Here is a 57,671-nt window from a genome sequence, read left to right as displayed (position 1 = left end):
CAATGTTGTACTGCTCCGGTTTAATCTGGAAGGTAGTGTGTTTCTGGGCGATTTTCTCTACCGCGGGCAGCAGGGCGGCCAGATTTTCGATGTTGGAAGCATAGGCGCAAATGGCGTTGAACAGCGCTTCACGCTGGTCACCGTTGCGCTGGTTGCTCATGTTAAAGATCTCTTTCAGCTCAGGGTTGTGGCTGAACATGCGCTCATAAAAGTGGGCGGTAAGTTTAGGCCCGGTCGCGGCCAGCAGAGGGATGGTCGACTTAACAACGGCGATGGTTTGTGCGTCTAGCATGGCGGTCTCCATAAACAGCGTAGTGTATAAATTGCATTTTAAATGCATCTTATAGAAATGGCCTTATGTTGTAAATGGGTTATCGTTGTTAACGACTGAGCTCACAGAACGTGAAAAATACGCATAGTATTGATGAAGAAATATCCGGCAAAGAGATGCAGGGTTTATTGCGTTGAAGCCTTATTTCATGCCTGGGTAATCGTTTGCGTAAAAACCTCTGTCAAGCCCTATCACCCGAAAGGGTTTCGGTTTACACTGTTGCCCGTCGCCCAAATGGGCCCCCTCATTGCAGTAAAATTTTTACCGTTAGCTGAGTCAGGAGATGCGAATGTTAAAGCGTGAAATGAACATTGCCGATTATGATGCCGAACTGTGGCAGGCCATGGAGCAAGAGAAAGTACGTCAGGAAGAGCACATTGAACTGATCGCCTCCGAAAACTACACCAGCCCGCGCGTGATGCAGGCTCAGGGTTCTCAGCTGACAAACAAATATGCTGAAGGTTACCCAGGCAAGCGCTACTACGGCGGTTGCGAGTACGTCGACATCGTCGAGCAGCTGGCTATCGACCGTGCAAAAGAGCTGTTTGGCGCAGACTATGCGAACGTGCAGCCACACTCCGGTTCCCAGGCTAACTTTGCGGTATACACCGCGCTGCTGCAGCCGGGCGATACCGTGCTGGGCATGAACCTGGCGCAGGGCGGTCACCTGACTCACGGCTCCCCGGTTAACTTCTCCGGTAAGCTGTACAACATCATTCCTTACGGTATTGATGAGTCAGGTAAAATTGACTACGAAGACATGGCGAAGCAGGCTAAAGAGCACAAGCCGAAGATGATCATCGGCGGCTTCTCTGCCTACTCCGGCGTGGTTGACTGGGCTAAGATGCGCGAAATCGCAGACAGCATCGGCGCTTACCTGTTCGTTGACATGGCGCACGTTGCGGGCCTGATTGCCGCAGACGTTTACCCGAACCCGGTGCCACACGCGCACGTTGTCACCACCACCACCCACAAAACCCTGGCGGGTCCACGCGGTGGCCTGATCCTGGCGAAGGGCGGCGACGAAGATCTCTACAAGAAACTGAACTCTGCCGTATTCCCAAGCGCGCAGGGCGGCCCGCTGATGCACGTTATCGCGGCCAAGGCTGTGGCGCTGAAAGAAGCGATGGAGCCTGAGTTCAAGGTTTACCAGCAGCAGGTTGCGAAAAATGCCAAAGCGATGGTGGAAGTGTTCCTGAACCGTGGCTACAAAGTGGTTTCCGGCGGGACTGAAAACCACCTGTTCTTGCTGGATCTGGTTAATAAAAATCTGACCGGTAAAGAAGCTGACGCTGCCCTGGGCCGCGCTAACATCACCGTGAACAAAAACAGTGTACCGAACGATCCGAAGAGCCCGTTCGTGACCTCCGGTATCCGTATCGGTTCTCCGGCTGTTACTCGCCGCGGCTTTAAAGAAGCGGAAGTGAAAGAGCTGGCTGGCTGGATGTGTGACGTTCTGGACAACATCAATGACGAAGCGGTTATCGAGCGCGTCAAAGGTAAAGTGCTGGATATCTGTGCCCGCTTCCCGGTTTACGCATAATCGTTAAGCTGAAAAGTTGAAAGGCTCCCAATCGGGAGCCTTTTTTTATTGCTTCTGGCTTAGCGTCAGCCCGACATCCCCGCCGGGATGAACGGCGAGCAGCGTCTCCTTCGAATACCCGCTCTCGCTCATCAGGCAGGCGCAGGCGGCATCAAAAATCGCCAGCGCCAGAATTATCGACGTGGTCGCCAGCATATTCAGCGGATCCATTTCCTGTTTCACACCGGTAGAAATCACCAGCCTTGCTGCCTGGGCTATGGCCGAATCCGGGTTCTCGGTGACGCTAATGAGCGGGACGTTTCTCGCCGCCAGGCCCGGCAGCAGCCGCGTCAGCTCGTCGGAATTCCCGCCCCGGGAAAGCATGATCATCAGATCGTCCGCACGGAGGAACCCTAGATCACCATGCGCCGCATCCGTCGCGCTGAGGTAAATGGCCGGGTGTTCGACGCAGGCCAGCATATGGGCAATTTTCCTCGCGGCGATGCCCGAAGTACCGACGCCGGTGACCACAATCTTGCCTTTACAGTTTCTCAGTTCGGCCAGCAAGGCGAGCCACAGCGGCTCGCTCAAGTGCTGTTCCAGCGCCGCAAGTTCGCGACTGCAGGTTTCCCATGCGTTTACGGCCTGTTGCCAGGAGGCGCTCATGCTTCCTCCTGCATCAGCTGGCGGTATTTCATGTGGTCGAGGTACATCTCATGGAACACTTTGTATTTCCGGTCGTAATACTGTTTGATGCGGTTAGTCTGCGGTGTGACCGTTTTGCCGATGCGGCTCATGACCGACATCGCTTCCGGGAAGGAATCAAACACGCCCGCCGCCACCGTGCCCATCATCGCGCTGCCCAGCAGCATCGCCTCACTCTCTTCCGGCAACAACATCGCGCAGCCTGTGGCGTTGGCGTGCTCCTGAACGAAGATAGGGTTTTTAGTGCCGCCACCGCTCGCCATGATGGTGTCGATGGTGTAGCCGCTGTGGTTCATGGTTTCGATAATATGGCGGGTACCGAGTGCGATAGCCTGAATCGTCGCCAGGTACTGCAGCGCCATATCTTCCGGCGTGCGGGAAAGCTTCAGCCCGCTGATAACGCCGGTTAGCGTCGGGTTGGCGCGCGGCGAACGGTTGCCGTGGAAGTAGGGCAGGATGTGCATATCCTTCGTTAAGAAGGCGATGTTTTCCGGCTCCCCGGCCATTTTACGCAGCAGAGCGTTCAGCAGTTCGTAAATGGTTTGCCCCTGAGTCTTCGCCTGGGCAAGCAGCGTCTCATAGCACGGATGAGACTGAATAATATGGTCGATAAGCGCTCCGGTGGCCGACTGGCCGCCTTCGTTGAGCCAGTAGCCCGGCAGCACGGCGGAGTAGTAAGGCCCCCAAACGCCATTAATAAAACGAGCTTCTTTTGAAATGGCCATATGCCCGGTAGAGGTGCCGCCGATGAGCGCCACGCGGCGGTCGAAGTCTGCCACTTCGCCCGAAACGCCGCAGGCGCCGAGCGTCCCGAGCGTGCCGGCATGGGCGTCAATAATCGAGACGCTGACGGCGGTGCCGGCAATCAGCCCCATCTCGCTTGCGGCGCACTGCGTCAGGCCGTGGCCCAGTGGCTCCCCCATGGTTTTTACATAGCGGCCAATTTTTTCCGCATCGTGCTCCAGCAGATCTTCCAGCCCAATCTGGCGGAAGTAGCTGCTGTCCCATTTGTCTTCGTGGCCCATGTAGGTCCATTTGCAGACGGTGGAGCAGAGCGAGCGGGTATCATCCCCGGTGGCGCGCCAGGTCAGGAAGTCCGGGAGGTCAAAATAGTAACCGGCATTAGACCAGGTATTCGGCATGTGCTGTTTAAGCCAGAGCAATTTTGGCGTTTGCATTTCCGGGGAAATAATCCCGCCCACGTAGTCCAGCACGCGGTGGTGCAGGGCATTAATTCTGTCGGCCTGGGTAATGGCGCGGTGATCCATCCACACAATGATGTTCTGTTCGCTGCGCCCTGAAGGGCTGATGGTCAGCGGCTTACCTTCTTTATCCAGTACCACCAGGGAACAGGTGGCGTCGAATCCCAGCCCTTTTACCTGAATCGGATTAATGTCGGCCTGGTTAACCGCATCCCGCACCGCGTTGCAAACCGCCTGCCAGATATTGTCCGAGGATTGCTCAACGAAGTCCACCTGTGGGCGGTAAATCTCAATCGCCCGGCTTGCCTCGCCTACCATTCTGCCATTCAGGTCAAAGACGCCCGCGCGGGCGCTTCCCGTCCCTACATCCACCCCAATGAAGTAACTCGCCATAATGATTCTCCTGAACTCAGGCTTTACGATTCTGTAATGCGATAAAGAGGATCAGCACCGCGCCCCAGAGCGCCATGGTCAAATAGCTGCTGATCCCCAGCAAATTAAAGCCGCTTTCCAGCATTTGCAGCACAATGAGCGCCAGCACCAGGCCGATAATGCGGCCAAAGCCGCCGTCCGGGTTTATGCCGCCCAGCACAGAAGCAAGGATGGTGACCAGCAGATAAGACTCACCGTACCCGGCTTTGGCGGAGTTGAACTTGGCCATCATCAGAATGGCGGCCACCCAGCCGAGCAGCGCGGAAATCACGTACACCGATATCTGCACCCGCACGGTGTTAACGCCGCTGAAGCGCGTGGCCTGTTCGTTGGAGCCGACCAGATAAAGGCTGCGCCCCAGCGTGGTGTGCTCCAGCAATACCCAGAGTAGGACGGCAACCAGCAGGAACAGCAGCAGCGCGACCGGAATGCCGAGCAGCGTGGCGTTACCCAGGTACTGAATTGCCGCCGGGAAGCCGGAAATCACCGTACCGTTAGACAGCAAAATATTGAGGCCGGAAATCAGCGTCATGGTGCCGAGCGTAGCCAGAATAGGCGAAACACCGACCCAGGCGACCAGCGCGCCGTTTAGCGTGCCGATAGCCACCGCCACGGCAATACCCGCCAGCAGCGCCAGCGCAAAGAACAGCGGGTTATCCGGGTGGCTGACGATAATGGCCGCCATCACCAGCGAACAGGCGTTCGCCCCGGCAATAATCGACAGGTTGATCCCGCCGGTCAGCATTGTCATTCCCATACCCAGCGCCAGCATGCCAAGAATAGGCAACTGAGAGCCGATGGACTGGAAGTTGGCGAGGCTAAAGAAGCGCCCGCCCAGCAGCAGCGAAAACGCCACGGCAACCACCACAATAATCACGCACTGCAGCCGGATGATGGCGTCACCGGGTAAAAATCTGGCGAAGGTTTTCATCTCAAAGCTCCCTTGCGAGTTTGCGTTTTTCATTCCAGGCCGTGGCGCTGATGCTGACCAGGATAATCACGCCGCTGAACACGGCGTGCCAGTAAGAGGACACGCTCAGCAGCGTCAGACCGTTTTGTAAGAATGCCAGCAGGATAACCCCGAGCAGGGTGCCGGTGAGCGTCCCGCGCCCGCCGCTCATGCTTGTCCCGCCGAGCACGACCGCCGCCAGGACCGTTAGCTCAAAGCCCAGCAGCGAGTTTGGGGCAACGGACTGGGTGATCTGCGCCTGAACGACGGCGGCAATACCGGCCAGAATCCCCATATAGCCGTAGACGTAGAAGTGCAGCTTAAGCAGGTTCATCCCCAGCCGGGATGCCGCCTCGCGGTTGCCGCCCATGGCATAAATCTGGCGGCCAAGGCGCGTGTAGTTCATCAGCACGGCGGTAAAGATAATCACTGCGGCCAGGCACAGCAGCGGCAGGGTTAACCCGTACTGGTAACCGTCTTTGGCGGTGAAAGAGAACCAGTTAATGCCGTTCATAAACCAGTCCGGGAAGCCGTACAGCCAGGTGCCTTTGGTGAGGTAAACCAGCAGGCCGTAGTAAACGTTGAGGGTGGCAATGGTGATGATGATCGCCGGGACCCGCAGCCAGTAAACCAGGAAGCCGTTGATAAGCCCGAGCAGCAGTCCCACGGCAATGGAAATCACCAACGCCAGCGCAAAATTACCGCCGTGGGCAATGACCCAGCTTGCCATCACGTACTGGGCAATGGCGGTCATCGCCGGGAACGAAATATCAATCCCTCCGGAAATCAGCACCACAAACAGCCCGCAGGCCAGAATACCGAGAATGGCGTAGCTGGTGGCGACATCCGTCAGGTTACCGAGGGACAAAAACTCATCGGTGCTGATACTCAGGCAAACGGCCAGAGCCACCACCAGAAGACCCAGCCAGAACTCATGTTGCCCGGCCAGGCGGGAAAAACGAGGGTTATTCATTGACCACCTCAGCAATGTCCTGCTCGCTACTGCGATGAGGATTAAACTCTGCGACCAGCTCGCCCCGGCGCATCACCAGCACGCGGTGGCTGTTGTAATACGCCTCAGGGATTTCATCGCAAATCATCAGTACCGCCAGCCCCTGTTCCGCCAGGGTACGGGCGATTTGGTAAATACCTTCTTTATTGGCGATATCCACGCCCACCGTGGGCGAGTCGAGAATCAATATTTGTGGGTTAGTCGCTACCCATTTGGCGATGGCAATCCTTTGGGCGTTGCCGCCCGAAAGGGTTTTTACCGGCAGCTCGGCATCGGAGACTTTGATGTTTAGCTCACGAATAAGATCGGCCACCAGATGACGGGCTTTTTCATGATCGAGCAGGCCGTTGCGGGTATGAAGCCTGTCGAAGACCGTGACAATCGTGTTGTCGTAGATCGACTGCTCCATGATCAGGCCTTGAGTCAGGCGATCTTCTGACACGTAGCCGATGCCGTGTTTGATCGCATCGTGGTTATTGCGAAACGTCACCGGCACGCCGTCGATCAGCATTTCACCGCTTTGCGGCTGCGTCATGCCGAACAGACTCATGCACAGTTCGGTGCGGCCCGACCCGAGCAGGCCGACGATGGAAACAATCTCGCCGCTGCGCAGCGACAGATTGATGTTGTGGTATTTGCCCTTGCGGCTGAGGCCGCGCAGCTCCAGCATCGGCTGTTTTTCTACCGGAGGTTTTTCCGGCAGCGGGCTGTAGTGGAAGCGTTGCCCGGTCATCAGGAACGCAAGCTCGTTGCTGTCCAGCTCGCTGGCCTGCCAGGTGCCGACCAGCTTCCCGTCGCGCATCACGCTAATGCGGTCGGCGACTTCCATCACTTCGTCCAGACGGTGGCTGACAAACACCACGCAAATCCCGTCCGCTTTGAGTTCATTCACCACCCGCAGCAGGCCGTTAACCTCCTGGCGGGTAAGCGACGCAGTGGGTTCGTCCATAATAACCAACCGGGCGTCTGCGGCAATGGCTCGGCAAATCGCCACCAGTTGGCGATCGGCTATCGAGAGTTTTTCGACTTTTTTGTCCGGGTCGAGCGTGACGCCAATGCGCTGCATGGCCGCCAGCGCCAGGGCTTTCATCACGCTGCGGTTAACCCACAGGCTGCCGCCGGGCTGATAGCGGTGCACGGCGATATTCTCGGCCACGCTGAAATTGGGGAACAGCGACAGATCCTGGTAGATCACCTGGATGCCGTAATGCGCGGAAAGCGTGGGCGTCAGGCTGTGAAACAGTTTGCCGTCGAGGGCAATCTGCGCCCCTTTTTCCGGATGATAGACGCCGGAAATCACTTTGATGATCGTGCTTTTACCGCAGCCGTTTTGCCCGGCCAGGCAATGAACTTCGCCTTTTCTGAGCGTCAGATTGACGTTATCCAGCGCCCGCACGCCCGGGAATTGCTTGCTGATATTCTCAAGAGTGATAAATGCGGATGTGTCGGTCATGGGTAATGCCCCTGCCGGCGCCCGACGTGGGCGCCACAAAATAATCTTGTTGGAGAATGCCGGTCGGCTGACCGGCATTCCGGTTTCCCTGGTGTTGGCGGAGTGCCTTAGAAACCGAGTGACTGAGCGTTATCTTTGGTGACTTCGAGGATCTTGTTAAAACGGATCACTTTCTTATCCATGTCGACATCGGCCTTGCCCAGACCGTCAATGGTCAGGTCTTTGGTCACGGCTTTGCCCTGCAGCAGCTGATCGGCCACGGTAACCAGTGCGTAACCGGCATCTTTAGGATCCCACAGCAGCGCTTTTTTAATGTCGCCGCGCATCAGGTAAGGTGCCGCCTGGCCCGGCATGGCAATGCCGACAACCGCCAGTTTGTCCTTCGCACGTTTCTTCTGTACCGCCTGGCCCGCGCCGATTGGGCCGAGGGAGCCAAAGCCGATCACGCCTTTCATCTGCGGATACGTTTTCATCAGATCGAGCGTGGTGGAATAGGATTTGTCGATGCTCTCCGCCACCGGCAGGCGCGAAGTCACTTCGAACATATCCGGGTATTTTTCTTTCTGATATTTAATGGCGGAATCCGCCCAGGCGTTGTGCAGCGGCACGGTCAGCGACCCGACGTAAATCGCATAGCCGCCTTTGCCACCCATGTTTTTCGCCAGCTCGTCCATGTTGGCCTGAGCATATTTTTCGCTGTCGATGGTTTCGATATCCCACTGGCCGATCTGCTGGTCAGGGGATTCATGCGTCAGCACCACGATGCCCTGATCGCGCGCTTTTTTCAGTACTGGCTCCAGTACTTTGGCATCGTTAGGCACCACAATAATGGCGTTCACTTTCTTGGCGATCAGATCCTCAATCACCTTCACCTGCTGAGCCGGATCGGGCGTTGAGGCCCCGGTCTGGTAAGCGTTAACGTTGAGTTTTTTTGCCGCTTCGTTGACGCCGGTTTCCATCCGGTTAAACCATGGGATCCCGGTGACTTTCGCCACCACTGCGATTTCATACTTATCCGCCGCAACGGCCGTACCGGACAACATGCATGCAGAAATCAGGGTTGCACTGAGTAATGCGAGTTTGAATTTCATAGGTGTACCTTTTTTATTAGGGACTGAGGCATGTCACGGAGAGGAGACTAGCAACGAAGGGAAGAGGGAATGAATCGCAGTTTTTCTAAATGTGATGCACGCCCATTATTGTTTGTTTTTAGATCTAATTTAGTTAAAAAATAGTTAAATATATGATGTTTTTTTAAACTGGACGGACATGGTGGTGTTAATTAATAGCCAGAAATGAAACATATAAGCAACAATTAACAAACAATTTGCCGTTAAGGGGACGTTTTTGGCAGCAAAGAGGGCGCAAGCCAGCAAAAAAATGTTACGAAATTGTGAGCTGAAGCGTATAAAGCAAAATGAGCGGGAAACAAATGAAAAGGCCGCATTAGCGGCCTTTAAGTGAGGCAGAAATTTAGCGCTTATCGACGGAAATCGCGCCAGGGCCGGTGACCGCCAGCAGCAGGAAACCACCAGCTATGCTGGTGTTTTTATAGAAGTTAATCATATTAGGCATCACTGCATCCCCGGTCATATTCCAGTAATGGTGACCGATAAGCGCCGTGCCGAGGGTATAAAACACAAACAAAATGGCCAGCGGGCGGGTAAAGAACCCGATGATCACCAGGATAGCGGCAACAACTTCCATAAACACCGCAATCGCGGCGGCTAGCGTCGGGAGTGGGGTGCCAAGATGCTCCATATACGCCACGGTGCCGCTGAATCCGCTGAGCTTCGGCAAGCCGAAAATAATGAACAGCAGAATCAACGCAATACGGGCAATAAGCAGGATCAGGGCACGAGATTGACCAAAATCGAAATAGCGGAGTGTGTTCATAGCGGGCTCGCCTGTAGTGGACTCAATTTAAAGTTAATACACAACTTCTGAGCCTGCCATTGCCGCTGCGCCTCTACCGCGTTGTTTGTGTTAATGAATGTTTTTATTAATGACGCCCGACGCCATCTCGTTATTCCATCAGCGCAGTCTCGGCATATAAATAACCAATCCCCATCACCTGCTGAGCGCGGGTGAGCTGCCCGAAGTTTATTTGCGTGGCGTGACTCTTCAGGCCATCACCGTGGTCGAACGGATTAAAACCAATGCGCTGTTTAATGGCGCTCAGCCAGTTTTCGCCAAACTCGCAGCTGCGGCCATAGAACCAGATCTGGTTAATGTTGAGAATATTAAGGAAGTTATACAGGCTAAGCCCAATCGCATTGGCCGAATCTTCTACCCAGCGGGCGACCCTTTCATCCCCGGCATGCAGCGCCTGAACCAGCTGCCGGGAAGTGAGCTTTTCCGGATCGTGCTGCTGCGCCTCAGGGTGCGTTTTGAGCCAGATGCGGGCCTGTTTTTTCAGCGCACTGAGCGAAGCCACGGTTTCCAGGCAGCCATAGCGCCCGCAGTCGCAGGCCATGCCGTCCGGGTTAACTATGGTGTGGCCAATTTGCCCGCTGCCGTACAGATTGCCGCGATAGATTTGCCCGTTGATCACAAACGAAGAGCCGATGCCGTAATCCACGTTAAGCACGCAGAAATCTTCCCGGTTGCCGTTGTTTTGCCACTTTTCTGCCAGGGCCAGCATCACGCAGTCGTTATCCAGCCTGACTTCGATGTTCAGCTTCTCTTCCAGCAGGTATTTAATTTCCACTGCCTCCCGCCAGGGAGCCTGCGGCATGGTTTGTGACACGCCGGTCACCGGATCTACCTGTCCATGTATGCCCAGAGCGAGATTGATCGTTTTTTTCGGCCAGCTTTTTCGCTGTTGCTGCCAGATTGCTTCGATGGCCGACAGCAGCATCTGAGGAGAAGGGGCCACAATAGCGCTGCGCTCAAAGTCGGCTATAGGCGACAGCTGGGCGTTGCACAGCTGGCTCTCGATGCTGGTGGGGGTGACGTTCATGCAGAGGATGTAATTCCCCTCCGGCGGGATCTGGTAGCTGCCGCTGTTCAGCCCCCGGCTGCTGAGGTTTTCGCTGGAATGGCTAAGTTTGCCCTCATCGACCAGTTCCTCAAGGATGTTGCTGACGGCCGGAATGGACAGCCCGGTGTAGCGGGCAAACTGCGATTTACTCAGCTGCTTGTGCCGCCATACCAGCGTCATCAGCGTTTGTCGGTTGAGCTGACGTACCCGCTGATTATTGAAACCTGACTGCTGCATGTTTACTAAACCTCATTAACTGTATTGCGTGAGCATTGAGCGATTAAATCATAATCAGCTGCTCCAGACTGTTGGCAATCCCCCATTCACTGTTATTTGTTTACTGGAGAGTTGCTATGTACGGAGCCGTTAAAGTCTGGCAGGAAACGATCTCACTCCCTACCTGGACCACCGGAGCAGAGGATCCCAACCCGATGTTCCTGGAAAATCGTGTCTATCAGGGATCTTCCGGTGCGGTTTACCCCTATGGCGTCATAGACACCCTGACCGGTAAACGTGAAATGCGTGAGTATCAGGCGGTTTGGCTGGAGAACGATTTCATTCGCGTCATGCTGCTGCCGGAGCTGGGCGGGCGTATTCACCGAGCCTGGGACAAAGTGATGGGGCGCGATTTCGTGTACTACAACGAAGTGGTCAAACCCGCGCTGGTGGGCCTGATTGGGCCGTGGATCTCCGGTGGGATCGAATTCAACTGGCCTCAGCACCACCGCCCGACCACTTTTCTGCCGGTAGACGTGACCTTCCAGCAGCACGAAAGCGGGGCGCAAACCGTCTGGATGGGGGAAGTGGAGCCGATGCGCGGCCTGCAGGTGATGACCGGGTTTACGCTTTACCCGGAAAAAGCGCTGATTGAAATTACCGGCAAAGTCTTTAACGGCAACGCCACGCCGCGCCACTTCCTGTGGTGGGCTAATCCGGCGGTGAAGGGCGGTGACGACCATCAGAGCGTATTCCCGCCAGACGTGACCGCGGTGTTTGACCACGGCAAACGCGACGTTTCCGCCTTCCCGATTGCCCACGGCACCTACTACAAAGTGGATTACTCAGCGGGCGTGGATATCTCGCGCTACAAAAACATCCCGGTGCCAACCTCTTACATGGCCGATAAGTCGAATTACGATTTTGTTGGGGCCTACCACCACGGCGAACAGGGCGGTCTGCTGCACATTGCCGATCACCATGTATCGCCGGGCAAAAAGCAGTGGACCTGGGGCAACTGCGACTTTGGCCTGGCCTGGGATCGCAATCTGACCGACACCAACGGCCCGTACATCGAGCTGATGACCGGCGTGTTCACCGACAACCAACCGGACTTTACCTGGCTGGCGCCGTTTGAAGAAAAAGTGTTTGTGCAAAACTTCCTGCCTTACAGCAAGCTGGGGACGCTGCAAAACGCCAGCACCGATGCGGCCATCAAGCTTGAGCGTGAGCAGGGCAGGCTGGAACTCGGCGTCTACGCCATTTCCCCGCTGGAAGCGGTGACGCTGCGTCTTGAAAGCGCCGGCGTAGTCCTGTGGCAAACGCCGCTCAGCCTGAAACCGGCGGAAGCCTGGCTGCATCAACTGACGGATGACTGGCCGCAGCGGCTGACGCTGAGCTTACTCAACGCGCAAGGCGAAGTGATGCTCAGCTACCTGGAACACATCGCGGAAGAGCTGCCTCTGCCGCAGGCGGCGCAGGCCCCGGCTAAGCCTGAACAGATCGCTAACTGCGACGAGCTTTATTTCATTGGCCAGCATCTGGAGCAGTATCTGCACGCCAGCCGGTCAGCCTTCGACTATTACCGGCGAGCGCTGGACATTGATCCGCTCGATTCCCGCTGTAACGTCGCCCTGGGCACGCTCGAATTCAACCGGGGCAACTGGCAAAAAGCCAAAGAGCACGCCGACGCGGCGCTGCAGCGCGCCCACAGCCTGAACAAAAACCCGCAAAATGGCGATGCCAGCCAGCTTCTCGGCTCGGCGAAAGAGCGCCTGGGCGACTACGACGGCGCCTTCGATGCTTACTACAAGGCCAGCTGGAGCGGCAACTGCCGGGATGCGGCATTTTATGCCCTGGCCCGTCTGGCAATGCGCAAAGGGGAAACGGCTCGCGCCTTAACGCTGGTATCCCAAAGCCTGCAGTTCAACGCCTCGAATAACCTCGCAATGGGGCTGAAAGCGCTGGCGCTGTCTCAGCAAGGAGAAAAAGCGACGGCGCTGGCGTGGATTGAGCAGCAGCTTGCCGTCTGGCCGCTGAGTTATGCCCTGCATTATGCCCGCTGGGCGATAACCCAGAGTGAAGGTGACAAGCAAAAGCTGCGGCAGGTGACCGGGCAACGTGGCACTAACGTCAGCGTTTTGGCCGGCTGGCTAATGAGCTTTGGGGCAGAGAATGCCGCGCGTGAACTGCTCACCGTGCTGAATGCCCAGGAAACGATGCCGCTGCTGTGGCAGGCCTCGCTGGAATCCGATCCACAGCGCCAGCAAAACTATCTCGTGCAGGCTCGGGAGCAGTTTACCGCCCGGGTTCGCTTCCCTAACACGCTGGATGAAGTGCAAATGCTGATGCGCCTCCCGCAGGATGGTTTTGCGCAGTATCTGCTGGGCTGCTTCTGGTACAGCAAACGTCGCTATGCAGAGGCGCTAACCTGCTGGGCATTCTGCGCTGAACAGATGCCTGAGTTTGCCTCCGTGCAGCGCGTGCTGGCGATTCATGCCTGGAATAAAGAGCAGGACGTTCAGCGAGCTGAAACGCTGCTGCAGCGTGCCGTTGATCTCGAACCTGATAATGCGCGCTTCCTGTTTGAACTCGACTTCCTGCTGAAGCTGAATGGCCGCGCACCAGAGGAGCGTCTTACCCGTCTGGAGGTGAAGCGTGACGTTGCGCTAAAACGTGACGATCTCACTGCCGAGCTGCTGAGCCTGTGGAACCAGCATGGCAAGCAGGAAGCTGCCGCGAAGGTGCTGGCTGAACGCAAGTTCCACCCGTGGGAAGGCGGCGAAGGCAAAGTGACGGGGCAGTTCATTATCAGCCAACAGCGGCTTGCCCTGGCCAGTATGTCTGCCGGCCATTACGGCCAGGCGGAGGAGCTGCTGCAACAGGCGCTGAGCTACCCGGAAAACCTCGGCGAAGGCCGTCTGGTCGGGCAAACCGACAACGATATCTGGTATCTGCTTGGGTGCTGTGCGCAGCTCCTGCAGCGTCACGAACGGGCGAAATCTTACTTCCAGCAGGCGTTGAAGGGCGGGAGTTCCCTGGCGGCCGGGCGCTACTACAACGACCAGCCCGTGGACTACCTCTTCTATCAGGCTATGGCCCTCAAACAGCTGGGTGAGCTTGAGGCGGCCCATCAGCAATTCAAAGCCTTTGTTGACTGGGCGCAGGCGCACCGTGCCGACGGGGTTGAGGCCGATTTCTTCGCCGTTTCCCTGCCGGACCTGATTGCGCTCAACGGCGACCCGCGGAAACAACATCAGCAGCATTGCCTGTTTGTGGAGGCGCTTGGGCGGCTCGGCCTGGGGGATATCGCCGCCTTCAACCAGCGGGTGGAAGCCCTGCTGACCCTTAACCCGGCCCATGACAAGGCGCATCTGCTGCGTCAGGCCCTTAGCACCGGCGTACTTTAACAATAACTGGCGGGCGACGATGAGCGCCCGCTCCCTTACCCTACAAATACAAGATGAGGATCGACCATGGAAAGTATGCAATCGCAACTACGCATGGGTTACGTCTGGACCATCTGTCTGGTGGCCGCCTGTGGCGGGCTGTTGTTTGGTTATGACTGGGTGGTTATCGGCGGGGCAAAACCGTTCTACGAAGCCTATTTTTCTATTACCGACCCGGCCGTTTCCGGGTGGGCAATGAGCTCTGCCCTGGTGGGATGTATTCTTGGGGCGATACTCTCCGGCTGGTGTGCCGACAAGTTTGGCCGCAAAATCCCCCTTATTCTTGCCGCAATTATGTTTACCGCGTCTGCCTGGGGCACCGCAGTGGCAAGTCACTTCGATATGTTTGTTCTCTGGCGCATTGTCGGCGGGGTAGGGATTGGCCTCGCTTCGGCGCTTAGTCCGATGTATATCGCAGAAATCAGCCCGGCGGCACAGCGCGGGCGCTTTGTGGCGGTCAACCAGCTCACCATTGTGGTTGGGGTGCTGGCGGCGCAGCTGATTAACCTGATGATTGCCGAGCCGGTTGCCAGCCAGGCAACGATGCAGGAAATCAGCGCCAGCTGGAACGGGCAGGTGGGCTGGCGCTGGATGTTTGGCTTTGAAGCCTTCCCGGCGGTGGTCTTTTTGATCCTGATGTTTTTTGTGCCTGAGTCACCTCGCTGGCTGGTGCGCGCCGGGAAAAACGAACGCGCTCACCAAATGCTGAGCCGCATCGGCAGTAAAGCCTATGCCGATGCAACGCTGAAAGATATTCAGGAAACGTTAAGCAAGGACACACAAAAAGTGTCCTGGTCCGCGCTTTGGGCACCGAAGGTTCGCCCGATCATCGTGATTGGTATGGTGCTGGCGGTGTTCCAGCAGTGGTGCGGGATTAACGTTATCTTCAACTATGCGCAGGAGATTTTTGCCTCCGCCGGGTTCGACATTAACAGCACGTTGAAATCGATTGTTGCGACCGGCCTGATTAACCTGGTGTTCACCCTTGCCGCGCTGCCGTTGGTGGACAAAATTGGCCGCCGCAAATTGATGCTGTTTGGGGCCGCTGGGCTGACAATTATCTATGCGCTTATTGGTGCCGCCTACGGCCTGGGTATTCTGGGGCTGCCGGTCCTGATTCTGGTGCTGGCCGCCATCGCCACCTATGCGCTGACGCTGGCCCCGGTAACCTGGGTGCTGTTGGCGGAAATCTTCCCGAACCGCGTTCGCGGCCTCGCGATGTCGCTGGGGACATTAGCGCTGTGGGTCGCCTGCTTCCTGCTGACTTACACTTTCCCTCTGCTGAATGCAGGCCTGGGCGCATCCGGCAGCTTCCTGCTGTACGGCGTTATCTGTGCCGCTGGCTTTATCTACGTGCGCCGCTTCGTGCCGGAAACCAAAGGCGTGAGCCTCGAAGCGCTGGAGCAGCAGCTGGCTGAAGGCCGCGTGAATGCTTCTCCCGCGCGGGCCGCAAAGGCGCTACGCTAATGGATACTCTGCACCTGCAAAATGATTTTCTTAGTTTGACTGTTGCCCCGAAGGGGGCCTCAGTTCTCAGCTTTGAATCTCTCAGGCACGGGAAACCGATTTTTCATCCGGCGAACCCGGCGCTGTTTCCAATGCTGCCGCTGGCTAATCGGGTGGACGGGAACGCTTTCCATCTGCACGGCGAGCGAATCCAGCTGCCAGACAGCCTCGTTGATGAGCACTTTTTCCTGCACGGGGATGGTTGGCAAAAGCTTTGGCACGTTGAGCAGTACGAAGCTGAGTCTGTCACCTTGAGCCTGTGCAGCCAGTATCCCTGCGGTTTTCACTATCTGGCAAATCTGACTTACCGCCTGGCAGGCAACAGGCTGTTAACCCGGCTTGAGCTGAAGCACACTGGCGAGAAGCCGATGATATACGGGCTGGGTTTGCATCCTTATTTTTCGCTGGGGCCAGCCAGCCAGGTGCAGTTTTCCGCCAGCGGCTACTGGCCCGAAGGCGAGCAGCACCTGCCTTTGGCCTGGGAAGGGACGTTCATCCCGCAGGCAGATTTTTCCCGTGCAAAAACGCCGGAGAACAAGTGGCTTAACGTGGGGTATTCCGGCTGGAGCGGCAGGGCGGTTATTACCCACTCGGAGATGAGCATTTGTCTGCGTAGCCCGGCGGCCTGTTTGATGGTATTCAGCATGGGGAACCAGCCGTTTATCTGTCTTGAACCGCAAACGCATCCGGTCAACGCGCACAACCAGGCGGGGATGCCGGGTTTAGTCATGCTGGAGACGGGCCAGACCACGCATCTGGAGATGGAGATTGAGGTGAGCTAACGCGCAATAGCCATTGTTTTGATGTGTGTTATTGCGCTGTTAATGTTTGCTTGCATGCCAGCCAGCTATCCCCGACACTATCGCCTCCAAAACGGGAGGGATCATGGTTTTGCATTCCACGCGCTGGCTGGCGCTCAGTTACTTTACCTACTTCTTTAGCTATGGCGTATTTTTACCGTTCTGGAGCGTCTGGCTCAAAGGCGTCGGGCTTCCCCCGGAAACTATCGGATTGCTGTTAGGCTCAGGGCTGATTGCCCGTTTCCTCGGCAGTTTATTATTAGCCCCCCGCGTGACCGATCCTTCCCGCCTTGTTTTCGCCCTTCGTCTGTTAGCCCTTGCCACACTAGTTTTTGCCGCTGGTTTCTGGTTGGGCCATGCCGCGCTCTGGCTGCTGCTGACGATGGTGGGCTTTAACCTGTTCTTCTCGCCGCTGGTGCCGCTGACCGATGCGCTGGCGGGGACCTGGCAGCGGCAAATGCCGCTGGATTATGGCCGGGTGCGGCTCTGGGGATCGCTGGCGTTTGTCATCGGCTCGGCCATTACCGGCAAGCTGGTGAGCGAGTTCAGCTCTCAGGCTATTCTGGTCCTGCTGACCCTTGGCGCGGCGTCGATGCTGATTGGCATGATGCTGCGGCCTTCCATTATGCCTCAGGGCGAAACCCGGCATCAGGCTTCAGCTGGCTGGCCCGCCTGGAAAGGGCTGATTATCAGCGCCTGGCGTTTTCTGGCCTGTGTTTCTCTGCTGCAGGGCGCGCATGCGGCCTACTACGGTTTTAGCGCGATTTACTGGCAGGGGGCAGGCTATTCCGCTTCCGTTGTGGGCTATTTATGGTCGCTGGGCGTGGTGGCGGAAATCGTTATCTTTGCCCTCAGCAACAAACTGTTCCGCCGCTGGAGCGCCAGAGATTTGCTGCTGTTGTCCACCGTGACCGGCATTATTCGCTGGAGCCTGATGGCAAGCACCACCGAACTGCCGTGGCTGATTGTGGCGCAAATCCTGCACTGCGGCAGCTTCACGGTTTGCCACCTGGCGGCGATGCGCTATATCTCTGCCCGCAAAGGCGGCGAGGTGATCCGCCTGCAGGCCGTTTACTCCGCCGTGGCGATGGGCGGCGGTATCGCCGTGATGACGATTTTCTCGGGCTTCCTCTATCAGCATTTGCAGGGCGGGATGTTCTGGATCATGGCGCTGGTGGCGGCCCCGGCGCTGTTCCTGCGGCCCAAAGTCGCCGCAGTCAGCCCGGTTGCGGAAAGCTAAGCCTCTAACAGTGCTTTGATGCGCTGCTGCTGGTGTTCACCCAGCGGCAGCGTGGCGTGAATGAGCGGGGGAGAAAACAGCGGCAGCGAGGTCGCGTAGGGCGTAATAACCAGCACCACTTCACGCGGGGCGCCCTGGCTTTGAAACTGCTGCACCGCCAGATATTTAATGTTGAGCGGCAGCAGGGTCAGCTCGCGCAGCTGCTGCTCAATTTTCTGTTCCAGCTCGCGATCGTCGGCCGTCAGCAGCAACACCTGTTTTTCCTGAATGTCACTTTCCTGCATCAGCCAGGCACCAAAGATTACTGCGACCAGGCCCCTTTCCGCATCGGAAAACTGAATCCCATAATGCTGTTCAAAATCCGCAAGCACTTCTCGCGAGGTTCGCATTAGCCTCGGATAAAGACGCGTGATCTCTTCGGGCAGGCTGTGGTCGATGCCGATATTAAAGTGGCAGCGGTTCAGCGCCTGGGCGAGGTGAATATAAAGCTGATCGCTCAGCCCTTGTTCATCGCTAAAAGAAAGCCCGGCCTGACGGCGGAAACGTTCGATCATCCGTGCGATTTCATTGTGTAACCGGGCATCCTGTTCATGTTCGTCATTAATCGGATCGGGAATTCTGAGCAGTTGAAACAGCAGGGCCAGGAAATGCTGTTCATCAACGTCTGCGGGCTGCATGACGCGGCGCTTCCAGTGGCGGGCTATTTCCTGGGCGACAACAAATTCAGGCCGCATCTGGCTCCACTCGCGCTGCTGCGGCGTCAGGACTGGCGCATTGCCGGAGTGATGCTGATGCAGACAATACTGCAAAAACAGCGTCAGGAACTGGCTGTCCCGGCTGTCGTACTGCCTTTTTAAACGGCGACCACACAGATTCACCAGCGCACGTAAATTAGTTTCGTCATACAGCGCCTTGATAAGCCCCAGATGCTTTAGCTGGGACTTTAGTGCCGGACTAAAGTGGTTTTGCACAAACTGCGGGCAAAGGCGCAGCGAGCGTCGCAGCCAGTGCAGCAGGCAGAGGCGGCGGTCAAGGACTGTGCCTTCAATCCGGTAGCTGCCGTCCTGCTGCTGCGTCAGGGAGAGACGGTGATAACTCTGGATCTCATGGCCCGTGTCGGCTATATCTTGCAGGGTTTGCCTCTGATCCACGCCGTTAAGGCTGGCAATGACCTCCGGCGTGACGATCTGCTCCGGGAGATAGAGCATCAGAAGCAGGTGGCAGCGGCGCTGCGAACTGGATAGCACAGAGGGTGGCGGCGTCAGTAAAGTCATCATCTGGCTGTCCCAATGTGGTGTCAGAAGTTAAGAATAGCTAAAGGTTTCGGCCAATATATTGCCCTTTTTAGTTTTTCATCACGGAATTACGGCTGGCTCACAGAATTTAAATCTTGAGGGAAGCATGAGCGACAAAAGAATCAGCCTGAAAGGAGTAGCCTTGCTGTCGGCAGGGTTTTCGGCGGCAAGCGTGCAGGCGCATCCCCACAGTTTTATCTCTATCGTCACCACGCCTGTGGTTGATCAGGGGCAGCTGACGGGGCTAAAAATGCAGTGGACGATGGACGACATTACTTCAGCAGATCTGTTGTATGACGCCGGCGACGCCAAGCCGGGGTCGCCGGTGTGGAAGAAGTTGGCGGCGGAAGTGATGGCTAATGTGCTGGGCCAGCACTACTTTACCGAGTTCTGGCATAACAAAGAGAAGGTGAAGTTTGGCAATTTGCCGCCGGAATATGGCCTGAGCCGTAGCAATCATCAGGCGGTGCTGACGTTTGTTCTGCCGCTGGCGCATCCGCAGCCGCTCAAAGGACAGACATACCGTTTCTCAACCTTCGACCCGACTTATTTTGTCGACATGAGTTATGACCACGATGGGGACGTGCATCTGCCGCAGGAGCTGGCCTCAAGCTGTAAAGTTGCCGTGCACACGCCAAAGCCCAGCGAAGAGACGCTGCTGTTCGCGCAGTCGCTGGATAAAGCTGACGCCCCGCCGGAGGACATGGACTTAGGGAAACAGTTTGCTCAGGAGGTGACGCTGGCATGTCAATAATCACCGCTTCTTCTCCCGTCCGCCGCTGGGGCCATCTGTGGCCGCTGGCGCTGTTTATCTTGCTTGCTGCCGCCGGGCTTTATGCCTTGTGGCTTTACTGGCCGCAAATCCTGCTTAGTTCGGCCGTCTGGCAGCGTTCAATCAATCAGGAATTAAGCGGGCTGCTGCGCCAGGTGGCAGACAACCCCGCTCGCGCAGGCTTATCGCTGCTCTCTTTCAGTTTTGCCTACGGAGTGCTCCATGCGCTGGGGCCGGGGCACGGCAAAATCGTCATCAGCACCTGGCTTGCGACCCATCCCTCAAAAATTAAAAGCAGCCTCGGTTTGACCTTTGCCGCGTCTTTATTACAGGGGCTGGTGGCTATTGCGCTGGTGGTCGTGGTGCTGGGCGTTCTCGCTTTGCCTTCCCGGCAGCTTCATCTCAGCAGCTTCTGGCTGGAGAAGGGCAGCTATCTGCTTGTCGGGTGCCTGGGCCTTTTGCTGAGCTGGCGGGCGCTGCGGCGTTTACAGGTTCAGTTACGCCGCAAACCCAAATTTACCTCGTTTACGCCGCATCATGTGCATGACGCCAACTGCGGCTGCGGGCATCAGCACGTCCCGGACGAAAAACAGCTGACGGCGGGAAGCGACTGGCGGGCCAGGCTGATGATTGTCCTGTCGATGGGCATGCGCCCCTGTTCTGGCGCGATTATGGTGCTGCTGTTCAGCAAGGTGATCGGGGTCTTTAGCTGGGGCGTGCTGTCTGCGCTGGCGATGGCGGCAGGTACCTCGATCACCATTTCCGGCCTGGCGCTGCTGGTGCACAGCTTCCGTGCGCTGGCGGTTCGCTTAAGCGGGAACCGGGCCCCGGTGCTGTGGCGGCAGGTAGGCTGGTCAACGCTTGCACTGGCGGGAGGAATTGTCCTGGTCGTGGCCGCGCTGATTATGTGGCTGAGCGCCCAGCCGATGGCGCGAGGTATTCGGCCTTTCTGAACGGGTAGCTAAATGCGGGCATAAAAAAATCCCCTCGCCGTAAAGCTGAGGGGACTTTTGTTTTTGCCTCTTCTTTATTGAAGATCAGGCAAAAAAGCTTAGCGCTTCAGCGCTTCACTCAGTTCTTCACGCATGGTAGCCAGCATGGCTTTCACAACGCGCGGGTTACCGGCGACGATGTTCCCGGTCGTCAGGTAGTTATGGCCGCCGGTGAAATCACACACGATGCTGCCGGATTCACGAGCCAGCAGTTCACCTGCGGCGAAATCCCATGGCTTCAGGCCAATCTCGAAGAAACCGTCCACGCGGCCAGCGGCAACGTAGGCCAGGTCCAGCGCAGCGGAACCGGTGCGGCGGAAGTCTGCACACTGGGTGAACAGTTTGCCAACGATGTTGATGTAAGGAGTCGCGTGCTGCTTCACTTTGAACGGGAAGCCGGTCGCCAGAACGGTGCCGTCCAGGTCGCGTGCATTGCTGCCGCGCAGGCGGTAGCCGTTAAGCTGGGCGCCCTGGCCACGGGTCGCGGTGAACAGTTCGTTACGCATTGGATCGTAAACAACGGCAACTTCAGTGCGGCCTTTGATACGAACAGCGATAGAAACGGAGAAATGTGGCAGACGTTTGATGAAGTTGGTGGTGCCATCCAGCGGATCGATAACCCATTGCACGTCCTGATCTTCGCCTGCATGTTCACCGCTTTCTTCGGTGATGATGGTGTGCTGCGGGTAAGATTTGCGGATTGTGTCGATAATAATCGCTTCTGCAGCTTTATCGACGTTAGTCACAAAGTCATTGCTGCCTTTCTGACTGCTTTCTACGGAGTCTGGTGTTTCGTAGTGTTTGGCAATTACATTACCCGCCTTGCGCGCAGCACGCACGGCGATGGTCAACATTGGATGTTGCATCGGTCTCTCTCGCTGGATGTTAAAGAACGGAAATCGCGGCGGAGTATAGCAGAGCGTTCGGAATATGTCCCAGGGTTATGATAAGATATTGCGATATTCTTCCCAGGCTATGAATGACAATGCTGCAAAACGTACGAATCGTGCTGGTCGAAACCTCGCATACCGGCAACATGGGCTCCGTGGCTCGTGCTATGAAAACCATGGGCTTAACTAACCTGTGGCTGGTCAATCCGCTGGTCAAACCGGACTCCCAGGCCATCGCCCTGGCCGCTGGCGCCAGTGATGTTATTGGCGATGCTCAGATCGTCGATACGCTTGATGAAGCGCTGGCAGGATGCAGCCTGGTGGTCGGCACCAGCGCGCGCTCCCGCACTCTGCCGTGGCCGATGCTGGACCCGCGCGAATGCGGTTTAAAAAGCATCAGCGAAGCGCAGCATGCGCCGGTGGCAATCGTCTTTGGCCGCGAACGCGTGGGCCTGACCAACGAAGAGCTGCAAAAATGCCATTATCACGTTGCCATTCAGGCGAACCCGGAATACAGCTCCCTTAACCTCGCGATGGCGGTTCAGATCCTCGCCTATGAAGTGCGCATTGCCTGGCTCGCCACGCAAGAGCAGCCGGAAGCGGCTAAAGAAGAGGAAGACGCCCCTTATCCGCTGGTGGATGACTTAGAGCGTTTCTATGTGCATCTCGAAAAAGCGCTGCAGGAAAGCGGTTTCATTCGCCCAACCCATCCGGGCCAGGTGATGAGCCGACTGCGCCGTCTGTTTACCCGTGCACGCCCGGAAAGTCAGGAATTAAACATCCTGCGCGGCATGCTGGCGTCGCTGGAAAACCCAAAAAAATCGGGCCAATAATACTTGAGTAAAATGGTAGGTTAAATAGTTGACCATTTTACTCAGGAATGTCAGACTTGCGTCCTGCTATGTGACAATCACACTTTTAAAAACCCCCGGCTCGAGGGGCTATTTGAGGTTAAGTAAGACATGAGACTGACATCAAAAGGGCGCTACGCCGTAACCGCGATGCTTGACGTTGCGCTGAACTCTGAATCGGGCCCGGTTCCGTTGGCTGATATTTCTGAACGTCAGGGTATTTCACTCTCCTACCTGGAGCAGCTGTTCTCCCGCCTGCGTAAAAATGGCCTGGTGGCCAGCGTGCGCGGTCCTGGCGGTGGTTATCTGTTAGGTAAAGACGCGAGCAGCATCGCCGTAGGCGAAGTGATTAGCGCCGTTGATGAGTCCGTAGACGCCACCCGTTGCCAGGGTAAAGGCGGCTGCCAGGGCGGCGATAAGTGCCTGACTCACGCGCTGTGGCGCGACCTGAGCGATCGCCTGACCGGCTTCCTGAATAACATCACCCTGGGTGAACTGGTTAACAACCAGGAAGTGCTGGACGTGTCCGATCGTCAACATAGTGAAAATCATCGCAGCACCCGTTCTCAAGACGCTATTGACGTCAAACTGCGCGCATAAGCAGAAGAACAAGAATTTTAGAATCAGGTTGAGGGAGCGGTGCTCCCTGTCTATAACGGCAACATATTTTAAGCCTGATTCTTCGCATTGAAGTGATGTACGGAGCTTAAGAGCAATGAAATTACCGATTTACCTCGACTACTCCGCAACCACGCCGGTAGACCCGCGTGTTGCTGAGAAGATGATGCAGTTTTTAACGATGGACGGCACCTTCGGTAACCCGGCCTCTCGTTCCCACCGTTTTGGCTGGCAGGCTGAAGAAGCCGTTGATATTGCCCGTAACCAAATCGCTGAACTGGTTGGCGCAGACCCGCGTGAAATCGTATTCACCTCCGGCGCAACCGAGTCAGACAACCTGGCTATCAAAGGTGCGGCTAACTTCTATCAGAAGAAAGGCAAGCACATCATCACCGCCAAAACCGAACACAAAGCCGTGCTGGACACCTGTCGCCAGCTTGAGCGTGAAGGGTTTGAAGTGACTTATCTGGCGCCGCAGAGCAACGGTATCGTTGACCTGAAGCAGCTGGAAGCCGCTATGCGTGAAGACACTATTCTGGTGTCCATCATGCACGTTAACAACGAAATCGGCGTGGTGCAGGATATCGCGGCTATCGGCGAAATGTGCCGTTCCCGTGGCATTATCTTCCACGTTGATGCTACCCAGAGCGTGGGCAAACTGCCTATCGATCTGAGCCAGCTGAAAGTTGACCTGATGTCCTTCTCCGGCCACAAAATTTACGGGCCGAAAGGGATCGGTGCGCTGTACGTGCGTCGTAAACCGCGTATCCGTATCGAAGCGCAGATTCACGGCGGGGGTCACGAGCGCGGCATGCGTTCCGGTACGCTGCCTGTGCATCAGATCGTCGGCATGGGTGAAGCTTACCGTATCGCAAAAGAAGAGATGGAGACCGAAATGGCCCGTCTGCGCACGCTGCGTAACCGTCTGTGGAACGGCGTGAAAGATATGGAAGAAGTTTACCTGAACGGTGACCTGGAGCATGGCGCGCCAAACATCCTCAACGTCAGCTTTAACTACGTTGAAGGCGAGTCGCTGATCATGGCGCTGAAAGACCTCGCGGTCTCTTCGGGCTCAGCCTGTACTTCCGCTAGCCTCGAGCCATCCTACGTGCTGCGCGCGCTGGGGATGAGCGATGAACTGGCACACAGCTCTATCCGTTTCTCTCTGGGTCGTTTCACCACTGAAGAAGAGATCGATTACACCATCGAGCTGGTACGTAAATCCATTGGCCGTCTGCGCGACCTTTCTCCTCTGTGGGAAATGTTCAAACAGGGCGTGGATCTTAATTCCATCGAATGGGCTCATCACTGATCGTTCGTCAGGACGTCGATTTCAGATTCTGGAGAAGTAAAAATGGCTTACAGCGAAAAAGTAATTGATCACTACGAAAACCCACGCAACGTTGGCTCTTTTGACAACAGCGACGACAGCGTAGGTTCTGGCATGGTGGGTGCACCGGCCTGTGGCGACGTGATGAAGTTGCAGATCAAAGTCAACAATGACGGTATCATTGAAGACGCGCGTTTCAAAACCTACGGCTGCGGTTCGGCGATTGCGTCCAGCTCGCTGGTGACCGAGTGGGTGAAGGGCAAGTCCCTGGACGAAGCGCAGGCGATCAAAAACACCGACATCGCAGACGAACTCGAACTGCCGCCGGTGAAAATTCACTGCTCAATCCTGGCTGAAGACGCTATCAAAGCGGCTATCGCGGATTACAAAAGCAAACGTGAAACAAAATAACTCTAACGCATTCGAGCTTGCTGCCCGGCAGCGGCTCGAAGTATGACGAGTTAAAATTTTTATTGAGGTTGTTGTATGTCGATTACCCTTAGCGACAGCGCCGCTGCCCGTGTAAGTGCCTTCCTGACCAACCGCGGTAAAGGGTTTGGTTTGCGTCTGGGTGTGCGCACATCAGGCTGCTCTGGGATGGCTTATGTTCTCGAATTTGTTGATGCACCGATGGCGGATGACACCGTGTTCGAGGACAAAGGCGTGAAGGTGGTTGTCGATGGTAAAAGCCTGCAATTCTTAAACGGAACCGAGCTCGACTTCGTCAAAGAAGGCCTTAACGAAGGGTTTAAGTTCACTAACCCAAACGTGAAGGATGAGTGTGGCTGCGGCGAAAGCTTCCACGTCTGATCCCGCGCAATTCCCCACTGGCTCTGGCCCGTGGGGATTTTGCTTTACCACACAGCACTTACCTGACCTGAACCCGAGTCTGTTATGGATTATTTTACCCTGTTTGGGCTGACGCCAGGCTACACCCTGAACACCGAGCAACTGGCCAGCCGTTATCAGGAGCTGCAGCGTCAGTTCCACCCGGACAAATACGCCAGCCGCCCTCAGGCAGAACAGCTTCTGGCCGTGAGCCAGTCCGCCACTATCAACCAGGCCTGGCAGACGCTGCGTCACCCGCTTGCCCGCGCCGAATACATCCTGTCCCTGAACGGTTTCGACCTCGCGAATGAACAGCACACCGTGCGCGACACCGCGTTCCTGATGGAACAGCTGGAGCTGCGTGAAGAGCTGGACGATATCGAGCAGGCGAAAGACAGCGACAAGCTTGAAAGCTTTGCCTCGCGCGTAAAAACGATGGTGAAAAACCGCAGCGCGCAGATGGTGCAGCAGCTGGATGGCCAGCAGTGGGAACAGGCGGCGGACACTGTGCGCAAGCTGCGTTTCCTCGACAAATTGCAGAGCCAAATTGAACAACTAGAAGAAAAGCTGCTCGACTTTTAACGCCTGAACTCAGGCCCGATTTTTGGAAGCGATACATGGCCTTATTACAAATTAGTGAGCCTGGCATGATGGCTGCGCCGCACCAGCGCAGGCTGGCTGCAGGTATCGACCTCGGCACCACCAACTCGCTGGTGGCTACCGTTCGCAGCGGCCAGGCCGAAACCCTTGCCGACCATGAAGGCCGCCACCTGCTGCCTTCCGTGGTGCATTATCAGCAGCAAGAGCATATCGTTGGTTTTGACGCTCGCGCGCTTGCCGCGCAGGATCCCGCGAATACCATTAGCTCGGTAAAACGTATGATGGGCCGCTCTCTGGCGGACATCCAGACGCGTTATCCTCATCTCCCGTATCGCCTGCAGGCCAGTGAAAACGGCCTGCCGATGATTGAAACGCCTGCCGGCCTGCTGAACCCGGTACGTATCTCTGCCGACATCCTGAAATCGCTCTCCGCGCGAGCCAGTGAAACCCTGGAAGGGGAACTGGATGGCGTGGTGATCACGGTGCCAGCCTATTTTGACGATGCGCAGCGCCAGGGCACCAAAGACGCTGCTCGCCTTGCCGGGCTGCACGTTCTTCGTTTGCTGAACGAACCTACCGCCGCGGCGATTGCCTACGGCCTGGATTCCGGTAAAGAAGGCGTTATTGCCGTTTACGATCTGGGCGGTGGGACGTTTGACATCTCCATCCTGCGCCTGAGCCGCGGTGTGTTTGAAGTGCTGGCTACCGGCGGTGATTCCGCGCTGGGCGGCGATGACTTCGACCATCTTCTGGCCGACTGGCTGCGTGAGCAGGCCGGGATTGCCGACCGCAGCGACGACCGCGTGCAGCGCCAGCTTCTGGACGCCGCCATCGCCGCCAAAATCGCGCTTAGCGATGCCGCCACCGCTAGTGTAGAAGTGGCTGGCTGGCAGGGCGAAGTCACCCGCGAGCAGTTCAACGAGCTTATCTCTTCTCTGGTTAAACGGACGCTGCTGTCCTGCCGTCGCGCGTTGAAAGACGCGGGCGTGGAAGCAGAAGACGTACTGGAAGTGGTGATGGTCGGCGGCTCAACCCGCGTACCGTTGGTGCGTGAGCGCGTAGGCGAGTTCTTTGGCCGCATGCCGTTAACCTCTATCGACCCGGATAAAGTTGTTGCCATTGGCGCGGCCATTCAGGCCGATATTCTGGTGGGCAACAAGCCGGACAGTGAAATGCTGTTGCTGGATGTGATTCCGCTGTCCCTTGGCCTGGAAACGATGGGCGGCCTGGTCGAGAAGGTTATCCCGCGTAACACCACCATCCCGGTGGCCCGCGCGCAGGAATTCACCACCTTCAAAGACGGCCAGACAGCGATGGCTATCCACGTGCTGCAGGGCGAGCGTGAACTCGTTCAGGACTGTCGTTCTCTGGCGCGCTTTACGCTGCGCGGCATCCCGGCAATGTCCGCGGGCGGGGCCCACATTCGCGTCACCTTCCAGGTCGATGCCGATGGCCTGCTGAGCGTGACGGCGATGGAAAAATCCACCGGCGTTGAATCTTCAATCCAGGTGAAACCTTCTTATGGCCTGAGCGATGGTGAAATTGCCAGTATGATTCAGGATTCCATGAGTTACGCCGAGCATGACGTGCAGGCACGCATGCTGGCCGAGCAAAAAGTCGAAGCTGCCCGCGTGCTGGAAAGTTTGACCAGCGCGTTGACGGCGGATGCCGCGCTGCTAAGCGCCGCAGAGCGTGCCGACATTGATGCCGCGATGGCCGCGTTAAGCGCTGCTGCTGCAGGCGAAGATGCCGACGCTATTCAAAATGAAATCAAAAACGTAGACAAGCAAACCCAGGAATTCGCCGCACGTCGTATGGATCAATCGATCCGTAAAGCGCTGACCGGCCATTCTGTGGACGAGGTTTAATATGCCAAAGATTGTTTTTCTGCCTCATCAGGACCTGTGTCCGGATGGCGCAGTTCTGGAAGCGAAGCAAGGTGAAACCATTCTCGACGTTGCGCTGCGCAACGGCATTGAGATTGAACACGCCTGTGAGAAGTCCTGCGCCTGCACCACCTGCCACTGCGTAGTGCGTGAAGGTTTTGATTCCCTCGCGGAAAGCACCGAAGACGAAGACGACATGCTGGATAAAGCATGGGGTCTGGAGCCGGAAAGCCGCCTGAGCTGCCAGGCTCGCGTCAGCGACGAAGACCTGGTGGTTGAGATGCCGCGTTACACCATTAACCACGCACGCGAACACTAACGGGAGTCGCCATGGGACTGAAATGGACCGACAGCCGCGAAATCGGCGAGGCGCTGTACGACAGCCGTCCGGATCTCGATCCTAAGACGGTGCGTTTCACCGATATGCACCAGTGGATCTGCGAGCTGGAAGAGTTTGATGACGATCCGAACGCTTCTAACGAGAAAGTACTGGAAGCGATTTTACTTGTCTGGTTAGATGAAGCTGAATGATACACGGGCTGCCTTGGGCGGCCCGTTTTTGCATTTTGCCTGTGCTGAATAATGAAGGATTGGAAAATGACTGAAGCCATGAAAATCACCCTTTCCACGCAGCCAGCGGACGCACGCTGGGGCGAAAAGGCGACGTATAGCATTAACAATGACGGCATTACCCTACACCTGACCGGCAAAGACGATCTCGGGCTGATCCAGCGCGCGGCGCGCAAAATTGACGGCCAGGGGCTGAAGCACGTCCAACTGGCTGGTGAAGGCTGGGACGTTGAGAAAAGCTGGGCTTTCTGGCAGGGCTATCGTGCCCCAAAAGGCACCCGCAAAATTGACTGGGCGGTGCTGAGCGAAACCGAGCAGAAAGAGCTGGATAACCGCCTGAAAGTGATCGACTGGGTTCGCCATACCATCAACACCCCGGCCGAAGAGCTTGGCCCTGAGCAGCTTGCTTCCCGCGCGGTAGATCTGCTGTGCGATGTCGCCTGCGACCACGTTTCTTACCGCATCACCAAGGGTGAAGACCTGCGTGAGCAGAACTATGCCGGTATCCACACCGTTGGCCGTGGCTCAGACCGTGCCCCTGTGCTGCTGGCGCTGGACTACAACCCAACCGGCAACCCGGATGCACCGGTTTATGCAAGCCTGGTCGGGAAGGGCATTACCTTTGACTCCGGCGGCTACAGCATCAAGCAGACCGCGTTTATGGATTCCATGAAATCCGATATGGGTGGCGCCGCGACTATCACTGGCGCACTGGCTCTGGCCATCACTCGTGGCCTGAACAAGCGCGTTAAGCTGTTCCTTTGCTGTGCGGATAACATGATCAGCGGCAACGCCATGAAGCTGGGTGACATCATCACCTACCGCAACGGCAAAACCGTTGAAGTGATGAACACCGATGCCGAAGGGCGACTGGTGCTGGCTGATGGCCTGATTGACGCCGCAGCACAGAAACCAGAGCTGATCATCGACTGCGCGACCCTGACCGGGGCAGCAAAAACGGCCCTGGGTAACGACTACCATGCGCTGTTCAGCTTTGATGACAAGCTGGCTGCCCGCCTGCTGGCAAGCGCGGCGGAAGAAAACGAGCCGTTCTGGCGCCTGCCGCTGGCTGAATTCCACCGCAGCCAGCTGCCGTCTAACTTCGCCGAACTGAACAATACCGCGAACGCCTCTTACCCTGCGGGAGCGAGCACGGCGGCAGGTTTCCTGTCTCACTTTGTGGAAAACTACCACGAAGGCTGGCTGCACGTTGACTGTTCTGCGACTTACCGTAAAGGTGCCGTTGAGCAGTGGTCTGCTGGTGCGACCGGTCTCGGCGTGCGTGCGATCGCCAATCTGCTGTTAGCGAAGTAATATTGCCCCTCACCCCGGCCCTCTCCCCATAGGGGAGAGGGAGAAAAAAGTTCGGGGGGAGTTAACACCGGCAGTCTCTCTCTGGAAGGGGAGACACTTTGAGTGGTTCTCCTCTCTCTTTCAGGAAAGAGACTCTGAACTGTTCCCTCTCCCTTTCAGGGAGAGGGTTAGGGTGAGGGTAAACCTCTTAAGCTTTATCCCGGAATCACAATGTCAGAAACAAAAAACGAACTAGAAACCCTGCTTGAGCAGGCGGCAACCGAGCCGGCTCACCGCCCGGCATTTTTCCGCACCCTGCTGGAATCCACCGTCTGGGTACCGGGCAATGCGGCAGAAGGTGAAGCGATTGACGCCGATAGCGCGGTTGAACTGCAGCACTGGGAAAAAGAAGACGGCACTTCGGTGATCCCTTTCTTCACCTCCCTGGAAGCTTTGCAGGAAGCGGTCAGTCACGAGCAGGCGTTTGTGGTAATGCCCGTGCGCACTTTATTTGAAATGACGCTGGGTGAAGCGCTGTTCCTCAACGCCAAACTGCCGACAGGCAAAGAATTTACGCCAAATGAAATCAGCCATCTGGTCAGCGCGGAAAGAGATCCACTGAGCCAGCAGGAAGTGCTGGAGGGCGGTACTTCATTGCTGCTTTCCGAAGTTGCTGAACCGCCAGCGCAGATGGTTGACTCTCTGACCACGTTGTTTAAAAACCTGAAAACGGTCAAACGTGCGTTTATCTGCTCCATCAAAGAACAGGCGGACGAAGAGCCAAACCTGTTGATTGGCATTGAGGCCGACGGCGACATCGAGGCGATTATTCGTCAGGCCGGAAGCGTAGCCACCGATACGTTGCCGGGCGATGAGCCGGTTGATATCTGCCAGGTTGTTGAAGGCGAGAAGGGTATCAGCCACTTTATGATTGCCCACATCACGCCGTTCTATGAACGCCGTTGGGGCAGCTTCCTGCGCGACTTCAAGCAAAACCGCATTATTTAACGGCCGGTTATACATATTCTAAGGGAGGCGCAGTGCCTCCCTTTTTGTATTTATTGCGCAGGCTCAACGGGCAGGTCTGGGCGAGCACCCCATTCACTCCACGAACCATCGTAAAGCGACACGCCGTTCACGCCCAGCGTGGTCAGCGCCAGCACCACAACGGCGGCGGTAACGCCTGAACCACAGCTGGCAATAATTGGCCGCTCAAAGCTCACGCCCTGGCGTTCGAAGATCTCGCTCAGTTTGTCCGTAGTCTTCAGTTGACCGTTTTCTACCAGGTCCACCCACGGCACGTTAAGCGCCCCAGGAATATGGCCGCGTTTCAGGCCCGGGCGTGGCTCATCGGCCAACGCGTTGAAACGCGGAGCAGGGCGGGCATCCACAATCTGTGCAGTGCCTTCGTGACTGACCAGCAGCACGTCCGTCAGGCGTTTGATAACCAGCGGGTCGAAGTTAACCTCGAACTCACCTTCCGGTAGATCCACGTCCCCTTGTTCCAGCGGCAATGCTTCACGCTGCCACTCCGCCAGCCCACCGGCCAGAATGGACACTCTCTCGACGCCGAAGGTGCGCAGCATCCACCAGGCGCGAGGCGCGGAGAACAGGTTGCCTTCGTCGTAAACCACCAGATGCTTGTCACTGCTAACGCCAAGCTCGCGCATGGCCACGGCAAACGCCTCGGCTCGCGGCATCATATGAGGAAGAGGGCTGGTGTGATCGGAGAGTGTTTCGATGTCGAAATAGGCCGCACCAGACAAATGCCCGGCACGGTACTCCGCAGGCATATCGCGAAGTGCTTCCTGGCCTGCTGGTGCCATGCGGGCATCTAAAATCTGGATATCGTCATCGTTAATATGTTCTGCGAGCCAGTCGCTCGCGACGAAGAAAGAGGTGGACACAATGAGCCTCCGGTTCATCAAAGAAAAATGGATTGTCGGTGTTTTTCTATAACCCGGCAAGCGGCCTTGCCCGACACCGCGAGATACTTCGTAAAACTTAATGAATACACCCGCAAATTTACTGCCGCCTGCGAGGCTTCGCGCAAGGCAGAGTATTCCGACTTTCGCTTTTCTGGCTAATCCGCATAATACTTGCTCTACGTAATGTTTGGCGGCCCTTATTGGCCAGGGATAAAAGAATGAATGCACTACGTTTGACGAGCCTTGCCGTACTGGTTTGCGGCCTGCTTGCGCTTTCCGGCTGTGACGATAAAAACAATCAGCAAACCGTTCAGCCCACCGCCTCTGCAGCAGCGGAACAAAACAGTAAGGCTGAAACTAAACCGGATGCAGCTCAACTGGAAAAACTGGCTCAGCAGTCTGCGGGGAAGCCGCTGAAGCTGCTCGATGCCTCTGAAGTTCAGCTGGACGGTGCCAGTACGTTAGTGCTGACCTTCTCGATTCCGCTCGACCCCAATCAGGACTTCAATAAAGTTGCCCACCTGGTGGATAAAACCAGCGGTAAAGTGGACGGTGCCTGGGAGCTTTCCAGCGACCTAAAAGAACTTCGTCTGCGGCATCTGGAGCCCAAACGCACGCTGATTGTGACCGTAGACAGCGGGCTGCTTGCGCTCAATAAAGCGACGTTCGAAGATGGCTTTGAAAAGCAAATTGCCACGCGTGATATTCAGCCGAGCGTTGGCTTTGCCAGCCGGGGCTCCTTGCTGCCGACTAAAGTGATTGCGGGGTTGCCGGTGATGGCGCTTAACGTCGATAACGTTGACGTTAACTTCTATCGCATTAAAGACAGCTCCCTAAGCGCGTTTGTCAGCCAGTGGCAGTACCGTAACTCGGTTTCAAACTGGGAATCTGACAATCTGCTGAAGCTGGCTGACTTGGTTTACACCGGGCGTTTTGACCTAAATCCTGCGCGAAATACCCGTGAGAAGCTAATGCTGCCGCTGGGTGATATCAAACCTCTCCAGCAGCCCGGCGTCTATCTCGCTATCATGAGCCAGGCCGGGCATTACGCCTACAGCAATGCTGCAACCCTGTTCACGCTGAGTGATGTTGGTGTTTCGGTGCATCGCTACCACGACAGAATTGATGTCTTTACTCAAAGCCTGGAGAACGGTGCCGCGCAGTCGGGTGTGGAGATTGCGCTGTTGAACGAAAAAGGCCAAACGGTAGGGCAAACGAAAAGTGATAGTGACGGGCATGCCACGCTTGAGAAGCTGAACAAAGGCACGCTGCTGCTGGCGCGCAATGGTGAGCAAACCACGCTGCTCGATCTCAGCCGCCCGGCGCTGGATCTGGCGGAGTTTGATATTGCCGGTGAGCAAGGCTACAGCAAACAGTTCTTCATGTTTGGCCCAAGAGATCTCTATCGTCCCGGAGAGTCTGTCATCGTGAATGCCCTGCTCAGGGATGGGGATGGCAAACCGCTCCCGCCGCAGCCGGTGAAGCTTGAGGTCGTAAAACCGGACGGCCAGGTTACCCGCACCGAAGTGTGGCAGTCTGCCAACGGACTTTATCAATTTACCTGGCCTCTGAGCGAAAGCGCGGCAACCGGTAACTGGCAAATGCGGGTCAACACCGGGGATAACCTGCCGCGTATCTGGACATTTAAAGTTGAAGACTTCATGCCGGAGCGTATGGCGCTGAATCTCACGGCGCAGAGCGCGCCGATAGCGCCTGAAGATACCGTCAATTTCGACGTTACCGGGCGCTATCTCTACGGTGCGCCAGCCGCGGGTAACAGCCTTCAGGGGCAGCTATTCCTGCGCCCTTTACGTGATGCCGTTGCAAAGCTGCCTAGGTTCCAGTTCGGCGATATCAATGAGCAAAACCTTTCCCGTAGCCTGGATGCCGTTGAGCTAACGCTGGATGAACAAGGGCACACGACCGTCAGCGCGGAAAGCCAGTGGGGGGACGCGCATTCTCCTCTGCGCCTTATTTTGCAGGCTAGCCTGCTGGAGTCCGGCGGTCGCCCGGTGACACGCCGCGTTGAGCAGGCTATCTGGCCAGCTCAGGCAATGCCTGGGATCCGCCCTCAATTTTCCAGCAAAGAGGTTTATGACTACCGGACCGACACTACCCGCACTCAGCCCATCGTCGATGAAGACAGCAGCGCAGGTTTCGACATTGTGTATGCCGATGCGCAGGGGGAAAAGCTGGCGGTAAGCGATCTGGACGTGCGCCTGATTCGTGAGCGCCGGGACTACTACTGGAGCTGGGAAGAAAGTGAAGGCTGGCGGTCTCAGTACGATCAAAAAGATCTGGTGGAAGCCGAGCAGAAGTTGACGCTGGCTGCCGGAGAAACCGGCAAAGTTGCCTTCCCGGTAGAGTGGGGCTCGTACCGCCTGGAAGTTCGAGATCCTGAGAGCAACCTTGTCAGTAGCCTGCGTTTCTGGGCCGGTTACAGCTGGCAGGATAACAGCGATGGCACCGGTGCAGTGCGCCCGGACAGGGTGACGCTAAAAATAGATAAACCGTCTTACAAAGCTGGCGATACCATCAATCTGCATATTGCCGCGCCTGCCGCAGGTAAAGGCTATGCGCTGGTGGAATCCAGTGACGGCCCACTGTGGTGGAAAGAAATTGATGTTCCGGCAGGCGGCATGGATCTTGCCATTCCGGTGGATAAGAGCTGGCAGCGGCACGATCTTTACTTAAGCACCGTTGTTATTCGCCCCGGAGACAAGGCGCGTTCCGCCACGCCTAAGCGCGCGGTCGGGATCCTTCATCTGCCGCTAGGAGACGAGAGCCGCCGTCTCGATCTGACGTTGCAAAATCCAGCCAAAATGCGGCCTAACCAGAACCTGACCGTGAAGGTGAAGGCCAGCGTGAAAAATGGCGAAGTGCCGAAGCAGATTAACGTGCTGCTGTCCGCCGTGGACAGCGGTGTGCTGAATATCACCGATTACAAAACGCCGGATCCGTGGGACGCCTTCTTTGGACGCAAGCGCTATGGGGCAGATATCTATGACATTTACGGTCAGGTGATTGAAGGCGAAGGGCGACTGGCTGCTTTGCGCTTCGGCGGTGACGGCGATGAAGGCGATGAGCTTAGTCGCGGCGGTAAAAAGCCGGTGAATCATGTCACTATCATCGCTCAGCAAGCCCAACCGGTTGCGCTGGATGAAAACGGCGAAGGAACGGTGACGCTGCCGATTGGTGATTTCAACGGCGAGTTGCGGGTTATGGCGCAGGCCTGGACCGACGATCGCTTTGGTAATAGCGAAGAAAAAGTCACGGTTGCCGCGCCGCTAGTGAGCGAACTGGCCGCGCCGAGGTTTATGGCGAGTGGCGATACCAGCCGCCTCGCGCTGGATCTTACTAACCTGACGGACAGGCCCCAGCAGCTTAGCGTGGTACTCAGCGCTCAGGGGCTGTTAGCGCTCAATGGCGCGTCGACGATGGACGTGAAGCTGGCGCCTGGTGCTCGCGGCACGCTGTTCATTCCCGTACGTGCGCTGGAAGGTTTCGGTGACGGTGAAATCAAAGCCGTGATTAACGGCCTCGCACTGCCGGGTGAAACGCTGGCTGACCCAATCAAACAGTGGAAAATCGCCGTTCGTCCTGCATTCCCTGCGCAGACGGTGAACAGCGGTGCCGTGGTTAAACCGGGAGAGACATGGACGCTTCCGCCTAAGCATCTGTCCGGCATTGCTGAATCTACCCTGGAAGGGCAGCTGCTGCTGAGTGGGCGTCCGCCACTGAACCTGGCGCGTTACATTCGTGAGCTAAAAGCCTATCCGTATGGCTGCCTTGAGCAAACGACCAGCGGTCTGTTCCCGTCTCTGTACACCAATGAAGCTGAACTTAATGCGCTGGGTATCAAAGGTATTACCGACCAGCAGCGCCGGAACGCCATTGATGTAGGGATTGCCCGCCTGCTTGAGATGCAAAGTGACAATGGCGCTTTTGGGCTGTGGGATAAAGCAGGGCCGGAAGAATACTGGCTGACGGCCTACGTGACCGACTTCCTGGTGCGAGCTGGCGAACAGGGTTACAGCGTCAGTGCGGATGCACTCAGCAAGGCCAATCAGCGCCTGCTGCGCTATCTGCAGGATCCGGGTTTGATTGCCTTACGCTACAGTGACGACGCTCCGGCCAGCCGCTTTGCGGTACAGGCTTATGCCGGGTTGGTGCTGGCTCGTCAGCAAAAAGCGCCCCTTGGGGCATTGCGCGAGCTTTGGCAGCGCCACGATCAGGCGCGTGCCGGGCTGCCGCTCGTGCAGCTGGGCGTGGCCCTGAAGTTCATGGGGGATGAACCTCGCAGCCAACAGGCGATTGCTTTGGGGCTGAAAACTCAGCGCAGCGATAAACAGATTTGGATGGCGGATTACGGCAGCGAACTGCGGGATAAAGCGATGATGATGAGCCTGCTGGAAGAGAATAAGCTGCTACCCGACGCTCAAAACCAGCTACTGCTTGAGCTGTCTGATTTGGCCTGGAGCCAGCGTTGGTTATCCACTCAGGAAACCAACGCGTTGTTTATTGCCGGTCACGGTCTGCAAAACGTGAAAGGCGACTGGCAGGCGCAAACATCGCTTGGTGCACAGCCACTGGCATCCAGTCAGTCGGTAACGCGCAATCTGAGCGCGCAGCAGCTTTCTGATCTGCAGGTGACCAACACCGGGATGAGCAGCCTCTATTTGCGCCTCGACAGCGCGGGATATCCGCAGCAGGCACCGGCTCCCTACAGCAATGTGCTGCATATTGAACGCCACTTCCTTGATGCGAAAGGCAACACCCGGCCGCTTTCTTCACTGAAAAGCGGTGAGCTGGTTATGGTCTGGCTGGACGTTTGGGCAGACAAGAACGTGCCTGATGCGCTGGTCGTCGATTTACTGCCGGCCGGGCTGGAGCTGGAAAACCAGAATCTGGCTAACAGCAGCGCCAGCCTGGGGGACAGCGCGAGTGAAGTACAGACTCTGCTGAACCAAATGCAGCAGCAGGACATTCAGCATATGGAGTTCAGGGATGACCGCTTTGTGGCCGCATTGCCGCTTAATGAAGGCCAGCATGCGACGCTTATTTACCTGGCCCGAGCCGTTACGCCGGGAAGCTACACCGTGCCCGTACCGCAGGTGGAATCCATGTACGTTCCGCAGTGGCGGGCAACCGGTAGCAGTACCGGCACGTTGACCGTTGTGCCGTAAGCAGAACGTCGGTGCTTAACGGAGCAAGGCTACGCTGGCGGCGGGGCTATCTCTGGCTGATAGTCCCGCTGCTGGTTGCCACTTTTATCTGGCTGGCGGATAAGCTTTGGCCGTTGCCGCTGCAAGAGGTCAATCCGGCCCGCGTGGTGGTGGCGGCAGACGGCACGCCGCTTTGGCGTTTTGCTGATGCTGAAGGGATCTGGCGTTATCCCGTCGCACTGAATCAAGTTTCTCCCCGCTATCTGCAAGCGCTAATCGGCTATGAGGATCGCTGGTTTTGGGATCATCCTGGCATCAATCCGTTCTCTATCTTGCGCGCGGCCTGGCAGGATCTGCGCAATGGGGAAGTGATCTCTGGTGGCAGTACGCTGACAATGCAGGTTGCCCGCTTATTGGATCCCCATCCTCGTACACTCGGCGGCAAAATACGTCAAGTCTGGCGGGCTTTTCAGCTCGAGTGGCATCTTTCCAAAACGGAGATCCTGACGCTCTACCTTAATCGCGCCCCCTTTGGCGGCACACTACAGGGGATAGGCGCGGCAAGCTGGGCGTATCTTGGAAAAGCGCCTGAGCAGCTAAGTTATTCAGAAGCGGCCTTGCTTGCCGTGCTGCCTCAGGCTCCCAGCCGCCTGCGGCCCGATCGCTGGCCTGAACGAGCGCAACAGGCGCGGGATAAGGTTTTACGCCGTATGGCGGAACAGGGCGTGTGGTCGCAAAAGCAGGTTGATGAGGCTCTGCAGGAGCCTGTTTGGCTGGCACCGCGACAGATGCCGCAGCTGGCTCCGCTGCTGTCGCGGGCACTGGTATCGAAAAGCAAGTCAACGTTGATTGCGACCACGATAAATGCTCCTTTACAGCGCCAGCTGGAAGAGCTGGCGCTGAACTGGAAATCACGCCTGCCGCCTCGCTCCTCGCTGGCCATGCTGGTGGTTGATCACACTACAATGCAGGTTCGCGCGTGGGTGGGATCGGCGGATATTAACGATGACAGCCGATTTGGGCATGTCGATATGATCACCGCGATTCGCTCGCCGGGGTCCGTGTTAAAGCCTTTTGTTTACGGCATGGCAATGGATGACGGGCTGATTCATCCGGCGTCGTTGTTGCAGGACGTTCCGCGTCGGTTCGGCGATTATCGTCCTGGGAACTTCGACACCGGTTTTCACGGGCCGGTAAGCATGAGCGATGCCCTGGTGCGTTCGCTGAATTTACCTGCTGTTCAGGTGCTTGAGGCCTACGGGCCGAAGCGTTTTGCCGGGCAGATGGGCAACGTGGGGCTTAATCTTCGCTTTCCTCAGGGCAGTGAGCCCAACCTGTCGCTTATTCTAGGGGGCGGTGGCGCCAGGCTGGACCAGATAGTGGCAGCCTACGGCGCGTTTGCCCGTCATGGCAAGGCCGCTCAGTTGCGGGTTTTGGAAAGTGATGCCCTGCGAGAGCGCCCTCTGATGTCGCCGGGCGCTGCGTGGGTGATTCGCCGTATTCTTGCCGGGGAGGCCCAGCCTCAGCCGGATGCTTCTTTACCTCCCGTCGTCCCTCTGGCGTGGAAAACCGGGACCAGTTACGGGTATCGTGATGCCTGGGCCATAGGCATTAATTCGCGCTATCTGATTGGCATCTGGACCGGCAGGCCTGATAGCACGCCGGTGGCGGGGCAGTTTGGGTTAGGGAGTGCCGTACCGCTGCTTAATCAGGTGAATAATTTGCTGCAGGCTAATTCGCGCGTGCAGCAGCTCCATTTACCGACCGATCCCCGGCCCACTTCCGTTACGGCCGCAGAGATCTGCTGGCCTGGCGGCCAGGCATTGCCAGCCGGGGATGTGAACTGTCGTCGACGGCTGGCAACATGGCTTCTGGACGATGCTCAGCCGCCCACGCTGCTGGCACCGGGGCAAGAAGGCGCTCAGGGAACGCGTCAGCTTATTTGGGTGGATGCGCAGGGTAAGCGAGTGGCAGCCGATTGCCCTGGGGCTATTCAACAGGCAGTTGCTCTCTGGCCATTGCCCCTTGAACCCTGGCTACCCCCGACTGAGCGCCGTGTTGCTCGTTTGCCAGCAGTTTCAGCCAGTTGCCCACCGCTACAGAAAGAGAGTGCCACGCCGCTGCTGCTGCTCGGCGTGCGTGACGGCACTATTTTGAAACGCTTACCGGGGCAGATGCAGCTCCCGCTACGGCTTTCCAGCCAGGGCGGGCAGGGCCAGCGGTGGTGGTTCATTAACGGAGAAAGCGAAGAGAGCAAAGGCGACGGGCTGGCCTTAATGCTCAATAAACCGGGCGACTATCAGGTCGTGGTGATGGATGAGTCCGGGCAGGTTGCCAGCGCGACCTTTATCCTGCAGTGACGGCAAAACGTGAAATTTCACCCGCCGCAGCAATAGTGTTGCCAAAACTAATCTTATTTTAAAAAAATGTTATCTCCATCCATAGGCAACGACAAACTTGCTCTTTATAATCTGCGCCAATTTCATAACCGGGTTTCCCCGGACACACAGAACATCTACAGAGGTAATCATGGCTATTGAACGTACTTTTTCCATCATCAAACCAAACGCGGTGGCAAAAAACGTTATTGGTAACATTTATGCTCGTTTTGAATCTGCAGGGTTTAAAATCGTTGGCGCAAAAATGCTGCACCTGACCGTTGAGCAGGCTCGTGGTTTCTACGCCGAGCACGACGGTAAGCCGTTCTTCGACGGTCTGGTGGAGTTCATGACTTCTGGCCCAATCGTTGTTTCCGTGCTGGAAAGCGAAAACGCAGTGCAGCGTCACCGTGACCTGCTGGGCGCAACTAACCCGGCTAACGCACTGGCTGGTACTCTGCGTGCAGACTACGCAGACAGCTTCACCGAAAACGGCACCCACGGTTCTGACTCCGTAGAATCCGCAGCCCGTGAAATCGCCTACTTCTTCGGCGAAGGCGAAGTGTGCCCACGCACACGTTGATATTTCTAAATCTGTAAGCGAATTTACACTTAATATCTTAGTTGTTCGCTTTCAGTCGTGGCATCTATGCCATAGAATTTGTACAATGCAACGCCCCCGGAAGAGCCTGCTCACCGGGGCGTTTCTTTTTCTAACCCTCCAGGGGCCATAACGTGTAACAACGAGGCCGGAAAACATTATGTCTGAAATGAACACGCCTGAAGCAACACCTGTTGTTGTTTCCAATAAAGCCGAAAAAATTAACCTGCTCGATCTCAACCGCCAGCAGCTGCGCGAGTTTTTCGCCGAGCTGGGTGAAAAACCTTTCCGTGCAGATCAGGTCATGAAGTGGATGTATCACTACTGCAGTGATGATTTCGACGAAATGACGGACATCAACAAGGTCCTGCGCAATAAGCTGAAAGAGATCGCCGAGATTCGTGCACCTGAAGTTGCTGAAGAGCAACGTTCTGCCGACGGTACCATCAAGTGGGCAATCAAAATTGCCGACCAGCTGGTGGAAACGGTGTATATCCCGGAGGAAGACCGCGCCACGCTGTGTGTTTCTTCTCAGGTTGGCTGTGCGCTGGAATGTAAATTCTGCTCAACCGCGCAGCAGGGCTTTAACCGTAACCTGCGCGTGTCTGAAATTATTGGTCAGGTCTGGCGCGCGGCGAAGATTATCGGTGCGCAGAAGAAAACCGGCGTGCGTCCTATCACCAACGTGGTGATGATGGGCATGGGCGAACCGCTGCTGAACCTGAACAACGTTGTTCCGGCAATGGAAATTATGCTCGACGACTTTGGCTTTGGTCTGTCCAAACGCCGCGTCACGCTTTCTACCTCTGGTGTGGTACCCGCACTGGATAAGCTCGGGGATATGATTGATGTCGCGCTGGCAATTTCGCTGCACGCGCCGACCGATGATATTCGCGATGAAATCATGCCGATCAACAAGAAGTACAACATCGAAACCTTCCTGGCGGCCGTTCGTCGTTACCTGGAGAAATCCAACGCCAACCAGGGCCGCGTCACGGTGGAATACGTTCTGCTGGATCACGTCAATGATGGTACCGAACATGCGCATCAGCTGGCTGAATGCCTGAAAGATACGCCATGCAAAATCAACCTGATTCCATGGAACCCGTTCCCGGGCGCACCATACGGCCGCAGCTCCAACAGCCGTATCGATCGTTTCTCTAAAGTGCTGATGAGCTATGGTTTCACCACCATTGTTCGCAAGACACGCGGCGACGATATCGACGCGGCATGTGGTCAGTTGGCGGGGGAAGTGATCGACCGTACCAAACGCACTATGCGTAAACGTATGCAGGGCGAACCTATTGCCGTAAAAGCTGTTTGATTGTAGATGGCGATTTGCCGCGCTGGGCGAGGGTGCCTGGCGCGGTATAAAAAACGGGCAAAAGTGCATGAACAGTCAATAACGTGGCCTAATACATCATTCAGCATAATAATTACGGTGCGTTTCTGGCGGCTTTAAGGCAGTATGTAGCGTCGCAACAACAGTTTAGTTGTGCCCATTTCGTAAAGTTAACGGACAGCCAGCCAAAGGCTGACTATGGTTAACTAACCGGCGAGTCCGGTAGCCCGTAAAAATGCCAGCTAGCGCTAACAGCATGGCGGGAATCGGGAATTTTTACTGAGGGCTAGCCTTCAGGTATCAGATTTGTTTCGCGGTGCGAGTCAATCTGACGTAGCGGAGACGCTGCGGTACAGGACTTGTGCCAAATTCTTTAATTTGAACAGTACCAGCAGTTGTAGCTAATGAATACTGAAGCCACTAACGAATCAAATGCAGCACAAACCACAGGCCAGCGTTTACGTAATGCACGTGAGCAAATGGGGCTCAGCCAGCAGGCTGTGGCCGAACGCCTGTGCCTGAAAGTTTCCACCGTCAGGGATATCGAAGACGACAAGGCGCCTGCCGAGCTGGCGTCTACTTTCCTGCGTGGCTATATCCGCTCTTATGCGCGACTGGTTCGTATTCCTGAAGAAGAGCTGTTGCCGATGATGGCGAAACAGGCACCGATTAAGGCAGCCAAAGTTGAGCCGATGCAAAGCTTCTCTCTTGGTAAGCGTCGTAAAAAGCGCGACGGCTGGCTGATGAGCTTTACCTGGCTGATTCTGTTCGTGGTGATTGGCCTGACCGGCGCATGGTGGTGGCAAAATCACAAAGCGCAGCAGGAAGAGCTGTCGACCATGGCCGATCAATCTTCCACCGAACTTTCAACCAGCGGCGGCCAGTCTGTGCCGCTGAACACCGGCAGTGATACGCCTGCCGATGCAACATCTACTACATCAACACCTGCGCAACCTGTTGAACTGCCTACGCCAGTGGAGAACACCGCTTCTTCTTCTGCGCCAGCTCAGCAAAACGCTACTGCGAATGCGGCTCAGCAATCTGCCGTTGTGGCGCCAAGCCAGGCACCTGTTGATAACGCCCAGACAACGCCAGCCCCAACCGCAGGCCAACTGCCAACCGATCAGGCTGGCGTGAATCAGACTGCGGATGCCTCTCAGGGGCTGTCTATGCACTTCACCGCTGACTGCTGGCTGGAAGTGACTGACGCCAGCGGCAAAAAGCTGTTTAGCGGCCTGCAGCGCAAAGATGCGAAGCTCGATTTAGCGGGTAAAGCGCCTTATAAACTGAAAATTGGCGCACCGTCAGCAGTACAGGTTCAATATCAGGGCAAACCTGTGGACCTGAGTCGCTTTATCAGAACTAACCAGGTTGCACGTCTCACTGTCGGTGCTGAATAATCAGCGCCAGTTCAGACGCGTAATTGTGGAGATTTACCATGCATAATGCCGCACCCATCCAACGTCGCAAATCCAAGCGGATCTACGTCGGTAATGTGCCAATCGGCGATGGTGCCCCTATCGCCGTTCAGTCGATGACCAATACGCGCACCACCGATGTGGAAGCCACGGTTAATCAAATCAAAGCATTAGAACGCGTGGGTGCCGACATCGTTCGTGTATCCGTGCCGACAATGGACGCCGCAGAGGCGTTTAAGCTTATCAAGCAGCAGGTCAGCGTCCCGCTGGTCGCCGATATTCACTTCGATTACCGTATTGCGCTTAAAGTCGCAGAGTACGGCGTTGATTGCCTGCGTATTAACCCCGGCAACATCGGCAACGAAGAGCGTATTCGCTCGGTGGTTGACTGCGCACGCGATAAAAACATTCCTATCCGTATCGGCGTGAATGCCGGTTCTCTGGAAAAAGATCTGCAGGAAAAATACGGCGAGCCGACGCCTCAGGCGCTGCTCGAATCCGCCATGCGCCACGTCGATCATCTGGATCGTCTCAACTTCGATCAGTTTAAGGTGAGCGTAAAAGCGTCAGACGTATTCCTGGCCGTTGAGTCTTATCGCCTGCTGGCAAAACAGATCGATCAGCCGCTGCACCTCGGGATCACCGAAGCGGGCGGCGCGCGAGCGGGTTCTGTCAAATCCGCTATCGGCCTCGGTCTGCTGCTCTCTGAAGGGATCGGTGACACGCTGCGCATTTCCCTGGCGGCAGATCCGGTGGAAGAGATCAAAGTGGGCTTCGACATCCTTAAGTCGCTGCGCATTCGCTCCCGTGGGATCAACTTTATCGCCTGTCCAACTTGCTCACGTCAGGAGTTTGACGTTATCGGGACGGTAAACGCCCTGGAGCAGCGCCTGGAAGACATTATCACCCCGATGGACGTTTCCATTATCGGCTGCGTGGTGAATGGCCCGGGTGAAGCGCTGGTTTCCACGCTTGGGGTGACCGGCGGCAATAAAAAAAGTGGTTTCTACGAAGATGGCGTCCGCCAGCGAGATCGTATGGACAACGACGACATGATTGCGCAGCTTGAAGCGCGTATTCGTGCCAAAGCCAGCATGCTGGATGAAAAACAGCGTATTGATATCCAACAGCTGGAAAAATAATGCGAAGCATGGGAAGCACAGGGCTTCCCGTGTATGATTGAGCCCGCACGGCCGTTTACCTGAGTAAGTGGCCTGATTTCGGGTTCATTTTTTGTATATAAAGCAGAGAACAAACGTGGCAAAAAATATTCAAGCCATTCGCGGCATGAACGATTACCTGCCGGGCGAAACCGCCATCTGGCAGCGTATTGAAGGCATTCTTAAGCAGGTGCTCGCGAGCTACGGTTACAGCGAAATCCGTTTGCCGATTGTAGAGCAGACCCCGTTATTCAAACGCGCTATCGGTGAAGTCACCGACGTGGTTGAAAAAGAGATGTATACCTTTGAGGATCGCAACGGCGACAGCCTGACCCTGCGTCCTGAGGGCACCGCGGGCTGCGTGCGTGCCGGTATCGAACATGGTCTTCTGTACAATCAGGAACAGCGTTTGTGGTACATCGGGCCGATGTTCCGCCACGAACGGCCTCAGAAAGGGCGTTACCGCCAGTTTAATCAGCTGGGTGTGGAAGTGTTTGGCCTGAACGGTCCGGATATCGACGCCGAGCTTATCATGCTGACCGCTCGCTGGTGGCGCGCGCTGGGTATTGACCAGCACGTCAGCCTGGAGCTGAACTCCATCGGTTCTCTGGAAGCGCGCGCTAACTACCGTGATGCGCTGGTTGCTTTCCTGGAACAGCATAAAGAGAAGCTGGACGAAGACTGCAAACGCCGCATGTACAGCAACCCGCTGCGCGTGCTGGACTCCAAAAATCAGGACGTTCAGGCTCTGCTGAACGACGCGCCTCAGCTGGGCGATTACCTGGATGAACAGTCCCGCGAGCATTTCGCCGGTCTGTGCCAGTTCCTGGATGCGGCAGGCATTGCTTACACCGTTAACCAGCGCCTGGTTCGCGGCCTGGATTACTACAACCGCACCGTGTTTGAGTGGGTGACCAATAGCCTGGGCTCTCAGGGTACCGTGTGTGCCGGTGGCCGCTACGATGGTCTGGTGGAGCAGCTTGGCGGGCGCGCGGCGCCAGCGGTTGGCTTTGCCATGGGCCTCGAACGCCTTGTTTTACTGGTTCAGGCGATTAATCCTGAATTTAAAGCAGAATCCGTTGTCGATATGTACCTGATATCTTCAGGTCAGGGAACGCAGGGCGCGGCAATGCTGCTGGCTGAAAAGCTACGTGACCAGGTGCCGGCCCTGAAATTGATGACTAACTACGGCGGCGGTAACTTCAAGAAGCAGTTCGTTCGTGCCGACAAGTGGGGCGCTCGCGTTGCACTGGTGCTGGGCGAAGATGAAGTCGCTAAAGGCGAAGTCGTGGTTAAGAATTTACGCACAGGTGAGCAACAAAACGTCGCGCAAGCCGACGCTGCCGCCCATCTGCAGGCGTTACTGGGTTAATTACCCGGTGATTATTCGTTAAGGAGAAGGACTGCGTGGAAGTTTACGAGAACGAAAACGATCAGATGGAAGCGGTTAAACGCTTCTTTGCGGAAAACGGCAAAGCGCTGGTAGTCGGGGTTGTGCTGGGTATCGGCGCTCTGGTGGGCTGGCGTTACTGGAACGGTCACCAGGACGACTCCATGCGTGAAGCCTCCCTGGCTTACCAGAATGTGACCAGCGCGGTGAAAGCAGACCAGCCGCAAACGCTGGAAGCGGTCGAGAAATTTGCCGCTGATAACAAAAACACCTACGGCGCGCTGGCGGCGTTAGAGCTGGCGCAGCAGTTCGTGGATAAAAACGAGCTGGATAAAGCGGCAACGCAGCTGCAAAACGGCCTTAGCAGCACCAAAGATGCGAACATGCAGGCGCTGATCAATCTGCGTCTGGCTCGCATTCAGATTCAGCAGAAACAGGCTGATGCCGCGCTGAAAACCCTGAATAGCGTAAAAGGCGAAGGCTGGGTAGCGATGGTTGCCGACCTGCGCGGCGAAGCGCTGCTCAGTAAAGGGGATAAGCAGGGCGCTCGTGATGCGTGGAGCAAAGGTTCACAGACCAATGCTTCTCCGGCCCTGCGTGAAATGATGCAGATGAAAATCAATAATTTGTCCAGCTAAGAGGGACCCGATGCAATTGCGTAAACTATTTGTGCCTGGGCTGCTCTCCTTGACGCTGCTCAGCGGCTGCTCCCTGTTCAGCGGCGAAGAAGATGTGGTTAAAATGTCCCCGCTGCCAACGGTGGAAAATCAGTTCACTCCGGCAAAAGCGTGGAGCACGTCCGTGGGTGATGGAATCGGTGATTTCTACTCTAACCTGCATCCGGCGTGGCAGGGCAGCACCATTTATGCTGCTGACCGTCGCGGTACCGTGAAAGCGCTGAATGCGGATGACGGCAAAGAAGAGTGGAAGGTCGATCTCTCTGAGAAAACCGGCTTCTTCTCCAGCAATATTCCTGCTCTGCTGTCCGGCGGCCTGACCGTTGACGGCGGCCACGTTTATGTTGGCACCGAAAAAGCGAAAGTCTTCGCCCTGAACACCTCCGACGGCAGCATCGCCTGGCAGGCAAAAGTGGCTGGCGAAGCGCTGTCTCGCCCGGTTGTGAGCGACGGCGTGGTGCTGATTCATACCAGCAACGGTATGCTGCAGGCGCTGAACGAAGCTGACGGCGCGGTAAAATGGAGCGTTAACCTCGATATGCCTGCGCTGTCCCTGCGCGGTGAATCGGCTCCGGCCACCGCCTTTGGTGCCGCTATTGTCGGCGGAGATAACGGCCGCGTAAGCGCCGTGCTGATGCAGCAGGGCCAGCTTATCTGGCAGCAGCGTATCTCCCAGGCGACTGGCGCGACAGAAATTGACCGCCTGAGCGACGTGGATACTACGCCGGTTATCGTGAATGGCGTGGTTTATGCTCTGGCTTACAACGGCAACCTGACGGCGCTGGATCTGCGTTCCGGCCAGATCATGTGGAAACGTGAGATGGGCTCGGTGAACGACTTCATCGTGGACGGGAACCGCATTTACCTGGTGGATCAGAATGACCGCGTTGTTGCGCTGAACGTAGACGGCGGCGTAACGCTGTGGACGCAAAGCGATCTGCTGCACCGCAACCTGACCGCGCCAGTGCTGTACAATGGCTACCTGGTCGTTGGCGACAGCGAAGGCTACATGCACTGGATCAACAACGATGATGGGCGCTTTGTTGCCCAGCAGAAAGTGGACAGCTCCGGCTTCCAGACGACGCCAGTGGTTGCCAGCGACAAACTGCTTATCCAGGCAAAAGACGGCACGCTGTACGCCATCAAACGCTAAACTTGTCGGATAATCGTCACGTTTGAAACGGTTCCCGTAGTTCGGGAGCCGTTTTGGCTTTTTAAAAACAGCCGAAAATTGACGCTGTTTTATTAATAAATTTTGAGTAATGAGGCTTTTATAATGGTACCTGTGGTCGCGCTTGTTGGGCGCCCTAACGTCGGTAAATCGACCCTGTTTAACCGCTTAACGCGTACCCGCGATGCGCTGGTTGCGGATTTTCCGGGGCTGACTCGCGATCGCAAGTACGGTCGTGCGGAAGTCGAAGGCCGCGAGTTTATCTGTATTGATACCGGCGGTATCGATGGCACGGAAGACGGTGTGGAAACGCGCATGGCCGAGCAGTCGCTGCTGGCGATTGAAGAGGCGGATGTTGTGCTGTTCATGGTGGATGCACGTGCGGGCCTGATGCCTGCCGATGAAGCCATCGCTCAGCACCTGCGCTCCCGCCAGAAGCCAACTTTCCTGGTAGCGAACAAGACCGACGGTCTTGACCCGGACCAGGCGGTGATTGACTTCTACTCTCTGGGCCTCGGCGAAATCCACCCGATTGCGGCTTCCCATGGCCGCGGTGTGACCAGCCTGCTGGAACACGTTCTGGTGCCGTGGATGGACGATATCGACCCGCGCGAACAGCCGGCAGAGATGGACGAGGACGAAGCCTACTGGGCCGCGTTTAACGCCAAAAACGGCATTGTGTCCGATGACGAAGAGTTTGAGGAAGAAGAGGAAGAAGAAGCCTTCAATCCTCAGGATCTGCCTATCAAGCTCGCTATCGTTGGCCGTCCTAACGTAGGTAAGTCTACGCTAACTAACCGTATCCTCGGCGAAGAACGCGTTGTCGTTTATGACATGCCGGGCACCACCCGCGACAGCATCTATATCCCGATGGAGCGTGACGAGCGTGAATTCGTGCTGATTGATACTGCGGGCGTGCGTAAGCGCGGGAAAATTACTGACACGGTAGAAAAATTCTCGGTAATCAAAACTCTGCAAGCGATCGAAGATGCGAACGTTGTGCTGCTGGTTATCGATGCCCGCGAAGGCATTTCCGATCAGGATCTCTCGCTGCTGGGCTTCATCCTGAATAGTGGGCGCTCACTGGTTATCGTGGTCAACAAGTGGGATGGCCTGAGCAACGAAGTTCGCGAGCAGGTAAAAGAGACGCTGGACTACCGTCTGGGCTTTATCGACTTCGCCCGTGTGCACTTCATCTCCGCTTTGCACGGCAGCGGCGTAGGTAACCTGTTCGAATCCGTGCGTGAAGCCTACGACAGCTCCACGCGTCGCGTAAGCACCGCGCTGCTGACCCGCATCATGAACATGGCTGCAGAAGACCATCAGCCACCGCTGGTGCGTGGCCGTCGCGTTAAGCTGAAATACGCGCACGCCGGTGGCTATAACCCGCCAATCGTGGTGATTCACGGTAACCAGGTAAAAGACCTGCCGGACTCCTACAAGCGTTATCTGATGAACTACTTCCGCAAATCGCTGGACGTGATGGGGACGCCAATCCGCATTCAGTTCAAGGAAGGGGAAAACCCGTTTGCCGGGAAACGTAACACCCTGACGCCGAACCAGATGCGTAAGCGTAAGCGTCTCATCAAGCACATCAAGAAAAGTAAGTAATTCGGACGGGAGCATTAAGCTCCCGTTTTACTATATGGAGATACCACATGGAACTGAATTGCCCGGCGTGTAAAAGCGAACTGAAACAAACGGACGATGGGGCACACTGCGATGCCTGCGGGAAGGACTTCCGCCTCGAAGCGCTTTGCCCGGACTGCCATAAGCCGCTGCAGGTGTTGAAAGCGTGTGGCGCGGTGGATTATTTCTGCCAGAACGGCCACGGGCTGATTTCTAAAAAGCGCGTGGAATTTATTCCCGCCGCGCTCTGAGTGGCCTATTCATTTTTCGCCGCGGGCTTGCGCTTCCGCGGTGCTTTCACCGGTTTAATGCCCGTGACCTGACTCTCGACCCAGCCATCATCCAGACGCGTGGTTAGCGTGTCCCCAGACTTCACCTGTTTGGTTTTCTTCAGCACTTTGCCGTCTTCGGCGGTGGTCACGCTGTAGCCGCGCGCGAGCGTCGCCAGCGGGCTGACGGCTTCCAGCTGGGCGAGCGCGGTGCCAAAGCGTTGTTTCGTCTGGCTAAGCTGAGCGCTTACTAACTGCGACAGGCGGTATTCCAGCTGCTGTAAGCGAGACTGGGCGCGGTGAATGCGGGGCTGAGGCTGCTGCTGGTTCAGGCGCTGGCTAAGGCGCAGCTGCTGCTGACTCGCCCGGCGCATTTTGCCGTCCATTGCCACGGTCAGACGCTGGCGCAGGCGCTCAAGCGTGGTTTGCTGGCGGGCTAAACGTAGCTGAGGATGCTGCTGCTGCAGGCGGTGGTGTAGCTGGGTAAACCGCCGTGAGCGCTGGGCGAGGTAATAGTCCATCGCCATTTCCATACGCTGCTGCTGGGACTGGATTTGGCGCAGTAACTCCGTCTGATTACGGCTGACGATTTCTGCTGCGGCGGACGGCGTCGGCGCACGTAGATCAGCGACAAAATCGGCGATCGTGACGTCAGTTTCATGCCCTACGGCACTAACAACGGGGATCTTGCTTGCGAAAATTGCCCGCGCAACCCGCTCATCGTTAAAGCTCCACAGGTCTTCCAGCGAGCCGCCGCCGCGCCCGACAATCAGCACGTCACATTCGTTACGCAGGTTGGCTAACTCAATGGCGCGCACAATCTGCAGCGGGGCGTCTGCGCCCTGAACGGCGGTCGGGTAGATGATTGCCGGCAGCGACGGATCGCGGCGCTGTAATACATGCAGCACGTCATGCAGGGCCGCACCAGTTTTAGAGGTAATCACGCCGACCTGGCGAGCCGGAGCGGGCAGGGGCTGCTTGTGCAACGGGTCGAAAAGCCCTTCGGCGCTCAGCTTCTGTTTCAACTGCTCGTACTGCTGCTGCAACAGCCCTTCACCGGCGGGCTGCATGCTTTCGACAATGATCTGGTAGTCGCCGCGCGGTTCGTAAAGCGTGATGTTAGCGCGCACTAACACCTGCTGGCCGTGCTGCGGGCGGAAGGTCACGCGGCGGTTGCTGTTGCGGAACATCGCGCAGCGCACCTGGGCGGTATCGTCCTTTAGCGTGAAGTACCAGTGGCCCGATGAAGGCTGGCTTAAGTTAGAGATTTCACCGCTGATCCAGACCTGCCCCATTTCCTGCTCAAGCAGCAAACGCACCGTCTGATTCAGGCGAGAAACGGTAAAAATTGAGGGGGAATTTTGTGTCGACATGTGAGCTGGATCAAATTCTAAATCAGCAGGTTATTAGGTCGATACTACCTTCCGTTTCGCTATTAGCAAGGAGTTTTGCGAAAAAAGTGTGGATGCAATCGCTTACGCTCTGTATAATGCCGCGGCAATATTTTATCTGTTCTCATTCACCCCCAGGTTGAGATATTGCCATGCTACGTATCGCTAAAGAAGCACTGACGTTTGACGACGTTCTCCTCGTTCCCGCTCATTCCACCGTTCTGCCGAACACGGCCGACCTCAGCACTCAGCTGACCAAAACTATTCGTCTGAATATCCCTATGCTGTCCGCAGCGATGGATACCGTGACGGAAGCGCGTCTGGCTATCGCTCTGGCGCAGGAAGGTGGCCTTGGTTTCATTCACAAAAACATGTCCATTGAGCGCCAGGCTGAAGAAGTTAAGCGCGTGAAGAAACACGAAAGTGGCGTGGTTACTGACCCGCAAACCGTGCTGCCAACCACCACCCTGCGTGAAGTGAAAGAATTAACCGAGCGTAACGGCTTTGCCGGCTACCCGGTCGTCACCGAAGACAACGAGCTGGTGGGTATCATCACCGGTCGTGACGTGCGCTTTGTGACCGACCTGGCCCAGCCAGTTAGCGTGTACATGACCCCGAAAGAGCGTCTGGTTACCGTGAAAGAGGGCGAAGCGCGCGACGTCGTGCTGTCTAAAATGCACGAAAAACGCGTTGAGAAAGCGCTGGTTGTAGACGCTGGCTTCCACCTGCGCGGCATGATCACCGTAAAAGACTTCCAGAAAGCAGAGCGTAAACCTAACGCCTGTAAAGATGAGCAGGGCCGTCTGCGCGTTGGGGCTGCGGTTGGCGCAGGCGCAGGCAACGAAGAGCGCGTTGACGCGCTGGTCGCTGCTGGCGTTGATATTCTGCTGATTGACTCCTCTCACGGCCACTCCGAAGGCGTTCTGCAACGTATTCGTGAAACCCGTGCTAAATATCCTGACCTGCAAATCATCGGCGGTAACGTAGCAACCGCCGCTGGTGCTCGCGCCCTGGCCGAAGCTGGCTGTAGCGCGGTGAAGGTTGGGATCGGTCCTGGCTCCATCTGTACCACTCGTATTGTTACCGGCGTAGGTGTACCGCAGATCACCGCCGTGGCTGACGCGGTTGAAGCGCTGGAAGGCACCGGTATTCCGGTTATCGCTGACGGCGGTATCCGCTTCTCCGGTGACATCGCGAAAGCCATCGCCGCTGGCGCAGCTGCCGTAATGGTTGGCGGTATGCTGGCAGGTACCGAAGAGTCTCCGGGCGAAATCGAACTGTACCAGGGCCGTGCGTTCAAATCCTACCGCGGCATGGGTTCTCTGGGCGCGATGTCCAAAGGCTCTTCTGACCGTTACTTCCAGACCGACAACGCTGCAGACAAACTGGTGCCGGAAGGTATCGAAGGTCGCGTAGCGTACAAAGGCCGTCTGAAAGAGATCGTTCACCAGCAGATGGGCGGCCTGCGTTCCTGCATGGGCCTGACCGGCTGTGGTACTATCGACCTGCTGCGCACCAAAGCAGAATTCGTACGTATCAGCGGCGCGGGCATCCAGGAAAGCCACGTTCATGACGTGACGATCACCAAAGAGTCCCCGAACTACCGTATGGGTTCTTAATCTTTATGCACCCGGCTTTATGCCGGGTGTTTTTGTTTTGTATCACTTGCCTCGGAATTAACGTCAATGACGGAAAACATTCATAAACATCGCATTTTGATCCTCGACTTCGGCTCTCAGTACACTCAGCTGGTGGCGCGCCGCGTCCGTGAGCTGGGCGTTTACTGCGAACTGTGGGCCTGGGATGTTACCGAAGCTCAAATTCGTGAGTTCAACCCAAGCGGCATCATCCTTTCCGGCGGCCCGGAAAGCACTACCGAAGCAAACAGCCCGCGTGCACCTGAGTACGTGTTCGAAGCCGGTGTGCCGGTGTTCGGCGTTTGCTACGGCATGCAGACCATGGCCATGCAGCTGGGCGGCCACGTTGAAAGCTCTACCGAGCGTGAATTCGGCTACGCGCAGGTAGAAGTGAAAACCGACAGCGCGCTGGTTCGCGGCATCGAAGACTCCCTGAGCGCAGCCGGTCAACCGCTGCTGGACGTCTGGATGAGCCACGGCGACAAAGTCACCGCCATCCCGTCTGACTTCGTGACCGTTGCCAGCACCGAAACCTGCCCGTTTGCCATTATGGCCAACGAAGAAAAACGCTTCTACGGCGTGCAGTTCCACCCGGAAGTGACCCACACCCGTCAGGGCCAGCGTCTGCTGGAGCGTTTTGTGCTGGAAATCTGCGGCTGTGAAGCGCTGTGGACCCCGGCAAAAATCATCGAAGATGCTATCGTTCGCATCCGCGAGCAGGTGGGTGATGACAAGGTTATCCTCGGCCTGTCCGGCGGCGTTGACTCCTCCGTGACCGCGATGCTGCTGCACCGCGCCATCGGCAAAAACCTGACCTGCGTGTTCGTGGACAACGGCCTGCTGCGCCTGAACGAAGCCCAGCAGGTGATGGACATGTTCGGCGACCACTTCGGCCTGAACATCGTTCACGTTGAAGGCGAAAACCGCTTCCTGAGCGCGCTGGCGGGCGAAAACGACCCGGAAGCCAAGCGTAAGATAATCGGCCGCGTGTTCGTGGAAGTGTTCGACGAAGAAGCGCTGAAGCTGGAAGACGTTAAATGGCTGGCGCAGGGCACCATCTACCCTGACGTTATCGAGTCTGCGGCCTCCGCGACCGGGAAAGCACACGTCATCAAATCTCACCACAACGTGGGCGGCCTGCCGAAAGAGATGAAGATGGGCCTGGTTGAGCCGCTGCGCGAGCTGTTCAAAGACGAAGTGCGTAAGATCGGTCTCGAGCTGGGCCTGCCGTACGACATGCTTTACCGCCACCCGTTCCCAGGCCCAGGCCTTGGCGTTCGCGTGCTGGGCGAAGTGAAGAAAGAGTACTGCGACCTGCTGCGCCGCGCCGACGCTATCTTCATCGAAGAGCTGCACAAAGCCGACCTGTACAACAAAGTGAGCCAGGCGTTCACCGTGTTCCTGCCGGTCCGTTCCGTGGGCGTAATGGGCGATGGCCGCAAGTACGACTGGGTTGTTTCCCTGCGTGCGGTAGAAACCATCGACTTCATGACCGCACACTGGGCGCACCTGCCGTATGACTTCCTCGGCCGCGTGTCCAACCGCATCATCAACGAAGTGAACGGCATCTCCCGCGTGGTTTACGATATCTCCGGCAAGCCGCCGGCGACGATTGAGTGGGAATGATCCCACGTCCGGTATAGACCGGCACCAAAGAGCATTAAAACACCCATAAGCCCGCGTAATTGCGGGCTTATTTCGTTCTTGGCATAGCACTGTCTGGCAAATTTTCGCATCGCCAAGCACCCCGTTTCTATGGCATGGTAGATGGTACGATTTGAACCCGATGCCATGTTCGGTACTCGATACCATGCCGCCTCTGATGGGGGGTTCATGGTATTGAATTTAGGTAACGCATTGTCCTTAAAGAAATTTTTTGAGGATTTGTGGGGCTTTTTGAGCATGGTATTTTTGAAAGGAAACCGAACCCGACCATGCTGACTGATACCAAGCTGCGCAACCTCAAGCCAAAGGACAAACTCTACAAAGTGAATGACCGTGACGGCCTCTACGTGGCCATCACGCCAGCGGGTTCGATTTCATTCCGCTACAACTACTCGATCCACGGCAGGCAGGAGACAATCACCTTCGGCCGCTACGGTGTCGGAGGGATCACGCTAGCGGAAGCACGCGAACGGCTGGGTGAAGCCAAGAAGATGATCGCCGCAGGGAAATCTCCAGCCAAGGAGAAGGCGCGGGACAAAGCACGCGTCAAGGATGCCGAGACATTCGGCGCGTGGGCCGAGAAGTGGCTGCGCGGCTATCAGATGGCAGAAAAGACTCGCGATATGCGTCGAGCCACGTTCGAGCGCGAGCTTAAGCCGAAGTTCGGCAACCAGAAACTGACAGAAATCACCCATGAAGATTTACGGGCGCTGGCTGATGCCATCGTGGAGCGCGGGGCACCGGCAACGGCCGTGCTTTGCCGCGAAATCGTGATGCAGGTCTTTCGGTGGGCCATCGAACGCGGCCAGAAGGTCGAAAACCCGGCCGATTTGGTGCGCCCCTCGACCATCGCCAAGTTCGAGCCGCGAGATCGAGCGCTGACGCCCGATGAAATCGCCTTGATGTACCAGTACATGGAGCGCATCGGCACCACACCTTCGATCCGTGCGGCCGCCAAGCTGCTGTTGCTGACGATGGTACGCAAGAGCGAACTGACCAACGCAACGTGGAGCGAAATCAATTTCACCGACGCGCTCTGGACAATCCCCAAGGAGCGGATGAAGCGCCGCAATCCCCATCTGGTGTTCCTGTCGAGGCAGACGCTGGACATTTTCATAGCCCTGAAAACGTTCGCGGGCGGCTCGGAGTACGTTCTGCCATCGCGCTATGACTCGGATTTGCCGATGAGCAGCGCCACGCTCAATCAGGTGCTCACGCTGACCTATCGTCTGGCGCAGAAAGAAGGGCAGTCGCTTGGCAAGTTCGGACCGCACGACTTGCGGCGTACGGCCAGCACGCTGCTGCATGAGGCGGGCTATAACACTGATTGGATTGAGAAGTGCCTCGCGCACGAACAGAAGGGCGTTCGCGCCGTCTACAACAAGGCCGAGTACCGAGATCAGCGCCGGGCGATGCTCCAAGATTGGGCGGACATGATAGACGAGTGGACGCTCAGGAAACGCGGGCCGATAGAGTGATCTCAATGTGATGTTTATTGGTTATTTCAGTTGACGTAGGAAATAGGATGGGAAGCCGCTACACGTCGGAAGTTCGCGGAACGGGTCGGGGATGGAGCTAAGAGCCTTTGATACGGCTTGGCGACTGACGCGCAGCATTCTAGAAATCTCAGACTGACTTACGCCATATCGCTGAAGCATCACTATTCGCTTTTTCTGATCCGTGAATTTCATGTCTGCCATCCGCCTTGCGTGATGGCGCAATTCTGCTTCGTCAGCTGGTTGAAGGCCGTATTTGCGGACATAGTGATAGATGTAGCTGTCTATCAGTGGATCGTCGGATTTTGCCAAAGGCGTTCGGAGATTCGCGGATTGAAGGCTGAGCCTTCTTAGTTCGAGATCGAACTGCGCCACGGATCGTTTCGCCTTGCTGTATGCTGGATTCCACGTTTTGCCATCCGGCAACAAGGGGCGGTGAGTCGCACAGTACAGGTTGCTCAGTCGTAGTTGATCATCTGCCCCACGCTTACCCTTCCCCTCTGCGAACGAAGCGAACTCAGCAAGATTGCCGCAAAATCTACAGTAGCTTTGTACGCGTTGATGATTCAGTCCGCGCACGTCTCTTTTTTTCGGTTGTTTGCGCTTACTTGCCCAAACCAACTCCATCATCGTTTCGAGCGTTGCGATAAATCGTTGGTCTCTTTCGGACTGTTTGTCCTCTGTCAGGACAAACGCTCGTAGCAACTGACGCTGTAATCGAACCATCGCGTCTGTCCCCACCAGTTTCATGATCTCGCTAAAGGGGACGCCCGTTCCTGCTCCGGGTATGTACCCAAGATAGCGCGAGGGAAGTGTTGCTGAATATGCGGCTACAGCCGGGTCAATGAGTTCCTCTATCAGTCGCGCAATTGGGTAACGCTTCGCTGATTCCGAGTAGGGCTGGCAGCGCTCCTGAAACCGTCCGATGGCGTCCGAGACTGTGGGGGCGCATCCCTCCCAGACGGTGATGATTGATCTATTTTTCATGTCAACCATTTTAGCCAACTATTCTATCGAAGCAATCTAATTTGACAGGCACGATCAGGCACAGATTTGAAAGTGACTGAGTGAGGCCGAAACATGCAAGCAACGAGGAGCAAGACGCTCATCAACAAGAAGACGCTGCTGGCGATGATCCCATTGTGTGAGCGCACGATTTACAACCTTGAGCAACGAGGAGAATTCCCCCGCCGCATCGCGCTCACCAGTCGAAATGTTGTGTGGGAATTGGCCGACGTCGAGGAATGGATTGAAGAACGTAAGTCGTCAGGCATCCAGGCTCGCCGCCCCGGAATGGGGGCCTGAATTGTGGTGACTGACTTACGGGCTGCGTTCAGGGGTCAACCGCCCGCACTGGACTTCACGCGGCATCGGCGGGGCCGCCCACATGAGTAGCCGAAATAGCGGTCTCAAGCCGATAGGCGCTGTAATAGGTGACTCTGGCGGACTGCTGGAACGCATCGAAAGTATCAGGAGGCGGAATGGTGAGAACACTACGGCCGCTGCTAACATCGTCGCGCCACAGATCGGCAAGCTGCTTAACGTAGCGGCCGACATTGCGTCTTTCCCGCCTGCGGACATAGTCTTTACCCATACCGTGCTGTGCCAAGTGGGGCTGCCCCGCGCCAAGGTCGAGGGACGCGAGTTCATGCGCCAGTCCGGGGCCGCGTGGGTGAACGTGCAGGCCGGTTATCTGGACGAAGGCAACGGGCCGGTGCTGCAACCGATCCCCTATGGTGTCATGCCCCGGCTTGCGCTGGCGTGGGTGTCTACCTTTGCCGTGCGCAACAAGGAGCGCGAAATCAGAATAGGCGACAGCGCGGCCGAGTTCTTGCGGTTGATGGGAATGGACGATGACGGCCGCCGCTATTCCACCCTGCGTCAACAGATGCACGCACTGGCCGCTTGCCGCCTGCAACTCGGCTTCAAGGGCCGCACCTACAACGGCCAGCCGGTCGAGCAGTTCGACGCATGGATAGCGAACCGGGACAACAAGCAACGGGCGCTGTGGCCGGGCACGATGGTGTTGTCCGAAGGATATTTCAACTCGCTGATCGACAGCGCCGTGCCGCTCGATAACCGCGCCTTGATGGCTCTGAAAGGCTCCGCGCTGGCGCTCGACGTCTACGCGTGGCTGGCCCACCGGCTGCACCGCATCGAGGGCAGGGGCGTTATTCTGCACTGGAAGTCGCTACGCGAGCAGTTCGCGCAGGAATACACCGGCAAGAATGCCAACAAGGACTTCAAGAAGAAGTTTGTTCCCGCCCTCAAGAAGGTGCTGGCCGTCTATCCGCAAGCCAAGGTGAAACAGGTCACGGGTGGCGTGCTGCTGGTCGGTTCCCCGCCGCCGATTCCTTACAAGGGCGGGCCAACCAAGTAGTGCTAACCCTTTGAGGTGTCCGGCAAACGTATTGTGAAATCGGCCCCCCTACATACCCCGGAGATTCCCGTGCAAAGCGTTGAGGTGCCGGTGTTTTTCTTTTTTGGAGTGTTCGCCAACCTGTCAGCTATGTGGATAGGAACCTATCTGGCCGGAACGGTGCACAACACTGTCGATAGCGGCACTTATCCACGTGAAATCGGGGGGGGGGGGGGGGGGGGGGGGGGGGGGGGGGGGGGGGGGGGGGGG

The 57,671-nt window shown here is 56.6% G+C and carries 48 protein-coding genes (1 of these 48 running past the window's edge); 34 read left to right on the top strand and 14 right to left on the bottom strand.

Going from position 1 to position 57,671, the window contains the following annotated elements; genetic code table 11:
* Nucleotides 1-292 carry the beginning of an NO-inducible flavohemoprotein gene (hmpA, locus tag AAIE02_RS18215; protein ID WP_498533008.1) on the bottom strand. The gene continues 899 nt to the left of window position 1, outside the view, so only the first 292 of its 1,191 coding nucleotides appear in the window; it begins with the start codon at nucleotides 290-292; the stop codon falls past the left edge of the window.
* A gap of 328 nt (nucleotides 293-620) precedes the next feature.
* On the opposite strand from hmpA, the gene glyA reads away from it, so the two are divergent.
* Complete coding sequence (gene glyA, locus AAIE02_RS18210) at nucleotides 621-1,874, top strand: serine hydroxymethyltransferase (protein ID WP_008459452.1); 1,254 nt, start codon at nucleotides 621-623, stop codon at nucleotides 1,872-1,874.
* Nucleotides 1,875-1,919: 45 nt separating this feature from the next.
* On the opposite strand, the gene AAIE02_RS18205 is transcribed toward glyA, so the two are convergent.
* The 8 genes from AAIE02_RS18205 to AAIE02_RS18170 all read right to left on the bottom strand — a co-directional run bounded on the left by AAIE02_RS18205 (nucleotide 1,920) and on the right by AAIE02_RS18170 (nucleotide 10,826).
* A complete protein-coding gene (locus tag AAIE02_RS18205) occupies nucleotides 1,920-2,519 on the bottom strand; it encodes an SIS domain-containing protein (RefSeq protein ID WP_498533007.1) in 600 nt (199 codons plus the stop codon).
* Entirely contained in the window at nucleotides 2,516-4,153 is a 1,638-nt protein-coding gene (locus AAIE02_RS18200) for an FGGY-family carbohydrate kinase (protein WP_498533006.1), read from the bottom strand. The genes AAIE02_RS18205 and AAIE02_RS18200 overlap by 4 nt, the downstream gene beginning before the upstream one ends.
* Nucleotides 4,154-4,169: 16 nt before the next feature.
* Complete coding sequence (locus AAIE02_RS18195) at nucleotides 4,170-5,123, bottom strand: ABC transporter permease (RefSeq protein ID WP_166990433.1); 954 nt, start codon at nucleotides 5,121-5,123, stop codon at nucleotides 4,170-4,172.
* A gap of 1 nt (nucleotide 5,124) precedes the next feature.
* Nucleotides 5,125-6,114, bottom strand: coding sequence for an ABC transporter permease (locus AAIE02_RS18190; protein ID WP_498533005.1), 990 nt, complete (start codon nucleotides 6,112-6,114; stop codon nucleotides 5,125-5,127).
* The gene (locus AAIE02_RS18185) at nucleotides 6,107-7,606 is read right to left on the bottom strand and encodes a sugar ABC transporter ATP-binding protein (protein ID WP_498533004.1); all 1,500 of its coding nucleotides are present in this window, start codon (nucleotides 7,604-7,606) and stop codon (nucleotides 6,107-6,109) included. Before AAIE02_RS18185 ends, AAIE02_RS18190 begins: the two co-directional genes overlap by 8 nt.
* Nucleotides 7,607-7,713: 107 nt before the next feature.
* Nucleotides 7,714-8,697: an autoinducer 2 ABC transporter substrate-binding protein gene (locus AAIE02_RS18180; RefSeq protein ID WP_498533003.1), complete on the bottom strand. Its 984-nt coding sequence runs from the start codon at nucleotides 8,695-8,697 to the stop codon at nucleotides 7,714-7,716.
* A 382-nt stretch (nucleotides 8,698-9,079) separates the two neighbouring features.
* A complete protein-coding gene (locus AAIE02_RS18175; protein WP_498533002.1) occupies nucleotides 9,080-9,502 on the bottom strand; it encodes a DoxX family protein in 423 nt (140 codons plus the stop codon).
* Nucleotides 9,503-9,632: 130 nt separating this feature from the next.
* Nucleotides 9,633-10,826: an ROK family protein gene (locus AAIE02_RS18170; protein WP_498533001.1), complete on the bottom strand. Its 1,194-nt coding sequence runs from the start codon at nucleotides 10,824-10,826 to the stop codon at nucleotides 9,633-9,635.
* Between the two features lie 116 nt (nucleotides 10,827-10,942).
* On the opposite strand from AAIE02_RS18170, the gene AAIE02_RS18165 reads away from it, so the two are divergent.
* The 4 genes from AAIE02_RS18165 (at nucleotide 10,943) to AAIE02_RS18150 (ending at nucleotide 17,800) form a co-directional block, all read left to right on the top strand.
* Nucleotides 10,943-14,215: a DUF5107 domain-containing protein gene (locus AAIE02_RS18165; protein ID WP_498533000.1), complete on the top strand. Its 3,273-nt coding sequence runs from the start codon at nucleotides 10,943-10,945 to the stop codon at nucleotides 14,213-14,215.
* A gap of 66 nt (nucleotides 14,216-14,281) precedes the next feature.
* Nucleotides 14,282-15,721: a sugar porter family MFS transporter gene (locus tag AAIE02_RS18160; RefSeq protein ID WP_166990444.1), complete on the top strand. Its 1,440-nt coding sequence runs from the start codon at nucleotides 14,282-14,284 to the stop codon at nucleotides 15,719-15,721.
* A complete protein-coding gene (locus AAIE02_RS18155) occupies nucleotides 15,721-16,542 on the top strand; it encodes an aldose 1-epimerase (protein WP_498532999.1) in 822 nt (273 codons plus the stop codon). Before AAIE02_RS18160 ends, AAIE02_RS18155 begins: the two co-directional genes overlap by 1 nt.
* Before the next feature lie 103 nt (nucleotides 16,543-16,645).
* Nucleotides 16,646-17,800 carry a 3-phenylpropionate MFS transporter gene (locus AAIE02_RS18150; protein ID WP_498532998.1) on the top strand — a complete coding sequence of 385 codons (1,155 nt, stop codon included), beginning with the start codon at nucleotides 16,646-16,648 and terminating at the stop codon, nucleotides 17,798-17,800.
* Here the strand turns inward: AAIE02_RS18150 and csiE are convergent.
* Nucleotides 17,797-19,077 carry a stationary phase inducible protein CsiE gene (csiE, locus tag AAIE02_RS18145; RefSeq protein ID WP_213715545.1) on the bottom strand — a complete coding sequence of 427 codons (1,281 nt, stop codon included), beginning with the start codon at nucleotides 19,075-19,077 and terminating at the stop codon, nucleotides 17,797-17,799. The genes AAIE02_RS18150 and csiE overlap by 4 nt on opposite strands.
* A gap of 124 nt (nucleotides 19,078-19,201) precedes the next feature.
* Between csiE and AAIE02_RS18140 the strand changes: the two genes are divergently transcribed.
* Both AAIE02_RS18140 and AAIE02_RS18135 read left to right on the top strand, forming a co-directional pair.
* Nucleotides 19,202-19,849 carry a DUF1007 family protein gene (locus tag AAIE02_RS18140; RefSeq protein ID WP_498532997.1) on the top strand — a complete coding sequence of 216 codons (648 nt, stop codon included), beginning with the start codon at nucleotides 19,202-19,204 and terminating at the stop codon, nucleotides 19,847-19,849.
* Entirely contained in the window at nucleotides 19,840-20,820 is a 981-nt protein-coding gene (locus AAIE02_RS18135) for a nickel/cobalt transporter (RefSeq protein ID WP_498532996.1), read from the top strand. The genes AAIE02_RS18140 and AAIE02_RS18135 overlap by 10 nt, the downstream gene beginning before the upstream one ends.
* 98 nt (nucleotides 20,821-20,918) lie before the next feature.
* On the opposite strand, the gene suhB is transcribed toward AAIE02_RS18135, so the two are convergent.
* Nucleotides 20,919-21,725, bottom strand: coding sequence for an inositol-1-monophosphatase (gene suhB / locus AAIE02_RS18130; protein ID WP_085938908.1), 807 nt, complete (start codon nucleotides 21,723-21,725; stop codon nucleotides 20,919-20,921).
* A gap of 119 nt (nucleotides 21,726-21,844) precedes the next feature.
* Here suhB and trmJ point away from each other — a divergent pair, with 119 nt between their 5' ends.
* From trmJ to sseB, 11 genes are all read left to right on the top strand, one after another.
* The gene (gene trmJ, locus AAIE02_RS18125) at nucleotides 21,845-22,582 is read left to right on the top strand and encodes a tRNA (cytosine(32)/uridine(32)-2'-O)-methyltransferase TrmJ (protein ID WP_008459431.1); all 738 of its coding nucleotides are present in this window, start codon (nucleotides 21,845-21,847) and stop codon (nucleotides 22,580-22,582) included.
* Nucleotides 22,583-22,711: 129 nt separating this feature from the next.
* Complete coding sequence (iscR, locus tag AAIE02_RS18120; protein ID WP_008459430.1) at nucleotides 22,712-23,200, top strand: Fe-S cluster assembly transcriptional regulator IscR; 489 nt, start codon at nucleotides 22,712-22,714, stop codon at nucleotides 23,198-23,200.
* A 115-nt stretch (nucleotides 23,201-23,315) separates the two neighbouring features.
* Entirely contained in the window at nucleotides 23,316-24,530 is a 1,215-nt protein-coding gene (gene iscS / locus AAIE02_RS18115) for a cysteine desulfurase (RefSeq protein WP_008459429.1), read from the top strand.
* A 42-nt stretch (nucleotides 24,531-24,572) separates the two neighbouring features.
* Nucleotides 24,573-24,959 carry a Fe-S cluster assembly scaffold IscU gene (gene iscU, locus AAIE02_RS18110; RefSeq protein ID WP_008459428.1) on the top strand — a complete coding sequence of 129 codons (387 nt, stop codon included), beginning with the start codon at nucleotides 24,573-24,575 and terminating at the stop codon, nucleotides 24,957-24,959.
* Between the two features lie 75 nt (nucleotides 24,960-25,034).
* Entirely contained in the window at nucleotides 25,035-25,358 is a 324-nt protein-coding gene (gene iscA, locus AAIE02_RS18105) for an iron-sulfur cluster assembly protein IscA (protein ID WP_008459427.1), read from the top strand.
* Nucleotides 25,359-25,442: 84 nt separating this feature from the next.
* A complete protein-coding gene (hscB, locus tag AAIE02_RS18100) occupies nucleotides 25,443-25,958 on the top strand; it encodes a co-chaperone HscB (protein WP_498532995.1) in 516 nt (171 codons plus the stop codon).
* 35 nt (nucleotides 25,959-25,993) lie between these two features.
* Nucleotides 25,994-27,844 (top strand): Fe-S protein assembly chaperone HscA, encoded by a 1,851-nt coding sequence (gene hscA / locus AAIE02_RS18095; RefSeq protein ID WP_008459425.1) that lies wholly within the window; start codon nucleotides 25,994-25,996, stop codon nucleotides 27,842-27,844.
* A 1-nt stretch (nucleotide 27,845) separates the two neighbouring features.
* Nucleotides 27,846-28,181, top strand: a complete 336-nt coding sequence (gene fdx / locus AAIE02_RS18090; protein ID WP_008459424.1) for an ISC system 2Fe-2S type ferredoxin — start codon at nucleotides 27,846-27,848, stop codon at nucleotides 28,179-28,181.
* 11 nt (nucleotides 28,182-28,192) lie between these two features.
* The gene (iscX, locus tag AAIE02_RS18085) at nucleotides 28,193-28,393 is read left to right on the top strand and encodes a Fe-S cluster assembly protein IscX (RefSeq protein WP_016537752.1); all 201 of its coding nucleotides are present in this window, start codon (nucleotides 28,193-28,195) and stop codon (nucleotides 28,391-28,393) included.
* 66 nt (nucleotides 28,394-28,459) lie between these two features.
* Complete coding sequence (gene pepB / locus AAIE02_RS18080; RefSeq protein ID WP_008459420.1) at nucleotides 28,460-29,746, top strand: aminopeptidase PepB; 1,287 nt, start codon at nucleotides 28,460-28,462, stop codon at nucleotides 29,744-29,746.
* A 210-nt stretch (nucleotides 29,747-29,956) separates the two neighbouring features.
* Entirely contained in the window at nucleotides 29,957-30,733 is a 777-nt protein-coding gene (gene sseB, locus AAIE02_RS18075) for an enhanced serine sensitivity protein SseB (RefSeq protein WP_498532994.1), read from the top strand.
* Nucleotides 30,734-30,783: 50 nt separating this feature from the next.
* Here the strand turns inward: sseB and sseA are convergent, their stop codons facing one another.
* Nucleotides 30,784-31,632: a 3-mercaptopyruvate sulfurtransferase gene (sseA, locus tag AAIE02_RS18070; protein ID WP_498532993.1), complete on the bottom strand. Its 849-nt coding sequence runs from the start codon at nucleotides 31,630-31,632 to the stop codon at nucleotides 30,784-30,786.
* Between the two features lie 239 nt (nucleotides 31,633-31,871).
* Between sseA and AAIE02_RS18065 the strand changes: the two genes are divergently transcribed.
* From AAIE02_RS18065 to AAIE02_RS18015, 11 genes are all read left to right on the top strand, one after another.
* On the top strand, nucleotides 31,872-36,839 hold the full coding sequence (locus tag AAIE02_RS18065; protein WP_498532992.1) for an alpha-2-macroglobulin family protein: 4,968 nt from the start codon (nucleotides 31,872-31,874) through the stop codon (nucleotides 36,837-36,839).
* Nucleotides 36,840-36,850: 11 nt separating this feature from the next.
* A complete protein-coding gene (pbpC, locus tag AAIE02_RS18060; RefSeq protein ID WP_498532991.1) occupies nucleotides 36,851-39,178 on the top strand; it encodes a peptidoglycan glycosyltransferase PbpC in 2,328 nt (775 codons plus the stop codon).
* A 169-nt stretch (nucleotides 39,179-39,347) separates the two neighbouring features.
* Nucleotides 39,348-39,779: a nucleoside-diphosphate kinase gene (ndk, locus tag AAIE02_RS18055; protein ID WP_039296136.1), complete on the top strand. Its 432-nt coding sequence runs from the start codon at nucleotides 39,348-39,350 to the stop codon at nucleotides 39,777-39,779.
* Nucleotides 39,780-39,957: 178 nt separating this feature from the next.
* Nucleotides 39,958-41,121 (top strand): dual-specificity RNA methyltransferase RlmN, encoded by a 1,164-nt coding sequence (gene rlmN / locus AAIE02_RS18050; RefSeq protein WP_008459410.1) that lies wholly within the window; start codon nucleotides 39,958-39,960, stop codon nucleotides 41,119-41,121.
* Between the two features lie 422 nt (nucleotides 41,122-41,543).
* The gene (gene rodZ, locus AAIE02_RS18045; RefSeq protein WP_166990476.1) at nucleotides 41,544-42,539 is read left to right on the top strand and encodes a cytoskeleton protein RodZ; all 996 of its coding nucleotides are present in this window, start codon (nucleotides 41,544-41,546) and stop codon (nucleotides 42,537-42,539) included.
* 38 nt (nucleotides 42,540-42,577) lie between these two features.
* Nucleotides 42,578-43,699 (top strand): flavodoxin-dependent (E)-4-hydroxy-3-methylbut-2-enyl-diphosphate synthase, encoded by a 1,122-nt coding sequence (gene ispG / locus AAIE02_RS18040; protein ID WP_008459408.1) that lies wholly within the window; start codon nucleotides 42,578-42,580, stop codon nucleotides 43,697-43,699.
* A gap of 115 nt (nucleotides 43,700-43,814) precedes the next feature.
* On the top strand, nucleotides 43,815-45,089 hold the full coding sequence (gene hisS, locus AAIE02_RS18035) for a histidine--tRNA ligase (RefSeq protein WP_336981949.1): 1,275 nt from the start codon (nucleotides 43,815-43,817) through the stop codon (nucleotides 45,087-45,089).
* A gap of 35 nt (nucleotides 45,090-45,124) precedes the next feature.
* The gene (locus AAIE02_RS18030; protein ID WP_336981951.1) at nucleotides 45,125-45,745 is read left to right on the top strand and encodes a YfgM family protein; all 621 of its coding nucleotides are present in this window, start codon (nucleotides 45,125-45,127) and stop codon (nucleotides 45,743-45,745) included.
* Nucleotides 45,746-45,755: 10 nt separating this feature from the next.
* Nucleotides 45,756-46,937 (top strand): outer membrane protein assembly factor BamB, encoded by a 1,182-nt coding sequence (gene bamB / locus AAIE02_RS18025; RefSeq protein WP_166871687.1) that lies wholly within the window; start codon nucleotides 45,756-45,758, stop codon nucleotides 46,935-46,937.
* Nucleotides 46,938-47,060: 123 nt separating this feature from the next.
* Nucleotides 47,061-48,566 carry a ribosome biogenesis GTPase Der gene (gene der, locus AAIE02_RS18020; RefSeq protein ID WP_008459404.1) on the top strand — a complete coding sequence of 502 codons (1,506 nt, stop codon included), beginning with the start codon at nucleotides 47,061-47,063 and terminating at the stop codon, nucleotides 48,564-48,566.
* Between the two features lie 47 nt (nucleotides 48,567-48,613).
* A complete protein-coding gene (locus tag AAIE02_RS18015) occupies nucleotides 48,614-48,835 on the top strand; it encodes a zinc ribbon domain-containing protein (RefSeq protein WP_008459403.1) in 222 nt (73 codons plus the stop codon).
* A gap of 5 nt (nucleotides 48,836-48,840) precedes the next feature.
* Here AAIE02_RS18015 and xseA read toward each other — a convergent pair whose 3' ends face one another.
* Nucleotides 48,841-50,226: an exodeoxyribonuclease VII large subunit gene (gene xseA, locus AAIE02_RS18010; protein ID WP_336981954.1), complete on the bottom strand. Its 1,386-nt coding sequence runs from the start codon at nucleotides 50,224-50,226 to the stop codon at nucleotides 48,841-48,843.
* A gap of 170 nt (nucleotides 50,227-50,396) precedes the next feature.
* On the opposite strand from xseA, the gene guaB reads away from it, so the two are divergent.
* The 3 genes from guaB to AAIE02_RS17995 all read left to right on the top strand — a co-directional run bounded on the left by guaB (nucleotide 50,397) and on the right by AAIE02_RS17995 (nucleotide 55,024).
* A complete protein-coding gene (gene guaB / locus AAIE02_RS18005; protein ID WP_008459401.1) occupies nucleotides 50,397-51,863 on the top strand; it encodes an IMP dehydrogenase in 1,467 nt (488 codons plus the stop codon).
* A gap of 66 nt (nucleotides 51,864-51,929) precedes the next feature.
* The gene (guaA, locus tag AAIE02_RS18000) at nucleotides 51,930-53,507 is read left to right on the top strand and encodes a glutamine-hydrolyzing GMP synthase (protein WP_336981956.1); all 1,578 of its coding nucleotides are present in this window, start codon (nucleotides 51,930-51,932) and stop codon (nucleotides 53,505-53,507) included.
* Nucleotides 53,508-53,815: 308 nt separating this feature from the next.
* Entirely contained in the window at nucleotides 53,816-55,024 is a 1,209-nt protein-coding gene (locus AAIE02_RS17995; protein ID WP_197791880.1) for a tyrosine-type recombinase/integrase, read from the top strand.
* A 21-nt stretch (nucleotides 55,025-55,045) separates the two neighbouring features.
* Here the strand turns inward: AAIE02_RS17995 and AAIE02_RS17990 are convergent, their stop codons facing one another.
* The gene (locus tag AAIE02_RS17990; protein ID WP_197791879.1) at nucleotides 55,046-56,038 is read right to left on the bottom strand and encodes a LuxR family transcriptional regulator; all 993 of its coding nucleotides are present in this window, start codon (nucleotides 56,036-56,038) and stop codon (nucleotides 55,046-55,048) included.
* Nucleotides 56,039-56,122: 84 nt separating this feature from the next.
* On the opposite strand from AAIE02_RS17990, the gene AAIE02_RS17985 reads away from it, so the two are divergent.
* On the top strand, nucleotides 56,123-56,347 hold the full coding sequence (locus AAIE02_RS17985) for a helix-turn-helix transcriptional regulator (protein WP_197791878.1): 225 nt from the start codon (nucleotides 56,123-56,125) through the stop codon (nucleotides 56,345-56,347).
* An 82-nt stretch (nucleotides 56,348-56,429) separates the two neighbouring features.
* Entirely contained in the window at nucleotides 56,430-57,422 is a 993-nt protein-coding gene (locus AAIE02_RS17980) for a replication protein RepA (protein WP_350425057.1), read from the top strand.
* Nucleotides 57,423-57,671: the final 249 nt, after the last annotated feature.

Source organism: Cedecea sp. Ae19-4, from assembly GCF_059801165.1.
The sequence above is the reverse complement of the archived record's forward strand: the minus strand, read 5'-3'. Positions and strand labels throughout refer to the sequence as shown.

Excerpts from the sequence above, each read along its gene's own strand:
- trmJ (WP_008459431.1), top strand. The coding sequence starts at position 21,845 with ATGCTGCAAAACGTACGAATCGTGCTGGTCGAAACCTCGCATACCGGC.
- der (WP_008459404.1), top strand. The coding sequence starts at position 47,061 with ATGGTACCTGTGGTCGCGCTTGTTGGGCGCCCTAACGTCGGTAAATCG.
- AAIE02_RS17985 (WP_197791878.1), top strand. The coding sequence starts at position 56,123 with ATGCAAGCAACGAGGAGCAAGACGCTCATCAACAAGAAGACGCTGCTG.
- AAIE02_RS18190 (WP_498533005.1), bottom strand. The coding sequence starts at position 6,114 with ATGAATAACCCTCGTTTTTCCCGCCTGGCCGGGCAACATGAGTTCTGG.
- suhB (WP_085938908.1), bottom strand. The coding sequence starts at position 21,725 with ATGCAACATCCAATGTTGACCATCGCCGTGCGTGCTGCGCGCAAGGCG.
- AAIE02_RS17995 (WP_197791880.1), top strand. The coding sequence starts at position 53,816 with ATGCTGACTGATACCAAGCTGCGCAACCTCAAGCCAAAGGACAAACTC.
- glyA (WP_008459452.1), top strand. The coding sequence starts at position 621 with ATGTTAAAGCGTGAAATGAACATTGCCGATTATGATGCCGAACTGTGG.
- AAIE02_RS18200 (WP_498533006.1), bottom strand. The coding sequence starts at position 4,153 with ATGGCGAGTTACTTCATTGGGGTGGATGTAGGGACGGGAAGCGCCCGC.
- AAIE02_RS18205 (WP_498533007.1), bottom strand. The coding sequence starts at position 2,519 with ATGAGCGCCTCCTGGCAACAGGCCGTAAACGCATGGGAAACCTGCAGT.
- AAIE02_RS18015 (WP_008459403.1), top strand. The coding sequence starts at position 48,614 with ATGGAACTGAATTGCCCGGCGTGTAAAAGCGAACTGAAACAAACGGAC.
- rodZ (WP_166990476.1), top strand. The coding sequence starts at position 41,544 with ATGAATACTGAAGCCACTAACGAATCAAATGCAGCACAAACCACAGGC.
- guaA (WP_336981956.1), top strand. The coding sequence starts at position 51,930 with ATGACGGAAAACATTCATAAACATCGCATTTTGATCCTCGACTTCGGC.
- rlmN (WP_008459410.1), top strand. The coding sequence starts at position 39,958 with ATGTCTGAAATGAACACGCCTGAAGCAACACCTGTTGTTGTTTCCAAT.
- AAIE02_RS18155 (WP_498532999.1), top strand. The coding sequence starts at position 15,721 with ATGGATACTCTGCACCTGCAAAATGATTTTCTTAGTTTGACTGTTGCC.
- AAIE02_RS18170 (WP_498533001.1), bottom strand. The coding sequence starts at position 10,826 with ATGCAGCAGTCAGGTTTCAATAATCAGCGGGTACGTCAGCTCAACCGA.
- pepB (WP_008459420.1), top strand. The coding sequence starts at position 28,460 with ATGACTGAAGCCATGAAAATCACCCTTTCCACGCAGCCAGCGGACGCA.
- ispG (WP_008459408.1), top strand. The coding sequence starts at position 42,578 with ATGCATAATGCCGCACCCATCCAACGTCGCAAATCCAAGCGGATCTAC.
- guaB (WP_008459401.1), top strand. The coding sequence starts at position 50,397 with ATGCTACGTATCGCTAAAGAAGCACTGACGTTTGACGACGTTCTCCTC.
- csiE (WP_213715545.1), bottom strand. The coding sequence starts at position 19,077 with ATGATGACTTTACTGACGCCGCCACCCTCTGTGCTATCCAGTTCGCAG.
- iscA (WP_008459427.1), top strand. The coding sequence starts at position 25,035 with ATGTCGATTACCCTTAGCGACAGCGCCGCTGCCCGTGTAAGTGCCTTC.
- xseA (WP_336981954.1), bottom strand. The coding sequence starts at position 50,226 with ATGTCGACACAAAATTCCCCCTCAATTTTTACCGTTTCTCGCCTGAAT.
- AAIE02_RS18195 (WP_166990433.1), bottom strand. The coding sequence starts at position 5,123 with ATGAAAACCTTCGCCAGATTTTTACCCGGTGACGCCATCATCCGGCTG.
- iscU (WP_008459428.1), top strand. The coding sequence starts at position 24,573 with ATGGCTTACAGCGAAAAAGTAATTGATCACTACGAAAACCCACGCAAC.
- AAIE02_RS18175 (WP_498533002.1), bottom strand. The coding sequence starts at position 9,502 with ATGAACACACTCCGCTATTTCGATTTTGGTCAATCTCGTGCCCTGATC.
- AAIE02_RS18150 (WP_498532998.1), top strand. The coding sequence starts at position 16,646 with ATGGTTTTGCATTCCACGCGCTGGCTGGCGCTCAGTTACTTTACCTAC.
- hscB (WP_498532995.1), top strand. The coding sequence starts at position 25,443 with ATGGATTATTTTACCCTGTTTGGGCTGACGCCAGGCTACACCCTGAAC.
- AAIE02_RS18135 (WP_498532996.1), top strand. The coding sequence starts at position 19,840 with ATGTCAATAATCACCGCTTCTTCTCCCGTCCGCCGCTGGGGCCATCTG.
- AAIE02_RS18180 (WP_498533003.1), bottom strand. The coding sequence starts at position 8,697 with ATGAAATTCAAACTCGCATTACTCAGTGCAACCCTGATTTCTGCATGC.
- iscR (WP_008459430.1), top strand. The coding sequence starts at position 22,712 with ATGAGACTGACATCAAAAGGGCGCTACGCCGTAACCGCGATGCTTGAC.
- AAIE02_RS17990 (WP_197791879.1), bottom strand. The coding sequence starts at position 56,038 with ATGGTTGACATGAAAAATAGATCAATCATCACCGTCTGGGAGGGATGC.
- sseB (WP_498532994.1), top strand. The coding sequence starts at position 29,957 with ATGTCAGAAACAAAAAACGAACTAGAAACCCTGCTTGAGCAGGCGGCA.
- fdx (WP_008459424.1), top strand. The coding sequence starts at position 27,846 with ATGCCAAAGATTGTTTTTCTGCCTCATCAGGACCTGTGTCCGGATGGC.
- iscS (WP_008459429.1), top strand. The coding sequence starts at position 23,316 with ATGAAATTACCGATTTACCTCGACTACTCCGCAACCACGCCGGTAGAC.
- AAIE02_RS18160 (WP_166990444.1), top strand. The coding sequence starts at position 14,282 with ATGGAAAGTATGCAATCGCAACTACGCATGGGTTACGTCTGGACCATC.
- hscA (WP_008459425.1), top strand. The coding sequence starts at position 25,994 with ATGGCCTTATTACAAATTAGTGAGCCTGGCATGATGGCTGCGCCGCAC.
- iscX (WP_016537752.1), top strand. The coding sequence starts at position 28,193 with ATGGGACTGAAATGGACCGACAGCCGCGAAATCGGCGAGGCGCTGTAC.
- AAIE02_RS17980 (WP_350425057.1), top strand. The coding sequence starts at position 56,430 with ATGAGTAGCCGAAATAGCGGTCTCAAGCCGATAGGCGCTGTAATAGGT.
- AAIE02_RS18185 (WP_498533004.1), bottom strand. The coding sequence starts at position 7,606 with ATGACCGACACATCCGCATTTATCACTCTTGAGAATATCAGCAAGCAA.
- ndk (WP_039296136.1), top strand. The coding sequence starts at position 39,348 with ATGGCTATTGAACGTACTTTTTCCATCATCAAACCAAACGCGGTGGCA.
- bamB (WP_166871687.1), top strand. The coding sequence starts at position 45,756 with ATGCAATTGCGTAAACTATTTGTGCCTGGGCTGCTCTCCTTGACGCTG.
- AAIE02_RS18065 (WP_498532992.1), top strand. The coding sequence starts at position 31,872 with ATGAATGCACTACGTTTGACGAGCCTTGCCGTACTGGTTTGCGGCCTG.
- AAIE02_RS18165 (WP_498533000.1), top strand. The coding sequence starts at position 10,943 with ATGTACGGAGCCGTTAAAGTCTGGCAGGAAACGATCTCACTCCCTACC.
- AAIE02_RS18140 (WP_498532997.1), top strand. The coding sequence starts at position 19,202 with ATGAGCGACAAAAGAATCAGCCTGAAAGGAGTAGCCTTGCTGTCGGCA.